Source organism: Paracoccus sp. MC1862, assembly GCF_016617715.1.
GTDB lineage: Bacteria > Pseudomonadota > Alphaproteobacteria > Rhodobacterales > Rhodobacteraceae > Paracoccus.
In genome coordinates this window covers 2,665,756-2,721,888 of the sequence record NZ_CP067225.1, presented here as the reverse complement: position 1 = coordinate 2,721,888, position 56,133 = coordinate 2,665,756, and the positions used below count along the sequence as shown (strand labels likewise).

Below are 56,133 nucleotides of genomic sequence, written 5' to 3'. Positions count from 1 at the left end.
CACAGTCATCCTGCCGGAAAGGACAAGGTGCCGCCCAAGGCCTGCGGACCCGCGAAGCTGGCGACTTGTGGCAACGCCACGATCCGCGCTAAAGCAGGGCCAAGCCGAGGAACGGGGGACGCCCATGAAGACCGCACGCGCCGCGACGCTGGCGACCGCGATCACGCTTTGCGCCGCGCTTGCCGCCTGTGGGGCCGGCGGAAACCGGGCCCGGACCGCCGCCGCACCCGTCGATCCCGACATGCGCAACGAGACCAACACGATCTGGGACGTGTTCGGCAACCGAACCGACACCAACACGGCCGTCGCCGTGAACCGCTATCTGTGGAACGCGAGCCTCGAGGTGCTGAACTTCCTGCCGATCCAGTCGATCGACCCCTTCACCGGGGTGATTGTGACCGGCTACGGCACGCCGCCGGGCGGGGGCCGGGCTTACCGCGCGACGATCAAGGTCTCGGACCCGGCGCTGGATGCGCGCAGCCTCAAGGTCGCGCTGCAGGGGACGGGCGGCGCGGCGGTCGCGCCCGACACGGTGCGGGCGGTCGAGGACGCGATCCTGACCCGTGCCCGGCAGCTGCGCGTCCGCGACGGGCAATTGTAAGCCGCTGGACCTGTCCCCCTTGCAGGGCTAAACCCGTCGGGCATTTCACCGCCCGGAGTCCCGCCATGCCCTATGATCCCGCCCATAGCGAAAAGCGCTGGCAAGAGGCGTGGGAATCGGCCGGAAGCTTCCGCGCCGTCCGGGACGAGCGGCCCAAGTATTACGTGCTGGAGATGTTCCCCTATCCGTCGGGGCGCATCCACATGGGCCATGTCCGCAACTACACGATGGGCGACGTGGTGGCGCGGTATAAACGCGCACAAGGCTTCAGCGTGCTGCACCCGATGGGCTGGGACGCCTTCGGGATGCCGGCCGAGAACGCCGCGATGGAACAGGGCGGCCATCCGCGCGACTGGACCTATGGCAACATCGCCACCATGCGCGACCAGTTGAAACCGCTTGGCCTGTCGATCGACTGGAGCCGCGAGTTCGCCACCTGCGACGACGATTACGTCGCCCAGCAGCAGGCGCTGTTCTTGGATTTTCTGGATGCCGGGCTGATCTATCGCAAGAACGCCGTGGTCAATTGGGACCCGGTGGACATGACGGTGCTGGCCAACGAGCAGGTGATCGACGGCAAGGGCTGGCGGTCCAACGCCCCGGTCGAGCGGCGGGAACTGACGCAGTGGTTCTTCCGCATCTCGGATTACTCCGAGGAACTGCTTTCGGCCCTCGACACGCTCAAGGGCTGGCCGGAAAAGGTCCGGCTGATGCAGGCCAACTGGATCGGGCGGTCTCGCGGGTTGCAGTTCCGTTTCGAGACGGTGAACGCGCCCGAGGGCTTCGACCGGATCGAGGTCTACACCACCCGCCCCGACACGCTGCTGGGGGCAAGCTTCGTGGCGCTGTCACCTGACCATCCTTTGGCGAAGGCGCTTGAGGCCGGGGACGAGCGGCTGGATGCCTTCGCCGCCGAAGCGCGCAAGATCGGGACCTCCGAGGAGGCGCTGGAGAAGGCCGAGAAGCTGGGCATCGACACCGGCCTGCGCGTCCGCCATCCGCTGGACCCGGATCGGGAACTGCCGGTCTGGATCGCGAACTTCGTGCTGATGGACTACGGTACGGGAGCGATCTTCGGCTCGCCCGCGCATGACGGGCGCGACCATGACTTCGCGGTGAAATACGGACTGCCGATCCGGGCCACCTTCGGCAAGCCGGGGATGAGCATCGAGGACGCCGACGCGCTGGTGGGCGATGAGCCTTATGTCCCGCTGAAATCCGAAGCCGTCACCTATGTCCGCGGCTTCGCCGGCCCCGGCGACCAGACCGGAGAGGCCGCCGTGGACGCCGCCATCGCCCATGCCGAGGCATCGGGCTGGGGCGAGGCCGTCACGAAATACCGTCTGCGCGACTGGGGCATCTCGCGCCAGCGCTACTGGGGCTGCCCGATCCCGGTCGTTCATTGCGCGACCTGCGGCACGGTCCCCGAGGCCAAGGAAAATCTGCCGATCCTGCTGCCGCGCGACGTCAGCTTCGACGTGCCCGGCAACCCGCTGGACCGCCATCCGACATGGCGGCAGGCAACCTGTCCGAAATGCGGCGGGCAGGCGCGGCGGGAAACCGACACGATGGACACATTCGTCGATTCGTCCTGGTATTACGCCCGCTTCACCGCGCCCCACGCACTGACGCCCACGGTGCGCGAGGACGCCGATTACTGGATGAACGTGAACCAGTATATCGGCGGCATCGAGCACGCGATCCTGCATCTGCTTTATTCCCGCTTCTTCGCCCGGGCGATGGTGAAGACCGGGTATCTGCCGGAAACGGCGAAGGAGCCGTTCGATGCGCTGTTCACCCAAGGGATGGTGACGCACGAGATCTACGTCGATCGGCCCAAAGGGGCACCAATCTTCGGCACGGGTCTGGCAGCCGATCAGGAAGATGCCGAGGCTAAACCTTACCGACCTACCTACTATCTTCCTGAGGAAGTAGAGCGTCGTGAGAACGGGGTTTTCCTGCGCATCACCGGTGAACAACTCGACGTCATCCCCTCCGCCAAGATGTCCAAGTCCAAGAAGAACGTCGTGGACCCGGTGAACATCGTGAAAAGCTTCGGCGCCGATACCGCGCGCTGGTTCATGCTGTCGGACAGCCCGCCCGAGCGTGACGTGGAATGGACCTCGGCCGGGGCCGAGGCCGCCGCCAAGTTCCTGTCCCGCGTCCACCGGCTGGCCGAGGACAAGGGCAGCGAGGACCGTGAGGACCCGGAGCTGCTGCGCGCCGCCCATCGCGCCATCGACGAGGTGACGCGCTCGATCGAGGGCTTTACCTTCAACAAGGCCGTGGCCAAGGTCTATGAACTCGCGAACGCCGTTTCCAAGTCTTCTGCCTCGGGCGAGCCGAAGCGCGCCGTCCTGCGGATCATGGCCGCGCTGATGGGGCCGATGGTCCCGCATCTGGCCGAGGATGTCTGGGCGCTGGGGGGCGGCGAGGGGCTGCTGGTCGATGCGCCCTGGCCCAAGGCTGATCCGGGCCTGCTGCAAAGCGCGTCCGTCACGCTGCCCATCCAGATCAACGGCAAGCGGCGGGGCGAGATCACCGTGCCCGCCGACATGGGCCAGGCCGAGGTCGAGCAGGCCGTGCTGGCCGACGAGACCGTGCAGCGGTTCCTGAACGGCCAGGCGCCGAGAAAGCTGATCGTCGTGCCGGGGCGGATCGTCAATGTGGTCGCGTAGGCTCGCGCTGCTTGCGGCTCTGGCGCTCACGGGCTGCGGGTTCGAGCCGGTTTACGCTCCGGGCGGCGCGGGCACCCGGCTGCAGGGGCAGGTCCGCGTCGCCGATCCGCAGACCGCCGACGATTATGCCTTTCTGCGCCGGCTGACCGAACGGCTCGGCCCTGAACAGGCCGTCCGCTATGAGCTTTCCTATGCGCTGCGGATCGCGACGGTGTCGCAGGCGATCACGCCGGACGAGGTGACGACGCGCTATTCGCTGAACGGCACCGCCGCCTATGCCCTGACCGACAGCGCGACCGGCGCGGTAGTGGCGCAGGGCGAGGTCAGCAATTTCTCCAGCCACTCGACCGTCGGCACGGTGATCGCGACGAACGCCGCCGAGCAGGACGCGCGGAACCGGCTGGCGGTGATGCTGGCCGACCAGGTGGTGACGCGGCTGCTGGCGACAGTGCCTGCAAGCCGATGATCCTCAAGGGCGCCGAGATCGCGCGCTATCTCGCGCGCCCCGATCCGACCCGGCCCGCGCTGCTGATCTACGGCCAGGACGCCATGCGCGTGGCGCTGAAGCGGGCCGAGGCGGTGGCCGCGCTGACCGGCCCCGATGCCGAGGCCGAGATGCGGCTGACCCGGCTTTCGGGGGCCGATCTGCGCAAGGACGCGGCGGCGCTGATGGACGAGATCAAGGCGGTGGGCTTCTTCCCGGGCCCGCGCGTGGTGTTGGTCGAGGAGGCGAATGATACCGCCGCCCTCGCCATCGCCGCCGCGCTGGACGCCTGGGCGCATGGCGACGCGGTGATCGTGGTGACGGCCGGGGGACTGGGGAAAACCTCGGCGCTGCGCAAGCTCTTTGAGCCGCACAAGGCGGCCGTGACCGCCCCCATCTACGACGATCCGCCCGGCGAGGAGGAGATCGCGCGCTGGCTGGCTGACGCCGGACTGCGCGCCGTGCCGCCGACGTCGATGCGCGACCTCACGGCGCTGGCCCGTGCGCTCGACCCGGGCGACTTCCGCCAGACGGTGGAAAAGATCGGGCTTTACAAGCACGGCGACGACAGCCCGCTGACGCCCGACGAGATTGCGGCGCTGGCCCCCGCCACGGTCGAGGCCGACGTGGACGAGTTGATCGAGGCGGTGGCGGAGGGCCGCTCGGACAGCATGGCGGCGCTGATGCGCCGGGTCGAGACTCAGGGCATCGTGCCGGTCACGATCTGCATCGCGGCCCTGCGGCATTTCCGGGCGCTGCACGCGGCAGCCTCGGACCCCGGAGGGCCTGCAGCGGGGATCGGGCGGCTGCGGCCACCGGTCTTCGGGCCGCGGCGCGACCGCATGGCGCGTCAGGCGCAGGCTTGGGGCATGCGGGCCCTGGAGGATGCGCTGCATCACCTGATCGACACGGACCTGGTGCTGCGGTCCTCCTCTCGCGCGCCGGCGGTGGCGGTGATGGAACGGGCGCTGATCCGGCTGGCGATGATGCCGCGGGGGCGCCGGTGATCGAGGAGGTTCCGGCGCTGGTGATCGGCGCGGGGCCTGCCGGACTGATGGCAGCCGAGGTGCTGTCGGCGGCCGGGCATCCGGTGGTGATCGCCGAGGCGATGCCCTCGCCCGCGCGCAAGTTCCTGATGGCGGGGAAGTCGGGGCTGAACCTGACCAAGGACGAACCGGCGCAGGCGTTCGTAGCGCGGTTGCAGGGGGGCGTTGCCCCCGCGCCCGTGCCGGGCGCTCCCCCAGGATATTTCGGCGAAGAAGAACTGCGGGCGATCGTGGCGGGGTTCGGTCCCGCCGAGGTCATGGACTGGGCGCGCGGGCTGGGGGTGGAGCTGTTCACCGGCTCGACGGGGCGGGTGTTCCCGATCCGCATGAAGGCCTCGCCGCTGCTGCGGGCCTGGCTGGCACGTCTGGGCGGGCAGAAGGTGACCCTGCGGACGCGCTGGCGATGGACGGGGTTCGGGGGCGGACTGGCCTTCGACACGCCGGAAGGGCCGCGCACCATCCGCGCGGGGGTGACAGTGCTGGCCTTGGGGGGCGCAAGCTGGCCGCGATTGGGGTCCGACGCCGCCTGGGTGCCATGGCTGCGCGAGGTCGGCGCCGGGGTGGCGCCGTTCCGGCCCGCGAACATGGGGTTTCGCGTGGACTGGTCGCCGGCGATGACCCCGCTGCAGGGCGCCGCGGTCAAGGGCACGCGGCTGTCGGCGGGCGATCTGGACAGCCGGGGCGAATGGGTCATCACCCGCGGCGGGATCGAGGGCGGCGCGGTTTATGAAATCTCGGCCGTCCTGCGGGATGGGGCAGAGGCCGGGGTTGACCTGATGCCCGATCTTGACGTCGGAGCGCTGGCCGCGCGGCTGGCAAGGCCGCGCGGCAGGCTGTCGGTCGGGAACTGGCTGCGCCGCGCCCTGCGCGACCCGGTCAAGGTGGCGCTGCTGTTGGAATGGGGGCGGCCACTGCCCGTGGATGCGGCAACGCTCGCGGCCCGGATCAAGGCGCTGCCACTGCGGCATGCGGGGCCGATGGGGCTTGAACGCGCCATCTCCTCGGCGGGCGGGATCGAGGCCACTGCACTGACGCGCGGGCTCGAGTTGCGGGCGCTGCCCGGGATCTTCGCTGCCGGAGAGATGCTGGACTGGGAGGCGCCGACCGGCGGCTACCTGCTGACCGCCTGCCTTGCCACCGGCCACCATGCGGGGCTTGCCGCCGCCCGCCACCTTCGGCAGAGGGCCTGAGCGGGTCCATTGACCCCTGCCCCTGCCCGTAGTCATCTGCGCCATCCGCAAGGAGCGTCCCCCATGTCCGCCAGCCAGTCCCGCCTGTTCACCCCGATCCTGATCGGCGGCTGCATGATCCTGATGATCAACTTCGCGCTGAGGGCGAGCTTCGGCGTCTTCCAGATCCCCGTGGCCGAGACCTTCGGCTGGCCGCGGGCGGAGTTCAGCATGGCCATCGCCATCCAGAACCTCGCCTGGGGCTTCGGCCAGCCGCTGTTCGGGGCCTTGGCCGAACGCTGGGGCGACCGACTGGCGATCATCCTCGGCGCTGCGCTCTATTCGCTGGGACTGCTGATGACGGCCGTGGCGGCCACGCCCGAAGCGATGCAGTTCTGGGAAATCGCCGTTGGCTTTGGCATCGCCGGCACCGGCTTCGGCGTCGTGCTGGCCGTGATCGGCCGCGCGGCGAGCGACGAAAACCGCAGCCTCGCCTTGGGAATCGCCACTGCCGCGGGTTCTGCCGGGCAGGTCATCGGCGCGCCGCTGGCCGAGGGGCTGCTGGCCGTCATGCCCTGGCAGCAGGTCTTCATGGTCTTTGCCGTGCTGATCCTGTCGGTGCTGCTGTTCCTGCCGATGCTGGGGAACAGCCGGCCCGCGCCGCGCCACGAACTGGAAGAAGGCATGGGCACGGTGCTGCGCCGCGCCTTCACCGACCCGAGCTACCTGATGATCTTCGTCGGGTTCTTTTCCTGCGGCTACCAGCTCGGCTTCATCACCGCGCATTTCCCGGCCATGATCACCGAGATGTGCGGCCCCATCGCGCCCGACGGCGGGCTGGCCGCGCTGGGGATCACCACTACCTCGGCCTTGGGGGCCATCGCGATTTCGCTGATCGGGCTGGCCAATATCGGCGGCTCGATCATGGCGGGATGGCTTGGGAAAAAATACACCCGCAAGTACCTGCTGGCGGGGATCTACGCGCTGCGGACGGTGATCTCGGCCTGGTTCATCCTGACGCCGATCACGCCGCCGACGGTGGTGTTCTTCTCGCTGTCGATGGGGGCGCTGTGGCTGGCGACGGTGCCGCTGACCTCGGGGCTGGTCGCCCATATCTACGGGCTGCGCTACATGGGGACCCTTTACGGCTTCGTCTTCCTGTCTCACCAGATCGGGTCTTTCCTGGGCGTCTGGCTGGGCGGGCGGCTTTATGACATCCACGGCGACTACACGACGGTCTGGTGGGTCGGCGTCGGCGTCGGAGCCTTCTCCGCGCTGATCCACCTGCCGGTGCGCGAGGCGCCCTCGCGCGGGCTTGCGGCCACCCCCGCCTGAGACGTGCGGCGCTGTCTGCCAGATCCGGCTTTGCAGGCGCCACCACCCGGACCGCCCGTCACGGTGCTGATGGCGCTTTATCAGGGCGAGCGGTTCCTGCGCGAACAGCTTGACAGCATCGCGGCCCAGCGGGTCCGGTGGCGGCTGGTGGTCGGCGACGACGGCTCGACCGACGCGGGGCCGCAGATCCTGCGGGCCTTTGCCGGGGAATGGGGCGGGCGCGTCGCTGTCAGGACAGGTCCGGGAAAAGGCGCGGCGGGCAATTTCCTGGCGCTGCTGGCAGGGCTGCCCACCGAGCCGGGCTTTGTCGCGTTGGCCGATCAGGACGATGTCTGGCATTCCGACAAGCTCGCGCGCGCGCTGCGGGCGCTGGATGGGGCGGATGGCCCCGCGCTTTACTGCAGCCGGGTCGAGATCCGCGACGAGACGCTGCGTCCCCTGGGCCTGTCGCGCCTGCCGGTGCGTCTGCCCTCGTTCCGGCATGCGCTGGTGCAGAACCTCGTGCCCGGCAACACGGCGGTGCTGAATCCCGCGGGCGCCGCACTGGCTCGCCGGGCGGCCATCGGGGCGGCCGGGGTGGTGATGCATGACTGGTGGCTTTACCAACTGGTGACCGGCGTCGGCGGACGGGTGATCCACGATTCCGCGCCCTCGCTGATGTATCGCCAGCACGGCAGGAACGTCGTGGGCGCCAATGACGGCCCGCTGGCGCGGCTGGCCAGCCTCACGCGGATGCTGCGGGGCCTGCACCGCGACTGGAGCCATGCGAACCTGCGCGAGATGCAGCGGCTGCAGGATTGGCTGACGCCCGAGAACCGTTGCGTGCTGGACAGGTTCGCGGCGCTGAACGGCCCCAGCCCCTTGTGCCGCCTGCAGGCGATGCGGCGCGGCGGCTTCTACCGGCAGGGGCGGCTTTCGCAGGCCACGCTGTGGGTGGCGGCGGCGCTGGGGCGGGTCTGATCCCTTGCAACCGCCGCCCGCCTGCCGCAGCTTCGCCGCCGTTCAACCGGAGTCTCCATGCGCCTGATCCTGAACGCCGGCCTGATCGCGCTGACGCTCGGCTATACGCTGAGCCAGTTCTACCGCGCCTTCCTTGCGGTGCTCAGCTCGACCCTGCAGGCGGAACTGGGGGCAAGCCCCGGCGATCTCGCGCTGTCCTCGGGGATGTGGTTCCTGGGGTTCGCGCTGATGCAGATGCCGGTCGGCTGGGCGCTGGACCACCTGGGCCCGCGCCGCACCTCGGCCGCCTTTCTGGCGCTGGGGGGCGGCGGTGGCGCCGCGGCCTTCGCCCTGGCCGGCGAGGTCTGGCACCTGCATCTGGCGATGGGGCTGATCGGGATGGGCTGCGCCCCGACGCTGATGGCGGCCTATTACATCATCGCCCATGAATATCCCCGCGCGGCCTTTGCGGGCCTGACGGGGATGATCGTGGGCCTCGGCTCGGCCGGCAACATCCTCGGCGCGGCACCGCTTGTCACGCTGATCCACGCCATCGGCTGGCGCGAATCGCTGTGGCTGCTGGCTGCGGTGACGCTGGCGGTGGCGCTGCTGCAATGGTTGGTGGTGCGCGACCCGCATCACGCGGACGGTGCGCCGAAGGGCAGCGTCCTGCAGATCCTGGGGCTGCGGGTGCTGTGGCTGATGCTGCCGCTGTTCGCGGTCAGCTACGCCTCGTCGGCGGCGATCCGGGGCTTGTGGGCCGCGCCCTACCTGCGCGACGTCTTCGGCGCCGATGACACGATGATCGGGCGGGCCACGCTGGTCATGGGGATCGCCATGGTGATCGGCAACCTCATGGCGGGACCCTTCGTGCGGCTCTGCCGCTCGTTGCGCGGCGCGGTCATGGCGGGACACGCGCTGTCCATCGCGGCGCTGGCGGGGCTGGTGCTGCTGCCGGGGGAAAGCCTGCTTCTGGCGGTGGCGCTGCTGGGGCTGGTCGGGCTGACAGGGACCAACTACGCGCTGATCATGGCCCATGCGCGGGGGTTCCTGCCGGTGCATCTGCTGGGCCGGGGCGTCACCTTCCTCAACATGGTCTCGATCGGGGGCGTGGGGATCATGCAATTCGCCTCCCGCCCGCTGCACCAGTCGGCCTCGGGGACCTTTGCGGCGCCGGGGGCCTATGCGATGCTGTTCCTGTTCTTCCTGGCCCCGCTGGTCGTCGGGACCCTGCTTTACCGCCTGGCGCCCGAGGCCGCCGATGACTGAGCCGCGCGACATCGAGGTGGTGGCCCCGAACCTCAAGCAGCGCCTGTCGGGAGTCACGGCGACCGTGGTGCGGCTGATCCCGGTGCAGGCGCGCATGATCGGGATCGTGGCGACCGGCCCCGGATTGCCGCCCGGACTGCCGCATGTCTCGCTTGCGCGCGCCGCCACCCTGCCCCGGAACCGCTGGCGGGTCTGGCACGCGCGGCGGAACACGGAAATGGCGCTGGGGCTGGTCCTGCGCCACCTGCTGCGCCGCCGCTACTGCCTGCTGTTCACCAGCGCGGCGCAGCGGCGGCACACCGGATTCACCCGCTGGCTGATCCGGCAACAGGATGCGCTGATCGCCACCTCGCCGCAGGCGGCCTCCTATCTGGAACGCCCGGCAGAGGTGATCCTGCACGGGGTCGATACCGGGGTCTTCCATCCCGCTCCCGACCAAGCTGCCCTGCGGCGCGAGATGGGGCTTGACCCCAAGGCGCTGCTGATCGGCTGCTTCGGCCGGGTCAGGGCGCAGAAGGGCGTCGATCTGCTGATCGAGGCCGCGCTGCGGGTCTTTCCCCGCCACCCGAGGGCGCAGCTTGTCTTCAGCGGCCGCATCACCCCCGACAACCGCACCTTTGTCGATGACCTGATGGCCAGGGCGCAGGCGGCCGGCATCGCCGACCGCATCCGCTTTCTGGGCGAGATCCCGTGGGACGACGTGGTGCGGCTTTACCGGACGCTCGACCTCTTTGCCGCCCCCGCTCGGTGGGAAGGCTTCGGCCTGACCCCGCTGGAGGCGATGGCAAGCGGCGTGCCGGTGATCGCGGCCCGTGTCGGCGCCTATGAGACGCTGATCCGGGACGGCGAGACCGGCACGCTGGTTCCGCGCGAGGACGCCGAGGCATTGGCCGCCGCGCTGGAGCGCTGGCTGTCCGACGATGCGGGCCGTGAGGCCGCGGGCCGCGCCGCCCGTGCCCATGTCGAGGCCAACCATGCCATTGAGGGCGAGGCCCGCGCCATTGTCGCCGTGTATCGCCGCCTGCTGGAAGCGCCCCGATGAACCGGCCGCAGCTCCATCCTGCCCGGAGGCCGGGGGATGCGGCGATTGCCGCATTGCCGCTGCCGCAGGGCCGATCCGGGGGCGCGCGATGATCCCCTTGCGCTTCTATCTTGCCCGGACGCTGCGGGACGAGGCCACCCTCGCCCTGCTGTCGGTGCCGCAGACCGGACTGCTGGCAACGGCCGGGGGCAAGCAGGTCGCGCTGGTCGGCAATGCCCGTGCCCTTTCGGCGCAGGGCCATGGCGCCGCCATCGACGCGGCGGGGCTGGTGGTCAGGATCAACCGGGCACCGATGACCGCGGCCGAAAGCCACGGAACCCGCACCGACTGGCTGGCGCTGGCCGTGCGGTTGCCCGAGTCGGACCGCAGGCGGCTGGACCCTGCGCGCATCCTGTGGATGTCGCCCAAGCGCAAGCGGCTGGACTGGGCGAGCGCCCGCAGCCCCGGCTTTTACCTGCATCCGCTGGCGGATTTCCATGCGCTTGCCCGCCGGCTCGGGGCGCCGCCCAGCACCGGGATCATGGCGATCGACCTGCTGCTGCGGGCGCCGCTGAAAAGCCTCGGCCTTTACGGCTTCGACTTCTTCGCCTCGAAGTCGCTGTCGGGGTCGCGCAGCGCGGCGCAGGTGCCCCATGATTTCGCGGCCGAGGCCGCATGGGTCCGCGCCCGCGCCGCCACCGATCCGCGCCTGCGGCTCAATTGAGGTCGCGCCCCTCGTCCCAGATCTCGGTCAGCGAGCGGTTGCCGATCCGCATCAGCCGCGCCAGCGTGGCGGAAAGCCCGATTCCGTCGCGCCGTTCCGCGCAGGCCGCCACGTCGGCGGCGACCCCGGCCAGCGAGGTCAGCCCGACCTGCCAGGCCAGCCGCGCCAGCATCCCGGACCGTTCGGCAAGCCCGGCCATGTCGCCGGACAGCGCCGCGTGGCGGGTGTCCGACAGCCCTTGCGCCAACTGTTCCAGCGCCACGCAGATGACATTGTGGGCCGCCGTCTCGCCCAGCTCGTCCACGATCTCGGCCAGGCGGCGCGCATCCACCTGCACCGCTTCCTGCATGCTGAGAACCATCAGATCCGCCATCATCCCGCCTTGTCCAGTCCTGCCCCGTGTCCCACACGTCACGGGGAGATTGCGGATGGGCGGCTAAGAAATCCTTGAGGCAGGCCGCAGAAAAGCCTCGAACTTTAGGCATTCGCGGACTATCCACGCGACCAAGACCCGCATGAGGCCAAGCATGACCGACGTCCGCTCGCTCCCCAATTACCTGATCCAGCGCTATCATGGCTGGCGCGCCACCTCTTATTCCGAGAACCGCGCCTGGTACCGCAGGCTGGCGGACGACGGCCAGCGCCCGCGGGCAATGGTGATCTCGTGCTGCGATTCCCGCGTCCATGTGACCTCGATCTTCGGGGCTGACAGCGGCGAGTTCTTCATTCATCGCAACATCGCCAACCTGGTGCCGCCCTACGCGCCGGACGGCGAGCAGCACGGCACCTCGGCGGCCGTGGAATATGCTGTGCGCTCGCTGCGCGTCGCGCATCTGATCGTGATGGGGCACAGCCAGTGCGGGGGCGTGGCGGGCTGCCATGCCATGTGCTCGGGCCAGGCGCCCGAACTGGAGGAGGCGACCAGCTTCGTCGGCCGCTGGATGGACATCCTGCGCCCCGGCTACGAGCGCGTGACCGGCCTTCCGGCCGAGCGGCAGGTCGATGCGCTGGAAAAGATGGCGGTGCAGGTGTCGCTGGACAACCTGATGACCTTCCCCTTTGTCGCCAATGCCGTCCAGTCGGGCGAGCTGTCGATGCACGGGCTGTGGCACGACATCCGCGATGGCGAGCTGATGATGCTGACTGACGACGACCGCTGGATCAGCGTCTGAAGAACGAAAAAAAGCGGCGCCCGTCAGGACGCCGCGTTACTTGATCCCATGGGAAGGTCAGGCGGCGCCCAAGCCCTCGCTCGACGCGAAGAACATCGCCTGGCTGATGGCCGAACGGACCTGCTCTTCCGAATAGGGCTTGGAAATCAGGAATGCCGGCTCGGGCCGGTCGCCGGTCAGCAGCCGTTCCGGGAAGGCGGTGATGAAGATCACCGGCAGGTCGCCGAGGCTGCCCAGAAGCTCGTTCACCGCCTCGATGCCCGACGAGCCGTCCGCAAGCTGGATGTCGGCCAGGATCAGATCGGGGCGGCGGTTGCCGGCCAGTTCCACGGCGGCGGTATGGGTGCGGGCGACGCCCGTGACCTCGTGCCCCATCGCCTGCACAATACCTTTCAGGTCCATGGCGATGATCGTCTCGTCCTCGATGATCATCACCCGGCCGCGGATGGCGCGGCCCATCTCGTTCAGGGCGATCTGGACCAGTTCCTCGGCTTCTTCCTGGTCGATCTGCATGATCTTGGCGATCTGGTCGTAGCGCAGTTCCTCGATCGTGCGCAGCAGCAGCGCCTCGCGCGAGTTGGCGGTCAGGCTGCGCAGGTGCGACTGGGCCGCGGCCTCGCGCGAGCTTTGGTCGTCGCTGGCCACCGGCTGGCCCGAGCTTTGCCAGATCGCATGAAAGGTGCGGAACAGCCCGATGCGGGTTTCCTCGCCAGTCATCAGGCTGCGGTCGCTGAGGATGGCCTCCAGCGTGGCCGCGGCATAGTTGTCACCCGCCGTCTGACTGCCGGTCAGGGCGCGGGCGTAGCGGCGCAGATAGGGCAGCTCGCGGCCGATGGATTGGGCAAGATCAGCAGCGGACATGGCGTAACCTCAAAATTATCCCCGTGGGAACCTTGACGTCCTGTAGCCGTTGGGCAACGTGCACACAAGATTTCCGGGACTGACAAATATATGAATACGAGGCGGGAAGAACGAAAACGCGCCGCCCTTGAGAAGCAGATCGATGAAAATCTGCGGCGCGTCTATGAGCAGGAATCCCAGCAGGAGGTCCCCGACCGCTTTCTGATCCTTCTCGAGCGCCTGCGCGAGCAGGAGTGATGCGGATGTCCAGAGCGGCCGACAGCAAGGCCCAATCCGGTCCCGACCCCCGCAGCGAGCTGGTGGATCACCTGCCCGCGCTGAGGGCATTCGCCCTGTCGCTGACCCGCGAAAGCGCGTCCGCCGACGATCTCGTGCAGGACACCATCGTCAAGGCTTGGACCAATATCGAGAAGTTCCAGGCCGGCACCAACCTGCGCGCCTGGCTGTTCACGATCCTGCGCAACACCTTCTATTCCGCCCGCCGCAAGACCCGGCGCGAGGTCAGCGACACCGACGGCATCCATGCCGCCCGGCAGGCGACCCGCCCCGAACATGACGGGCGGCTGGCGATGAACGACTTCAAGGCGGCCTTCGCGCAGCTTCCCGACGAGCAGCGCGAGGCGCTGATCCTGGTCGGCGGATCGGGCTTTTCCTACGAGGAAGCCGCCAACATGACCGGCGTGGCCGTGGGCACGGTCAAGTCGCGTGCCAACCGCGGCCGCCGCCGGCTGGCCGAATTGCTGCAGATGGCCGAGGGCGAGGAACTTGACATGACGGACCGCGCGACCCTGGCCGTGATGGCGGTGAACCACCCCGTTTCCCGCTGAAGGCGCAGGACCGTGCTGGGAAAGGGCGCGTCCTTCACCCGGACACTGGGGTTCCGGCTGGGGATGCTGCTGAGCATCGCGATCCTTCCCATCGGGATGATCTCGATCCTGCAGACGCTGCATCTGTCGCGCGAAGCCGAGCGGTCGTCCGAGATCGCCATCCAGGGACGCACCGCCGCCGCCGCCGCAGGCGAACGGGCGCTGCTGCAGGGCGCCATCGGAACGGCCGATGCGCTTGGCAGCTCGGTGCTGACGCTGCTGGACGATCCGGCCGCCTGTTCCGAGATGATGCGCGATTTCGTCCAGCGCAGCGCGACCTTTGTTTATGCCGGGTTCACCGACATCACGGGCCGCAACGCCTGTTCCTCGGCGGACAGGGTCGTGGATATGCGCGACTTGCCGCATTTCCTGCAGTTCATGCGTGAGCCGGGAACGCTGATCACCGCCGCGGAGAAAGGCCGGGCCTCGGGGCAATCGGTGGTGATCGTGTCGCAGCCGCTTTACCGCGAACAGGACCTGCTGGGCTATGTCGCGGTGTCCTTGTCGCACGACCTGCTGCGTTCGACCCATGCGACGGCCTACTGGTCGGACGGCGCCCGCATCCTGACCTTCAACAGCGTCGGCCAGTCGCTGGTGGGCGACTTTGAAAGCGACAACGATCCCACCGCGATCCTGCCGGAAGGCATGACGCTGGATTCGCTGATCCCGCTGACGGACACGACCTTCAGCGGCATCTCGAACTCGGGCGAGCAACGGGTGTTTTCGGTTGTCGCGGTGGTGCCCGACCTGGTCTATGCACTGGGCAGCTGGAGCCCGCAGCTGACCGGCATTGCCGGGTTGACGGTGTCGCGGCTTGCCGCCGTGCTGTTTCCCGTCGCCCTCTGGGCCGTATCTCTCGCCGTGGCCTATTTCGCCGTCTATCGTCTGGTGCTGCGGCATGTGCGCGAATTGCGAAGCCAGATGCGCCGCTTTGCCCTGGGCAACCGCGACGCCCCGCCCCCGATCCTGGAAGGCGCGCCGGGCGAGATCCGCGACGTCAGCGAGACATTCCACAACATGGCCCGCATCCTGATCCGCGACGAGGCGGCGATGGAGGAAGTCGTCGCCGAAAAGACGGTGCTGCTGAAAGAGGTCCATCACCGGGTCAAGAACAACCTGCAACTGATCGCCTCGATCATCAACATGCAGGGCCGGATGATCGACGACACCGACGCCAAGCGGGTGCTGCGGTCGGTGCAGGACCGGGTGGCGTCGCTGGCCACGATCTACAAGAACCTCTACCAGGCCGAGCATCTGGACTCGGTCGAGGCAGATCGCCTGATCCGCGACATCATCGGGCAGATGTCCACCGCGACTGTCGTCAACGACCAGTCGATCCAGATCGACACCCGGCTTGACCCGCTGGTGCTGCTGCCGGACCAGGCGGTGCCGCTGACCCTGCTGACCACCGAAGCCTTTACCAACGCGCTCAAATACGCCGGAAAGGCGGAAGGACAGGAAAGGGCCTGGGTTCGGGTGCAGTTGCGGGTGGATGACGAAGGCAAGGCAGAACTGACGATCGAGAATTCGCTGGGCCAGCCCCTGAACAACCTGGAAGGCACCGGTCTTGGCAGCCAGTTGATCGAAGCATTCGCGATGCAGCTCGACACCGAAACCGAGGTGACGGCAACGGATGACGTGTTCACGCTGCACATGCGCTTCAGCCCGGACGCGCCATATTCGCTGCGTGAGCCGGAGGAGCGCAGAGTGGTGCTGACCTCGGCCGCGCGCGAGGGAGCGCGGCACTGACCGCCGTTAGCCGGCGGCCTGCTTGCGCTTTTCAGTCATCTTGCGCGCCAGCGCGCGGGCCTTGCGTGCCTGCACCAGCCGCTTGTGGCGATCCATCTCGACATTGATGAGGGCGCCCATCATCACCGAGAAGCCTGCCAGGTAGAACCACATCAGCAGCGCCACCACTGCACCGATCGACCCGTAGATGCGGTTGTAGCTGTCGAATCGCGCCAGGTAGACGGAAAAGGCCACCGAGGCTGCCGCCCAGGCCAGTGCGGCAAACAACGCCCCCCAGGTGAAGATGCGGGTGCGCGGCGTCTTCACGTTCGGGCCGTAGCGGTAAAGGATGCCGATGCCGATGATCACGATCAGGAACATGGCGACCCAGGGCGTCACGCCGATCAGCCAGCTTCGCAGCGGCCCATGCTCCATGAAGTTGAAGGCGAGCGGCACGATCACGATGGTGGCAAGCCCGAGGATCACCACCCCCACGATGGCCAGCGTCAGCGCATAGGCCAGCACGAAGCCCACGATCGTGGAATGCGAGCGCACCCCGTAAGCCGCGTTCAGCCCGCGCACCAGCGCATCCACCCCCGCCCGCGCCGCGACGGTGGCGATCACGAAAGAGATCGCCGAAGCCCAGCCAAGCTGCGTGCGTCCGCCCGAGGTCAGGGCATCGATCTGGGCGTGCAGGATCTCGGCGGCCTGACCGGGCACGAACTCGTCCACGTAGCGGTCATATTCCTGGATGATCGCGGGATCGAACCAGAGGCCCCAAAGGGCGATCAGGGCGGCAAGGCCGGGAAAGACGGCGAACATGGCGTAAAAGGCCACCCCGGCGGCGATCAGGCCCATGTGGATCTTGTCCATCCGCTCGAACAGGGCGGCGACGAAGGACCAGGATTCCCGCAGGTAGCCGATCATGGGGAATGCCCAGTGCGGCGATCAGCCCGCCGGCGCATGGCGCGACCACAGGGCCTTGGCGCCGATCCGTTCGACAAAGGCGGCATGGGCCTGTCGCTCGGCGGCGGTGATGCGGGGGGGCAGCGGCGCCGGACGGGGCGCGCGCGGGCGGACAGGTCCCGAGGCGGCGCCGTCGGCCGTTCGGGTATCGGCTTGCGGCACCAGCACCAGGTCGGGCTGGCGGCCGCCGATCAGTTCCAGATAAACCTCGGCCAGAAGCTGGCTGTCCAGAAGCGCACCGTGAAGGGTGCGGTTGGAATTGTCGATTCCCCAGCGCCGGCAAAGCGCGTCCAGCGACACCGGCGCGCCCGGAAATTTCCCCCGTGCCATCGCCACGGTGTCGAGTGCCCGGGACATCGGCATCGTGGGCTGGCCGGCGCGGCGCAGCTCCGCGTTCAGGAACTTCATGTCAAAGGCGGCATTGTGGATGACCAGCCGGGCGTCCCCGATGAAGGCGATGAAACCGGCGGCGACTTCGCCAAAGCGCGGCTTGTCGGACAGGAACTCGGTCGAAAGCCCGTGGACCGCGAAGGCATCGGCCGGCATGTCGCGTTCAGGATTGATGTAGACGTGGAAATGCCGGCCCGTAGGCAGGTGGTTCATCAGCTCGACGGCGCCGATCTCGACGATGCGGTCGCCGGTGTCGGGGTCGAAGCCGGTGGTTTCAGTGTCGAGAACGATCTCACGCATGGGTCCTGGTCTTTCGGGCGGCGATTTCGGCAAGGATGGCGTCCACGGCGGCTTCCGCCTCGGCCAATGTCGCGGTGGGGATGATCCAGGTCGCGCGGGCGCGGCGTTCGGCGTCGGCCATCTGGCGCGACAGGATCAGGTCAAGCGTCGCTTCATCCATGCCGGGACGGGACAGGACGCGGGCGCGCTGGATCTCGGCCCGGGCAGAGACAACGGCGACGCCGTCCATCTGCGCCTCTGCCCCCGTTTCGAACAGCAGCGGAATGTCGAGCAGCACGACCGGCGCAGCGGCATTCGCCCCGATGAAGGCCTGCCGGTCGGCAGCGACAAGGGGGTGGACGATGGCTTCGAGCCGGGCCAGTCGCGAGGGATCTTCGGCCAGCAGACGCTTCAGCACGGTGCGGTCGATGCCCTGAGGACCGAGCGCCGAGGGAAAAACGGCCGCAACGGGCTCAACCGCGGCGGCGCCCGCCGCATAGAGCCGGTGGACGGCGGTGTCGGCATCCCAGACAGGGACGCCGCGGCTTGCGAACATCGCGGCGGTGGTGGTCTTGCCCATGCCGATGCCGCCGGTGAGGCCGAGCCGGAAGCTCATCCCAGCACCGTGGCGCGCAGGGCGTCATCGACCTGGGGCCTGACGCCGAACCAGCGCTCGAACCCCGGTGCGGCCTGGTGCAGCAGCATGCCGAGGCCGTCCACCGTGACGCAGCCGCGCGCGCGGGCGGCGCGCAGGAACGCCGTGTCGAGCGGCGTATAGACAAGGTCCGTCACGAGGGCGGCGGGCGACAGCTTGTCCAGGGTAACCTGCAGAGGCGGCTGGCCCTCCATGCCCATGGAGGTGGTGTTCACGACGGTTCTGGCGCCTTCCAGCATCCCGCCCGCATGCGACCAGTCATGGACGGTGACGCGCGCGCCGAAATCCTCGCGGATACGCTCGGCACGCTCGCGGGACCGGTTGGCGATCCGCAGTTCCGGCACGCCCTGTTCCAGAAGCGCCGCAACCACGGCCCGCGCAGCGCCCCCCGCGCCGATGATGGCGGCGGGACCGGACGAGGGCTGCCAGTGGGGCGCCTGCTGGGTCAGGTTGGCGATGAAGCCGCAGCCGTCAGTGTTGTCAGCGTGGATACGGCCATCGGGACGGAAGATCAGCGTGTTGGCCGCCCCGATCAGCGCCGCGCGGTCGGTGACGACATCAGCCAGCGCCAGCACCGCTTCCTTGTGCGGGATGGTGACGTTTGCGCCGACGAAGCCCATGCATGGCAGGCCCTGCAGCACCTGCGCAAGATGTTCGGGCCTGACGGCAAGCGGCACATAATGACCGCGCAGCCCGTGCTGCTGCAGCCAGTGTCCGTGCAGCACAGGCGAACGGGAATGGGCCACCGGCCAGCCGATCACCCCAGCCAGCGGCACCTGCGTTTCCCTGTGGTCCTGCCGATCCGCCATCATCGGCGCCGCGCTGTGGTTCATTCCGCATCCTCGCCGTCCTGCCACATCTGTCTAGCCCGCGCGCCATTCAAGGGGAAGCGCCACGGCTGTGGATAACTGCGGTGCAAAGGCAGGGCCGGAGGAGGGCGGTGGCATGGGACAACTGCTGCGCCCGCGAGGACTGTGGATCAGGCCATGAGACGGAAGGTGAACGAAAGGGAGTCATCCACAGGAAGACAAGTTGTTCCAGAGTCATCCCGACCTTGTGGACTAACAGAGTTATCCACAGGATGCACATAGAGTCTAATATCATGAAAATATTTGATTATCTTTAGAACGACAGATGTGCCTCCACAGGATTTTCCCACAGGCAGTTTTGGTGGATTGAATCCGGTAAAAGACGATCCTTCCGAAGTCCACAGGCCCTACCACCACATCTACCTTTCTTATCTTTCCTTTCTTAAGGATAAGATGGCGAAGGAGATGGCGCATGATCACCGATTGGCTTGGCACTGCTTACCCGTGGATCAAGGCCTTTCACGTCATGGCGGTGATTTCCTGGATGGCGGGGCTGTTCTACCTGCCAAGGCTGTTCGTTTATCATGCCGAGCGCGGAACCATGGCCGGAGAGCCGGGCGACAGCCTGCAGATCATGGAATACAAGCTGCTGCGGTTCATCATGGGACCGGCGTCCATCGCGACATGGCTCGCGGGGCTGGCGCTGGTGTTCACGCCGGGGATCGTGGACTGGTCGATGATCTGGCCATGGACCAAGGCCGTCGCCGTGGTCGGCATGACCGTCTTCCATCACTGGCTGATGATCGAGCGGAAGAAACTGTCACGCGGCGCAGGATCGACCGGCCGGCGTTATCGGCTGATGAACGAGGTGCCGACATTGCTGATGGCGATCATCGTGCTGTCGGTGATCGTGAAGTTCTGAAGGTTTGACTCAGGGGCCGTTTCGGCCTATCTGCCATGTTGCGTCCCGTCCGGGGCGAATCCATCCGACATGAGCATGCCGCAGCGCCCGGCCCGGGCCGATCCGGCGCATGGTGACATGATGACCGAAGAACGCCTCAACCTCGCCGACCTGAAGGCCAAGAGCCCCGCCGACCTGCTGTCCATCGCCGAGGAATGGGAGATCGAGAACGCTTCCACCATGCGGAAGGGCGAGATGATGTTCTCGCTGCTGAAGGAGCATGCTGAGGAAGGCTTCGAGATCGGCGGAGATGGCGTGCTGGAGGTCGTGCAGGACGGCTTTGGCTTCCTGCGCTCGCCCGAGGCGAACTACCTGCCCGGTCCCGACGACATCTATGTCAGCCCCGACATGATCCGCCTGCACAGTCTGCGAACGGGCGACACCGTCGAGGGGGTGATCCGCGCTCCGGGTGAAAACGAGCGATATTTCGCGCTGACCAAGGCCGAAAAGATCAACTTCGAGAATCCCGAGAAGGCGCGGCACAAGGTTGCCTTCGACAACCTGACCCCGCTCTATCCGAACGAACGGCTGCGGATGGAGTTGGAGGACCCGACGGCCAAGGACCGCTCGGCCCGGATCATCGACCTGGTGGCGCCGATCGGGAAAGGACAGCGGTCGCTGATCGTTGCCCCTCCTCGTACCGGCAAGACGGTGCTTCTGCAGAATATTGCCCATTCGATCGAGAAAAATCATCCTGAATGCTATCTCATCGTGCTGCTGATCGATGAGCGGCCCGAGGAGGTGACGGACATGCAGCGCTCTGTGAAGGGTGAGGTGGTTTCATCGACCTTCGACGAGCCGGCAACGCGGCACGTTGCTGTCAGCGAGATGGTGATCGAAAAGGCAAAGCGGCTGGTCGAGCACAAGCGGGATGTGGTGATTCTGCTGGATTCGATCACGCGCTTGGGGCGGGCGTTCAACACGGTCGTGCCCTCCTCGGGCAAGGTGCTGACGGGAGGTGTCGATGCAAATGCGTTGCAGCGGCCCAAGAGGTTCTTCGGCGCCGCGCGGAACATCGAGGAAGGTGGTTCACTAACGATTATCGCAACAGCGCTGATCGATACCGGCAGCCGCATGGACGAAGTGATCTTCGAGGAATTCAAGGGCACCGGCAACAGCGAGATCGTCTTGGACCGGAAGGTTGCCGACAAGCGGGTATTCCCTGCCATGGACATCCTCAAGTCGGGAACCCGCAAGGAAGAGCTGCTTGTCGATCAGAAGGATCTGCAGAAGACCTATCTGCTGCGGCGCATCCTGAACCCGATGGGCACAACGGATGCGATCGAGTTCCTGATCTCGAAGCTGAAGCAGACCAAGACCAACGCCGATTTCTTCGAATCGATGAACGCCTGAGAATGGCATGTCCACGATCTACGCCGAAGCGACGCCTCCTGGCCGAGGCGGAATCTCTGTTGTCCGCCTGAGCGGACCCGAGGCGCGTCTGATTGGCGAGGCCCTTGCCGGACCGCTGCCCGAGGCTCGCAGGGCCGAGTTGAGATCTCTGCGGGATGGCGAGTTGATCGACCGGGGCCTGGTCATTCGTTTCGACCAGGGATCGAGCTTCACTGGCGATGAGGTTGTCGAGTTCCAGATTCATGGCGCCCCCGTCGTGGTGCGTCGGCTTGAAGCGGCATTGCGGCGGCATGGCGCCCGGATGGCGGAACCCGGAGAGTTCACCCGCCGAGGGCTGATGAGCGGCGCGATCGCCTTGAGCGAGGTCGAAGCCCTGTCCGATCTTCTGTCCGCTGAAAGCGAGGCTCAGCGTCAGCAGGCGATGCGGGTCATGTCGGGCGAGCTTGTCCGATGGACCGAGAGCCTGCGCGAACGTCTTGTCCGAGCAGGAGCGTTGATCGAGGTTTCAGTGGATTTCGCCGATGAAGAAGTCCCTGAAGACGTTCCAGCAGAGGTGTTTGATCTGCTGAAAGGTGTCCGTGGCGATATTCTAGCGGCACTTGCCGGCTATCCCGCAGCTGAGCGGATACGGACAGGTTTTGAGGTGGCGATCGTCGGTCCTCCGAATGCGGGCAAGTCATCCTTGCTGAACCGGATTGCAAGACGGGAATTGGCACTGGTCAGCGATGTTGCCGGAACGACCCGCGATGTGATCGAGCTTCATACCGATCTTGGGGGGTTGGCGGTCACGTTCCTGGACACGGCGGGGCTTCGAAAGACGCAGGATCAGGTCGAATTCCTGGGAGTCAAGCGGGCGCTGGATCGGGCGCGTAATGCAGACCTGAGAATACACCTGTCTGAAGATGGACAACCCGTCCAGGATCTTCTGCAGCGTGATGACTTGGTTCTTCGTACCAAGGCCGATCTGGGAGGGAATGGGATCTCGGCTGTTTCCGGTACGGGCATTCCCAAGATGTTGGAACAGGTCAAGGATCGGCTGAGTCAACGCGTGGCCGGGGCTGGCGTCATCACGCGGCGACGGCAGGCGGAGTGTCTGGAGACTGCAGCAGAAGCGCTTGACATGGGGCCTGATCTGCCTCCCGAGCTGCTTGCAGAAATTGTGCGGCATACGTCACAGCGGCTGACCGAGGTTGTTGGTCGCATCGCAGTGGATGATTATCTTGACGAGATCTTCTCACGCTTCTGCATAGGGAAGTAGGTGCTTCACGTGAAACATTTTGATGTTGTTGTGATTGGGGCAGGTCATGCGGGGCTTGAAGCTGCAGCTGCCGCGGCCCGCTTGGGCGTGTCAGTGGGCCTTGTGACGATGCGTCCCGAGGACGTGGGGACCATGTCGTGCAATCCGGCGATCGGTGGTCTCGGGAAAGGGCATCTTGTCCGGGAAATCGATGCACTGGATGGGTTGATGGGTCGTGTCGCAGATGCTGCAGGGATCCAGTTCCGTCTTCTCAACCGGCGCAAGGGGCCTGCGGTTCAGGGGCCACGGGTCCAAGCTGACCGCGTATTGTACCGGACAGCTGCCGCCGCAGAACTTGCCAAAGTTTTAGGGCTTGAGCTTGTAATTGGCGAAGTGTCGTCCCTTACCATTGAGAACATGCGGATTAAGGGTATAATCCTGGCCACAGGCGACGAAATCAAATGCGCTACAGTGGTCGTGGCCGCAGGCACCTTCTTGAATGGGGTGATCCATATCGGGGATGTCACTCGACCGTCTGGCCGGTGGGGGAATGATCGTTCTGCAGGCTTGGCGGCAGCCTTGCTTGAACTGGAACTTCCACTCGGGCGCTTGAAAACCGGAACACCTCCAAGGTTGTTGCGCAGTTCCGTAGATTGGGACAGCCTGCAGCAGCAGCCGGGAGACCGTCATCCAGTCATGATGTCTTTCATGACTGTTGCACCGGAAGCACCTCAAGTTGCATGTGCGATCACCCACACGAACGAAAGAACCCATAAGATCATTCGCGAAAATCTGCATCAATCAGCGATGTATGGTGGCCAGATCGACAGCAAGGGCCCACGCTATTGTCCGTCTGTGGAAGACAAAGTGGTGCGGTTCTCTGAAAAGACCAGCCACCAGATCTTTCTTGAGCCTGAAGGTCATGACAGCGAACTGGTCTATCCCAACGGGCTTTCAACCTCTCTGCCAGAGATAGTTCAACTGGAATATGTAAGATCGATTCGGGGCCTCGAAGCCGCCGAGATTGTTCAACCAGGCTATGCGATAGAATACGACTACATCGATCCCCGGGCCTTGCACCCGACGTTGGAGTTGAAGTCGGTCAGTGGCATTTATCTTGCCGGTCAGATCAATGGAACCACAGGCTATGAAGAAGCGGCAGCCCAAGGGTTGGTAGCTGGTCTCAATGCGGCACTCTCCGCTCAAAGCAGACCACCTGCTGTGTTCAGCAGGACGGAAAGCTATATCGGGGTGATGATCGACGATCTACTAACGCGTGGCGTGACGGAACCTTATCGGATGTTCACGTCGCGGGCAGAGTTCCGTCTTTCCCTTCGAATCGACAACGCGGATCGACGTCTGACTCCGAAAGGGATTGAATGGGGTCTTGTGGGGGAAGAACGTGCAACAAGATTCCAAGAAAAGCTGAAACGCTTCAAGAACGTTCAAAGGTCCTGTCAGGCTATCAGCTTTACACCACAGGAACTCGGAAGGCGTGACATCATTGTTCGGCAAGACGGAAACCGTCGGACGGTCTTCAGTCTCTTGGGCCAGAGTGACGTAGATTTTTCCAAAATCGTACCTTTGTTGCCGACCGACATCGCTGGTGACAGGGAAGCTTTAGATCTTGTCTGCAACGAAGCGATGTATGTGCAGTTCACAGAGCGGCAGCAGCGTGATGCGGCCGACATTCGCCGATATGAAAGCCTCCTCATTCCCGCCGAACTCAACTTCGATGAAGTGGCAGGATTGTCCAAGGAATTGCGCATGAAACTGGCCGGTCATCGACCCGCAAACATCGCTCAAGCCGCTATAGTTGAAGGTATGACTGCGGCAGCGCTGAGCCTTCTGATCGCCCTTCTACGTACGCGATCGGGAACTGCGGCATGAATGCTTCACGTGAAGCGAAGCTGGAGCAGTATGCAGCACTGATCAGAAGATGGAACCCAAACATCAATCTCGTGGCACGGTCTTCCGTCGATGATCTTGAAACGCGCCACATCCAGGACAGTCTTCAACTGAACGATCTCGCACCGTCCACTCAAGGCTCATGGCTGGATATCGGCAGCGGCGGGGGATTGCCGGGCCTGATATTGGCCATTTGCCGCCCTCAGAACCCTTTCCGGCTTGTGGACTCGGATAACCGCAAGGTTGCTTTTCTGCAGACCGTTATCCGCGAGTTATCGCTTTCGAATTGCACGGCCGAGGCAGCGCGCATTGAAAACCTAGCTCCCGCGCAGGCTCTCATCGTTAGCGCGCGTGCGCTTGCACCTCTCAACCGCCTCATGCCATATCTCGACAGGCATCTGGCGCCAGAAGGAACCGCTTGGCTCATGAAGGGTCGCAGTTGGCAAACCGAACTTGATCCCGCGCGAAACTCTTGGCGCTTCGAGTTGCAGGTCCATCCAAGCAATACAGAGGACGGCGCGGCCATCCTGCAGATCTGGAATGTTCAGCATGTTTGACCGCACCATCATCGCCATCACCAACCAGAAGGGCGGAGTCGGAAAGACGACCACAGCCATCAACCTTGGCGCTGCTCTGGCTGAAATCGGCGTGGATGTCACCATCATCGACCTTGATCCCCAAGGAAATGCCTCCACCGGCTTGGGTGTTGATCCCGACAAACGTGAGACCACCAGCTACGATCTGCTGACCGGAGAGGTCGAGTGGATGAACGCACGTCATCCGACCGGCTTGTCGAACCTGACCATCGTTCCGGCCACGCCCGACCTTGCATCGGCCGAACTTGACATTGCCTCGCGGGCGCGCCGGACGCATCTTCTTGCCGATGCGTTGCAGCAGGCGACCGGCACCGTGCTGATCGACTGTCCCCCGGCCCTTGGCCTGCTTACCCTTAACGCGATGGTTGCTGCGGACAGCGTGATCGTGCCTCTTCAAGCTGAGTTCTATGCCTTGGAAGGACTTTCGCAACTTCTACTGACAATTCGGGAAGTCAGAAGCTCTGCCAATCCACACCTGCGGATCGAGGGTGTTCTTCTGACCATGGCGGATTCACGGAACAACCTGTCGCAGCATGTCGAGGCAGATGCCCGCAAGACATTGGGTTCGCTTGTTTTCAGAACAGTGGTGCCCAGGAACGTCCGGGTTTCAGAGTCACCATCTCATGCTCTGCCAGTGATTCACTATGACCCATCTTCCAAGGGCAGCGCTGCTTATCGCGCCTTGGCAAATGAACTGATCGACCGGAATCGGGATCAGGGAAAGGCAGCACATGGCTGATCCAAAACCCCGTAAGGGAGGCCTTGGACGAGGCCTGTCCGCGCTCATGGCCGATGTCGAACTGTCGCCGGGAACCCAGTCGCGCAGCACCCTGAATGTTCCTGTCGAACAGCTCATCCCGAACCCGGACCAGCCACGCCGTCAGTTTGACCCCGAAGCACTGGCTGAACTCGCGGCCTCCCTGCGCAATCGCGGCGTGCTGCAGCCTCTGATCGTCCGTCCTCACCCGAGTGAACCGGATCTCTACCAGATCGTTGCCGGAGAACGCCGGTGGCGTGCGGCCCAGATTGCCCAGTTGCATGAACTTCCGGTTCTTGTCCGTGAGCTGGATGATACGGAAGTCCTGGAAGTGGCCCTTATCGAAAACATTCAGCGTGCCAACCTCAATCCGATCGAAGAGGCGGCTTCCTTCCGCCAACTCATGGATCGGTTTGGCCATACTCAGGAAAGGCTCGCGGAAGCCTTGGACAAGAGCCGCAGCCATATCTCCAACCTGCTGCGGCTGCTGAATCTGCCCGATCAGGTTCAAGGCTTTGTGCGGGATGGAAAAATCAGCGCAGGCCATGCGCGGGCGCTTATCACCGCGCCAGATCCCATCGCCATGGCGCGAAAGGTGATCGACCGCAACCTTTCCGTGCGAGAGACAGAGGCCCTCGCCCGCCAAGTGGCGGAACGTCCCGCACCTGTTCCGAAGCAGGAGAAAGACAACAAGGATTCGGATACCCGTGCCTTGGAAGCAGATCTCTCGGCCCATCTCAAGATGCGCGTCCGGATCGACCATGCCGGTCAAGACGGTGGACGGGTGACGGTGACATACCACGATCTGGAACAGTTGGATCGTCTGTGCCAACTCTTGGGCGCTGGTGCCTGATACTCAGGCGAGTGCCCGCAGGATCGCATTCAATACCGGGCGACCTTTTGTTGTCACCTGCAATCGACCGGGTGCCAGGTCGATCAATTCCAGTTCGACCAGTTCTGCGATGACATTGTCTGAAAGGGGTTTTCCAGCAAGACGCGCATAGCGGACCAGATCCAGACCTTCCGCCAGTCGCATCGACATCAGCAAGTATTCCGTTGCCTGTTCGTTCCGCGGCACTGGCACGCGTGGAACTTCTCCGGCACCTTTGCGGACAGCTTCAAGCCAAGCGCCGGGCGCGCGGGGGGCCTCGGTCGCCCAACGACAGCCATTCAACGTCAGCCGTCCATGCGCCCCGGGTCCGATACCGGCCCAATCGCCCTGCCGCCAGTAAACCAGATTGTGCCGGCTCTCGGCCCCTTCCTGCGCATGGTTCGACACTTCATAGGCCGGAAACCCGTTGGACAGGCAGATTTCCTGTGTATCCAGATACATATCTGCTGCGAGGTCATCATCGGGAAGCCCCTTCAAGCCACCCGCCGCCGCGCGGGCACCAAAGGCAGTACCGTCCTCGATCGTCAGTTGATAAAGCGACAGATGATCCACCGCCATCTCCAGCGCTTCTCGCAACTCGGCCCTCCATGCTGCCCGGGTCTGAGCCTGCCGCGCATAGATCAGGTCGAAACTCACCCGAGGGAAGCAGGCCCGTGCAACCTCGAAGGCGGCGCGTGCTTCGGAAACACTGTGCAATCGCCCAAGCCGCCGCAGGTCGGCGTCATTCAACGCCTGCAGGCCCATGGACAGGCGATTGACGCCAGCCTCTGCATAGCCCTGAAAGCGGCCGCGTTCGACACTGCCCGGATTGGCCTCAAGGGTGATCTCGATGTCATTGGCAAAACCCCAGCCCGCCCGAGCTGCATCGATCACAGCGCCGACCACCTCCGGCTGCATCAGCGACGGCGTGCCTCCGCCAAAGAAGATGCTGCGGAGAACGCGGCCCTTTGTTTCCTCCGCAACCCGGGCGATTTCCAAGCGGTAGGCTTCCAGCCACCTGCGCTGGTCAATCACCGCCGCAACATGACTGTTGAAATCGCAGTAAGGGCATTTGGACGCGCAGAAGGGCCAGTGGACATAAAGCCCGAAGCCGCCATTCAGCCAATCCTGCTCTGCAGACTCGTTCACGCCTCCAGCATCGCCTTGAGCTTGCGGAATGCTACCGCCCGGTGGCTGATCGCATTCTTCTCGTCTGCCGTCATCTCGGCATAGGTCCTATCGTGACCCTCTGGCACGAATATCGGGTCATAGCCATGCCCCAACTGCCCGCGCGGCGGCCAGACCAAGCGCCCCGGCGCAATGCCCTCGAACACCTCCTCATGCCCATCCGGCCACAGCATCAGCAATGTCGCCCGGAACTGGGCGGTCCGGGGCTCCGGCACGCCGCGAGCCTCAAGCTCGTTCCATGTCCGCTGCATGGCCTGCATGAAATCGCGCCCGTTCGGTGTTGCTGCCCAGTCGGCGGTATGCACCCCCGGCGCGCCGTCAAGCCCGTCCACGGTGATCCCGCTGTCATCGGCCAGCACCGGCAGCCCGGTGGCAGACATTGCCGCCCGCGCCTTGATGCGCGCATTCCCGACAAAGTTCGTTTCCGTTTCCTCAGGTTCATCCAGGCCCATACCGGAGGCCCCAACAACCTCGATCCCCTGCGGCGCGAAAAGCGCCCGCATCTCCTCCAGCTTGCCGGGGTTATGGGTCGCGACCAGCAGCTTCCTTTCCAGAAACCGTCTCACGATACGGCCGCCTTCTGCGCCGCGACCAGTTCGGCCACCCCCTTCTCGGACAGATCGAGCAGCGTGATCATCTGATCGCGGGAAAAGGCCGAGCCTTCCGCCGACATCTGCACCTCGATCAGGCGCATTCCTCCGGTCAGCACGAAGTTCCCGTCCGTGCCGGCCTCGCTGTCTTCCGCATAATCCAGGTCCAGTACCGGCTGGCCTGCATAGATGCCGCAGCTCACCCCCGCGACATGGTCCAGGATGGGGTCGCTGGCAATCAGCTTCGCATCCAGCAGCCGGTTCACCGCCAGCCGCAACGCCACCCAGCCGCCGGTGATAGCCGCGCAGCGGGTTCCGCCGTCGGCCTGGATCACGTCGCAGTCGATCACGATCTGCCGCTCTCCCAGGGCAAGCCGGTCCACCCCGGCCCGCAACGCCCGCCCGATCAGGCGCTGGATTTCCTGCGTGCGGCCGGATTGCTTTCCTGCCGCAGCCTCACGGCGATTGCGGCTGTGGGTCGCCCGCGGCAGCATCCCGTATTCCGCCGTCACCCAGCCCTGACCGGTTCCGCGCAGGAATGCCGGCGGCTTTTCCTCGATCGAGGCCGAGCACAGCACATGCGTGCCCCCCATGCGGATCAGGCAGGACCCCTCGGCATGGGTCATCACCCCGGTTTCGATTGAAATCGGGCGCAGTTCCGCTAACTTCCGGCCAGAGGGTCGCATAAGTGATCCTTTCCGGCCCTCGGGCCATCTTTTTGACTGCCGCAAACTAAAGGCTCCGTCCCGGTCCCTGCAACCCGAATGCCCCAGCCTCCCGATCTCTTCGCCGATCTGAACGACCGCTCGCGCGAGGTTTTCCGCAGGGTGGTCGAAGCCTATCTTGAAACCGGAGAGCCGGTAGGATCGCGCACGCTGACCCGCGGGATGCCGGTTTCCGCCGCCACGATCCGCAACGTCATGCAGGATCTGGAATACATGGGCCTGCTGGAAAGCCCCCATGTCTCGGCCGGCCGCTTCCCCACCCAGCGTGGCCTGCGCCTTTTCGTCGACGGCCTCATGGAGGTTGGCCCTATCGGTCCCGAGGACCGTTCCCGCATTGCCGAGATCATGGGCGACGTCCCCTCCGAGACCGGGGCGATGCTCGACCGCGTCTCCACGGCGCTGTCCACCATCACCCGGGGCGCGTCCGTCGTGCTGATGCCGAAGCAGGAGGAAGCGGCCCTCAAGCATATCGAGTTCGTCAGCATCGGACCGGACCGTGCCCTGGTGATCCTCGTCTTCGCAGATGGACGGGTGGAAAACAGGCTGTTCACCCCCCCGCAGGGGCAGACGCCCAGTTCGCTGCGCGAGGCGGGAAACTTCCTTTCGGCCCGGGGCGAGGGGCATACGCTGGCCGAGTTGCGCCGGGACATGGCCCTGCATCTTTCCCGCGCCCGTCAGGAACTCGACACCCTGGCAGCCCAGCTTGTCGAGACCGGGCTGGCCTCTTGGGATGCCGATGCGCCGGACCCGAGGCTGATCGTCCGGGGCCGCGCCAACCTGCTGGATCACGAGGCGGCCGACCTTGACCGCATCCGCAGCCTTTTCGACGACCTGGAACGCAAGCGCGACATCGCCCGTTTCCTTGAACTGGCGGAAGAGGGGCAGGGCGTGCGGATCTTCATCGGCTCTGAAAACGAGCTTTTCTCACTTTCGGGTTCCTCTCTCGTCGTTTCGTCCTATATGAACGCTGACCGCAAGATCGTGGGCGCGGTGGGCGTGATCGGGCCGACGCGCCTGAATTACGGCCGGATCGTCCCGATCGTCGATTACACGGCCCAGCTTGTCGGCAAGGTCCTGTCCGACCGCAAAGGATGAGAAATGAACGATACGCAGAATCCCAATGATCTGTCGGAATTGCCGCTGGAAGACCTGTCGCAGGACGGCGATCTGTCCCTTGATGAACCCGTCATGGACGGCGAAGACCCGCGCATCGCAGCCTTGACGTCCGAGCGAGACGAGCTGCGCGATCGTTTCATGCGCGCCCTTGCCGATGCCGAGAATGCCCGCAAGCGCGCCGAAAAGGACCGCCGAGAGGCCGAGAACTACGGCGGCTCCAGGCTCGCGCGCGACCTTCTTCCGGTTTACGACGCGCTGACCCGCGCCATCGATGCGGCCGACCGCAGCGTCGCGCCCGAACTTGTCGAAGGCGTCGAACTGACCCTGCGCGAATTGCAGAACGTCTTTTCCCGCCACGGCATCCAGATCATCGCCCCGGTCATCGGCGACCGCTTCGACCCGCTTCTGCACGAGGCGATGTTCGAGGCGCCCGTTTCCGGCACAAAGGCGGGGGACATCATCCAGGTCATGGTCAACGGCTTCATGCTGCATGATCGCCTGTTGCGGGCGGCCCAAGTCGGCGTCTCGTCGCAGCCTGCTGTCAACTGAGACCGGCAGCAGTTACAACCTTCGGCGGACTTGATCGCGGGGGCCGAGCCCGTCACCTTCTTCAAAGGTCAAGGAGGACGGCCATGGCAGACACCTCGGGAATCAGGATCCACCCCGCTGTCGATGACGGCATCAAGGCTTCGCATCAGGACTTCGCGGGGGACGAGCTTACCTGCAGATGCAGCTCGAACCCCGTCCGCGTCCGCGTGGGCGGGCAGACGGCGCATAACCATGTCTGCGGCTGCACCAAGTGCTGGAAGCCCGAGGGTGCGCTTTTCAGCATGGTCGCCGTAGTGGGACGCGACGCCATCGAAGTCGTCGAGAACGGCGACAAGCTGCAGATCGTCAACAAGGAAGCTCCGATCCAGCGCTATGCCTGCCGCGACTGCGGCACTCACCTGTATGGCCGCATCGAGAACACCGAGCATCCCTTCTACGGGCTCGACTTCGTGCATACCGAGCTGTCGGACAAGGAGGGCTGGGCCGCGCCGGAATTCGCGGCTTTCGTGTCCTCGATCATCGAAGCCGGTGTGAACCCCGAGCGGATGCCGGCGGTCCGTGCCCGGCTGCGGGAACTCGGCCTTGAACCCTATGACGCGCTGTCGCCGCCGCTGATGGATGCGATCGCGACGCATGTCGCAAAGAAATCTGGCAAGTTCAACACGTTGAACGTGTGAGATCTGCCGCCTGATCCAAGCCCCCGAAGGGCCGGCCTTTGCCGGCCCTTTCGGCATGACACCCGGCCTGACGGCCGGAACCCAAGGAGAGATTGATGAGAACTCGTGCCGCCGTCGCGCTGGAAGCCGGCAAACCGCTGGAAATCATGGAAGTGAACCTTGAAGGCCCGAAAGCCGGCGAGGTTCTGGTCGAGATCAAGGCCACCGGCATCTGCCACACCGACGAATTCACCCGCTCGGGCGACGACCCCGAAGGCATCTTCCCCGCCATCCTCGGCCATGAGGGCGCGGGCGTGGTGGTCGAGGTCGGCGCCGGCGTCACCTCGGTCAAGCCGGGCGACCATGTGATCCCGCTTTATACCCCCGAATGCCGCCAGTGCGCCTCCTGCCTGTCGGGCAAGACCAACCTCTGCACGGCGATCCGGGCGACCCAGGGCCAAGGCCTGATGCCCGACGGCACCTCGCGCTTCTCGATGCTGGATGGCACGCCGATCCACCATTACATGGGCTGCTCGACCTTCTCGAACCACACCGTGCTGCCGGAAATCGCAGTGGCGAAGGTCCGCGAGGACGCGCCCTTCGACAAGATCTGCTACATCGGCTGCGGCGTGACGACCGGGATCGGCGCGGTCATCAACACCGCCAAGGTGGAAATCGGCGCCAAGGCCGTGGTCTTCGGCCTTGGCGGGATCGGCCTGAACGTGATCCAGGGCCTGCGTCTTGCCGGCGCCGACATGATCATCGGCGTGGACCTGAACAACGACAAGAAGCCGATGGCCGAGAAGTTCGGCATGACCCATTTCATCAACCCGAAAGAGGTCGAGAACGTCGTCCAGGAAATCGTCAACATGACGAAGACGCCTTTCGACCAGATCGGCGGCGCCGACTACACCTTCGACTGCACCGGCAACGTCAACGTCATGCGCCAGGCGCTGGAATCGGCCCATCGCGGTTGGGGCCAGTCCATCGTCATCGGGGTGGCGCCTGCGGGGGCCGAGATCTCGACCCGCCCCTTCCAGCTTGTTACCGGGCGCGTCTGGAAAGGCTCGGCCTTTGGCGGCGCGCGCGGGCGCACGGACGTGCCGAGGATCGTGGACTGGTACATGGACGGCAAGATCGAGATCGATCCCATGATCACCCACACCCTGAAGCTTGAAGACATCAACAAGGGCTTCGACCTGATGCACGCCGGTGAATCCATCCGGTCGGTCGTCATTTACTGATCCTTCAGGGATGCTTAGGTAAGACTGCGGCGGGGCCCGGACCGGGCGTCCCGCCGCAATGCCGAAAAAGGATGATCCCATGCTGCGCCCCTTCCCGCCCCACCGCCTTGATGATGACGACGACGAGGAAGAGGATGAGCCCCGCGAGGACCGCCAGAAGGGCGAGGATCTGGGCCTTCCGCAAAGCCCCTCGATCGACAAGCTCTACTTCCAGTCCCGCACGGTGATCGTCGCGGGCACGATCAACGACAAGCTGGCGCAGCGCACCGTCTCGCATCTGCTGGCCCTGGCAGAGGACAGCGACAAGCCGATCAACGTGCTGATCTCGTCGCCCGGCGGCCATGTCGAATCGGGTGACATGATCCATGACGTGATCAAGTTCATCCGCCCGACCGTGCGCACCATCGGCTCGGGCTGGGTCGCGTCGGCCGGCGCGCTGATCTTTGTCGGCGCGGAACGGGAAAACCGCTACTGCCTGCCCAACACGCGCTTCCTGATCCATCAGCCCTCGGGCGGGATCGGCGGCACCTCGACGGACATGATGATCCAAGCCGAACAGGTCCGCCTGATGCGCGACCGCCTGAACCAGATCTTCGCCGACGCCACCGGCCAGCCGGTCGAGCGGATCGAGAAGGACACCCAGCGCGACTTCTGGCTGAACACGCAGGAGGCGCTGGACTACGGCCTGCTGGGCAAGGTTATCCGCAGCATGGACGACCTGAAATGACCCCTGACCGGGCGGATATCCGTATCCGCCCTGCCACTCCCGCCGACCACGACGCGATCTGGGCAATCCTCGAGCCCGTCTACCGTGCGGGCGAGACCTACTGCGTCCCGCATGACATCTCGCGCGAGGATGCGCTGGCCGACTGGTTCGCTGCCCCCTTCACCGTCTTCGTCGCGGAAGACCAAAACCGTATCCTGGGCACCAGCCACGTCGGCCGCAACCGCCCCGGCGGCGCTTCCCATGTCGCCAATGCCAGTTTTGCCACCGCACCCGAGGCCCGCAGCCGCGGCGTGGCGACAGCGCTGGTTTCCCATGCCAAGGACTGGGCGCGGGCGCAGGGCTTCCGCGCGATGCAGTTCAACTTCGTTGTCGCCACCAACGCCGATGCCGTCCATTCGTGGCAGAAGGCCGGGTTTGCCATTGCCGGCCGGTTGCCCCAAGCCTTTCTTCATCCCGCCCAAGGCTATGTCGATGCCTTGGTGATGTATCACGACCTGACCGAAGGAGCCGAGACGTGACCCTAGAAACCCTGTCCGAGAACCGCAGCTTTGGCGGCACCCAGGGCGTCTATCGCCACAAGTCGCAGGCGACCGGCACCGACATGACCTTTGCCGTCTACCTGCCACCTGCCGCCGATTATGGGCCGGTCCCGGTGCTGTGGTATCTCTCGGGCCTGACCTGCACGCATGAGAACGCCATGACCAAGGCCGGCGCCCAGCAGGCGGCGGCCGAGGCAGGGATCGGGCTGGTCTTCCCTGACACCTCGCCCCGCGGCGAGGGCGTCGCCAATGACGAGGCCTATGACCTCGGCCAAGGCGCGGGCTTCTATGTCAATGCCACGCAGGACCCTTGGAAGCCGCATTTCCGCATGTGGGACTATATCGTGGACGAACTGCCGGGCATCGTCTTCGACAACTTCGCGCTGGACCGCGAGGCGCAAGGCATCACCGGCCATTCGATGGGCGGCCATGGCGCGCTGACCATCGCCATGACCCATCCCGACCGCTACCGCAGCCTTTCGGCCTTTGCGCCCATCGTCAACCCGACCGAATCGGACTGGGGCCGCAAGCAGTTCACCGCCTATTTGGGGGAGGATCGCGAAAGCTGGAAGCCGCATGATTCGACCCTGCTGATGGTCGAAAAGGGCTACCCGGGCGAGATCCTGATCGACCAGGGGGCAAACGACCAGTTCCTCGACCTGCTCAAGCCCGAAACGCTGGCCCAGGCGATGGCCGCACGCCGCCAGCCGGGCTGGCACCGGATGCAGCCGGGCTATGATCACAGCTACTGGTTCGTCCAGACCTTCATGGCCGACCATGTCCTGTGGCACGCCGAGCGGATGGGTTGATTTTCCCCGATCTCACCGGCGGGATGCCGAACTTTCCCGCCGGCCTGCCTAAATCACTAAGACTTTCCGGCTAGCCTTGTTCTAAGCCGTTGACGTATCGGATTTGGGCGGGAACTCTCTCTCAAGCCCGCGCCGCTTTCGAACGGCGCTGGCACAAAGGGGAGGGAGACGATGAAACTCACGCTGACCGGCGCCGGCATGGCGCTTCTGCTGTCCAGTTCGGCCATCCTGGCCAATGACAGCGTCCAACAGGCCATTGCCGATCCCGGCCAATACGCGATCCAGACTCTCGACTACGCGAACACCCGCTATTCGCCGCTGGATCAGATCAACCGGGACAACGTCGGCGACCTGCGCGTCGCCTGGACCTTCTCGACCGGGGTGCTGCGCGGGCACGAGGGCGCGCCGCTGGTGATCGACGGCATCATGTATGTGCACACGCCCTTCCCGAACAACGTCTTCGCGCTGGACCTGAACGAAGACGGCAAGATTCTGTGGCGCTATGAACCGCAGCAGGACCCCGAGGTGATCGCGGTCATGTGCTGCGACACGGTGAACCGGGGCCTCGCCTATGCCGACGGGATGATCCTGCTGTCGCAGGCCGATACCACCGTCGTCGCGCTGGACGCCAAGACAGGCGAACAGAAATGGGCTACCAAGATCGGCGACCCGGCCATCGGCGAGACGCTGACCGCGACCGTGATGCCGGTCAAGGATAAGGTCATGGTCGGCATCTCGGGCGGCGAATACGGCGTGCGCGGGCGGCTGACGGCGCTGAACCTGGCCGATGGCACCGAGGCATGGAAGGCCTGGTCCATGGGCCCGGACGAGGAAATGCTGGTTGATCCGCAGAATACCATGCACCTTGGCAAGCCGATCGGAGAGAACAGCTCGCTCAACAGCTGGGAAGGCGACCAGTGGAAGATCGGCGGCGGCCCGATCTGGGGCTGGATGTCGTATGACCCGGAACTGGACCTGATCTACTACGGCACCGGCAACCCCTCGACCTGGAACCCGTCGCAGCGCCCGGGCGACAACCGCTGGTCGATGACGATCATGGCCCGCGATCCCGACGACGGGATGGCCAAGTGGTTCTACCAGATGACGCCCCATGACGAATGGGACTATGACGGCGTCAACGAGATGATCCTGACCGACCAGGACTTCAACGGCACCCAGCGCAAGCTGCTGACCCACTTCGACCGCAACGGCTTCGGCTACACGATGGACCGCGAGACGGGCGAGCTGCTGGTGGCCGAAAAGTTCGACCCCGCCGTCAACTGGGCAACCCATGTCGAGATGGACCCCAACAGCGACCAGTACGGTCGCCCGCAGGTGGTCGCGGAATACTCGACCGCCCAGAACGGCGAGGACGAGAACACCACCGGCGTCTGCCCCGCCGCCCTTGGCACCAAGGACCAGCAGCCGGCCGCCTTCTCGCCCAAGACCAACCTGTTCTATGTCCCGACGAACCACGTCTGCATGGACTACGAACCCTTCCGCGTGGCCTACACGGCGGGCCAGCCCTATGTCGGCGCCACCCTGTCGATGTATCCCGCGCCGAACAGCCATGGCGGGATGGGCAACTTCATCGCCTGGGACAACGTCGCGGGCGAGATCAAATGGTCGCTGCCGGAACGTTTCTCGGTCTGGTCGGGCGCGCTGGCGACCGCCGGTGACGTGGTCTTCTATGGCACGCTGGAAGGTTACCTGAAGGCGGTGGACGCGGAAACCGGGGAAGAGCTTTACCGCTTCAAGACGCCGTCCGGGATCATCGGCAACGTCATGACCTACACCCATGACGACAAGCAGTATATCGGGGTTCTGTCGGGCGTGGGCGGCTGGGCCGGGATCGGCCTTGCGGCTGGCCTGACCAACCCGAACGAGGGTCTGGGCGCAGTCGGCGGCTATGCTGCGCTGTCGGACTTCACCGAGCTTGGCGGCCAGTTGACCGTGTTCGAGCTGCCGGGCGACACCCGCACGGCGCAGGCGACCAACACCGGGACGGCAACGGATGCCGGTTCGGACAGCGCCGCCGACCCGGCGGCCGTGGTGCCCGCGCCCTCTGATCCCTCGGCCCCCGCCGAAGGCGAGGGCGCCGGCAAGTCCACCGCCACCGGCGGTGTGCCGATGGAACCCGCGGCTGACGCGGCTGCGGCTGGAACCGACGCCACCACGCCGGGCGCTGATCCTTCCGCTCCGGCGGAAGGCTTGGGCGCAGGCAAGTCGACCGCCACCGGCGGGGTTCCGATGGAGCCCGCGGCCGATGCCGCCGCCACGGGACAGGCCGGCACCACCGCACCTGCAACGTCGAACTGAGAACAAGCGCGGGACCGTCGCACAAGACAAAAGTGTGACTATGCGAACGCCGCCCCGAGGATAACCTCGGGGCGGTCTCACCCGTCAGGGTGAGCAACCTGGGAGAGAGAACCGAATGATCGCAAAGACCATGCGCGCCGCGGCCGTTGGTCTCGTCTGCGCTTCTGCCGCCATCGCGCAGACCGCCGAGACCCCGCCTGCCGCCAATCCTGCCGCCGACGCAGCCCCCTTGGCAGCGACCGAACCGAACCGCGGCGCCTCGACGCCGATCCCCGAGGGCGCGACCTCGGTCGAGATGAAGGCCAATGCCGCCGGGTCCGCCGTCGCGACCGGAGAAGGAGAAGTTACCGCCGGCCAGACCATCGGCGTTGTCAAGCCGACGGTGCCGGGGCTGGACCTGACCGCCGATCACATGGAAAACGGTCGTTGGTACAATGTCGAAGGCATCCCGGTCCCCAATATCGAGAACGGCGTCGTCGATTATGCGACCTTCTCGGGGTATCGTCGCTATCACGCTGAATGCCACGTCTGCCACGGCCCGGATGGCGAGGGTTCGACCTATGCCCCGGCCCTGAAGGATTCAGTCATCCACCGGATCGACTACTACCAGTATCAGGAGGCCGTGGCCTCGGGCATCTACAACGTGAACAACGCGGCCAACCAGGTGATGCCGGCTTTCGGCACCAACCGGAACGTCTGGTGCTATGTGGATGACATCTACGTCTATCTGATCGCCCGCGGCACCGAGGCGATTCCCCGTGGCCGCCCCGCCAATCGCGCCGACAAGTCCGACGAGTTCGCCGCGCAGGAAGCTTCCTGCATGGACGGCTGATGATGCGCCCGATCCGCATCCTGCGGCTGGCGGCGGCCCTGGCGGTTCTTGCCGGTGCCGCCGGGGCGCAGGTGGCCGACCTGCGTTCGACCACCGCGCTGCGCGTCTGCGCGGACCCGGCGGCGGTGCCGATGTCGGCGCAGGACGGCTCGGGGTTCGAGAACCGGATCGCCGGGCTGATCGCCGAACGGCTGGACCTGCCGGTCCAGTATTTCTGGTTCCCGCAGGGGATGGGCTTCATCCGCAAGACGCTGCTCGACGGCAACTGCGACGTGGTGATCGGCTTTGCCCAGGGCGACGAGCTGGTGCAGAACACGAACCACTACTACACCTCGGTCTATGGCATCGTGACCCGCAAGGATGGCGAACTGGCCGGGGTGGACCGCCTGAGCGACCCGGCGCTGAAGGGGCGTGACCTCGGCGTGGTCGCGGGCACGCCGCCCGCGTCCCACATGGCGCGGGCCGGGCTGGCCAAGGACATGCGGGGCTGGGACCTGTTCGTGGACCGGCGGATCGAGGATCCGGTCGGCGACATGCTCAAGGGCGTCCATGACGGCACGCTGGATGCCGCCGTGCTGTGGGGCCCGCTGGCCGGACCGCTGGTCAAGGCCGACCCGGACCTGCAGTTCACGCCGCTGCTGAAGGAGGAAGAGGCGCCGCGGCTCTTTTATCGCATCACCATGGGCGTCCGTCCCAGCGACCAGGAATGGAAGCGGGAATTGAACAGCCTGATCCGCCGCAACCAGGACGAGATCAACGCCATCCTGCATGAGGCCGGGGTGCCGCTGGTGGACGACTACGGCCAGCAATTGCTGCCATGAACCGGCTGGCGGCGGGGCTGGCGCTTGCGATGCTCGCCGGCCCCGCCATGTCCGCCCCGCCCGAGCCTGCGGGTTTCCATGGCGAGCCATACCGCTCGCCCGTGCCCGAGACGCTGGCGGGGGCAACCGTGCTGGACCTCGCGGGGCTGGAGGACTGGCGGGCGCAGGGGGCGGTGCTGATCGACGTGATGCCGCAGGTCCGCAAGCCCAAGAACCTGCCCGAAGGCACGCTGTGGCGGCAGCCCTCGCATTACACGATCCCTGGCGCGGTCTGGCTGCCGGATACCGGCTATGACCGGCTTGCGCCCCAGGTCGAAGCGACGTTCTTCGCGGCGCTCGACCGGCTGACCCGGGGCGACCGGGCGGCACCGCTGGTCTTCTTCTGCAAGGCCGATTGCTGGATGAGTTGGAATGCTACCAAACGCGCCGTCCTGCGCGGCCATGCCCGCGTCGGCTGGTTTCCCGAGGGCACCGACGCCTGGCTGGCCGAGGGCGAGGATCTCGTCCCCGCCACCTCTCCCTAGCGGTCGGGGCCGACGAACAGCCCGAAGGATCGCGGGCCCGAGGGCACGTCGATGATCCGCTCGATGGCCAGTGTCGCGCCGTCGATGATCGACAGCTCGTCGCTGTCCCAGCTTGCGACCGCAAGGCGGCGGCCATCCGACAGCGCCGCGATCCCTTCCGGGTAATCCCCGATTCCGATGCTGCCGAGCGTCTCCAGCGAGACCGGGTCGAACACTGTCACCGTTCCTGCGTATTGATCGGTGACGAAGCCCCTGCCTGCCGCGAAAGCCATGCCATAGGGGTGATCGCCCGTGGCCACGCTGCCGACCCGCGCGCCTGTCGCCGCATCCAGCACCGTCACGCTGCGGGATTGCACATCGGTCGTCCAGAAGCGCCCCTCATGGAAGGCCACGGCATAGGGATGGCTGCCGGTGCCGGCCTTCCACAGCGCCTGCCCTGTCGCCGCATCGAAGCCCGACACCCGGTCATCGTCGCGATCCGCCACCGCCACGATCCGGCCATCATCCGACAAGGCCACGCCCGCCGGGGCCTTGCCCGTGGGCGCGGACCAGATCTCGCGCTGGCCCGAGGGGTCGAGCCGCCTCAGCCGCGCCCCATACCAGTCCACAACGAACAGATCGCCATCGGGCGCAAAGGCCAGCCCGAAGGCGCCTTCGCCCAAGCCCACCTGCCCCAGAACCGCACCGCCCGTGTCCAGCAGCGTCAACTCGCCCGTTTCGGCTGCGATGACAGCCGCCCGTCCCCGCGCCGCATCATAGGCGACCGGGGCCGGCGCGTCCGGCACGGGAACCACCACTCGGACCGTGCCGGAATCCAGTTCGACGATCGCGACTTCATTCGCGCTCTGCGCCGTGACGAAGGCGATGTCCTCTGCAGCGGCACCCATCGCGGCCAGTATCAGCAGCCCGGCCGCAACGGCGCGGATCACTGCGCCCGGCTGTGCTTTTCTACCAGCGCGTCCAGCCCGGCACGGTAGATGCCGGTAACGGCCGCGACCGCCGCCTCGTCGTTCAGTTCGGGCGGCGGCTCGTTGTTGGGATAGCCGCGGTAGAAGCCGCCCTTCCAGACCACCTCGGCCTTGCCGCCCGCGTCCTTCACGCAAAGGGTCGAGGCATAGTTCGTCACCGGAAGAACCGTCACCTCCACTTGGGTGATCATATAGGCGTAGCAGCGCTTGTCCGGCTGCCACTTGGTCAGTCGCTCGGTGATCGTCGGATCACCCTCGGCGTTCAGGTGCAGCACGCGGGTCGAGCCGTCGGGCGTGGTGGCATCGGCCGAGGTCAGTTCGGTTCGCGCGATGGCCGGATGCCAGGACATGTCGTCGAAGCGGCCGATCTCGGCCCAGACCTCGTCGGGGGTGGCGTCCAGCGTTTCGGACAGTTCCAGCTTGAGGCGCACAGGCCCATGCGCCTGCGCCGCGCCGCAGGCGACCAGGGTCGCGGCGGCAGCCAGCGCGAGAACGGATTTCATGCAAGTCTCTCCTGATGGATCGTGCCGCGGGCATCTTGCAATGTCGAAATGCGCGCGGCCTGTGGCGCGCAGCTTAAGCACGTCGCGCCGCGCGTCCATCAGCCGAAGGTGGCAGGCAAGTTCGGCAAGCGGCGGGGGAAGGTTTGGCGGGTTGCATCGGCGGCTTCCCGCCTCAAGACTGCGGGCCGGAGGAGGAGTCCATGCGTTCACCCGTTTCCTTGGCGGCGCTGGCGCTGCTGGCGTTTTCGGCAATGCCGGCGCTGGCGCAAGCCCCGGCCCAAGCCGAGTCGCAACTGATCCGCGCGGCCGTGCTGCGCGTCGATACGCCCGACCTGCCGCCGATCTCGCGGTTGGAACTGCCGCCCGAGGACATCGGCTTCGCCGGCGCGCGCCTCGCGATCGAGGACAATGACACCACCGGCCGCTTCATGGGGCAGGATTTCGACGCGGTTGAGGTCGCCGCCACCCCCGAGACCGCCGGGGAGGAACTCGACCGGCTGCTGGGCGAGGGCATCCAGTTCGTCGTCCTGCTCGCCGACGACGAAACGACCGTGGCCCTTGCCGATCAGGCCGGCGACCGTGCGCTGGTCTTCAATGCCGCCGCCCGCGGCGACGCCCTGCGGGGCGAGCAGTGCCGCGCCAATCTCATCCACACCGCGCCCAGCCATGCGATGCTGGCCGACGGGCTTGCGCAGTTCCTGATGTGGAAGCGCTGGCCGCGCTGGTTCATTGTCCACGGCAGCCACCCCGAGGATCTGGCGCTGGCCGAGGCATACCGCCGCGCCGCCACCAAGTTCGGCGCGCAGATCGTCGAGGAACGCGAGTTCACCGATACCGGCGGGGCGCGCTCCACTGATTCGGGCCATGTGCAGGTGCAGGCGCAGCTTCCGGTCTTCACCCAGCGCGCGCCTGACCATGACATCATGATCACCGCCGACGAGAACGGCGTCTTCGCGGGCTACATGCCCTATCACACCTGGGACGCGCGACTGGTCGCGGGTTCGGCGGGCCTTGTTCCCCGAAGCTGGCATCCGGCGCTTGAGGCCTGGGGCGCGACCCAGTTCCAGAACCGCTTCGAACGCCTAGTGAACCGTCCCATGCGCGAGGAGGATTACCAGACCTGGATCGCACTGCGGATGGTGGGCGAGGCCGCGACCCGCACCCAGTCCGCCGACCCCGCTGCCCTGCGCGACTATATCCTGTCGCCCGATTTCCAGATCGCGGGCTTCAAGGGCCAGAAGCTGACGGTCCGCGACTGGGACCACCAGTTGCGCCAGCCGATCCTGCTGACGACGGGGCTGCTGACGGCCAGCGTCAGCCCGCAGGACGAATACCTGCACCAGACCAGCCCGCTGGACACCCTGGGCATCGACCGCCCCGAAACCGCCTGCACCTTCTGAGGGACCATGAGACACGCACTCGCCATCCTGTTGCTGACGACGATCGCCACGCCCGCCTTGGCCAACAAGGTCTATGTCTCGAACGAAAAGGGCAACGACGTGACCGTCATCGACGGCGACACGCTGGAAGTTCTGGGCCATTACCCGGTCGGCAACCGCCCGCGCGGCATCACCATCAGCCCGGACGGGACAGAGCTTTACGTCTGCGCGTCCGACGACAACCTCGTGCGCGTCTTCGACCCCCAGACGATGGAGGAACTGCACACGCTGCCCTCGGGACCCGACCCGGAACTGTTCGTGCTGCACCCCTCGGGCAACCCGCTTTACATCGCCAACGAGGACGACAACCTCGTGACCGTGGTCGATACCCAGACCCACAGGGTTCTGGCCGAAATTCCCGTGGGGGTGGAACCCGAGGGCATGGGCGTCTCGCCCGATGGAAAGGTGGTCATCAACACGTCGGAAACGACGAACATGGCCCATTTCATCGACACCGACACCTACGAGATCACCGCCAACGTGCTGGTGGACAGCCGCCCGCGCTTTGCCCAGTTCTCGGACGACGGCTCGCGGCTGTATGTCAGTTCCGAAATCGGCGGCACGGTCAGCGTGATCGACCCGGCCACGCAGGAAATCACCAGGAAGATCAGCTTCGAGATCCCCGGCGTGTTGCCCGAAGCCATCCAGCCGGTCGGCGTGCGCGTCACCTCGGACGGCAAGAAGATCTTCGTGGCCCTCGGCCCGGCGAACCGGGTCGCGGTGGTCGATGGCGACAGCCTTGAGGTGACGGATTATATCCTCGTCGGCCAGCGGGTCTGGCAACTCGGCTTCACGCCGGACCAGAAACATCTCTACACGACCAACGGCAATTCCAACGACGTCACGGTGATCGACGTGGCGACGAATACCGCGATCAAGTCGATCCCCGTGGGCCAGCAGCCCTGGGGCGTTGTCGTCGCGCCGAACTGATCAATCACAGGGAGAAAAAACATGACCAGACTGCTGACCGTCGCCATGCTGGCGGCCCTGCTCGGCACGCCCGCGCTGAGCCAGACCGCCCCCGCCGAACCTGCCGCCGACGCGCCGCAGGTGGCGCAGGCCGCACCCGAGGCCGAGGGCGAGGATGACGACGACGAGGCAGAGGAAGCCGCTGCGCCCCTGACCCAGGTCCAGCACCACGATTACGGCCCCTCGGGGATCATGACGCGGTCGAACCGCGCCGATCTGGCGCCGCTGACGCTCGCCTCGGGGCAGCCGGTCGCGGGTGAGGAATATGCGCTGCAGTCGGGCGGCTTCTACCGCCTGCCCATCGTGGCTGATGGCAGCGCGGAACTGGCGCTCTCGGGCGGCGACTTCTTCCGTGCCATTTGGATCAACGAGGTCGTCATCAACGACATCGAGATCCGCCCCATGGGCGTCCACTCGATCGAGTTCGACGCCGCGGGCGAGGCGCTGATCAGCTTCATCGCCATCCAGCCCGGTCGCTACACGCTGTCGATCCCCGGCTCGTCGGGCGAAAGCCAGCAGGCGGTGTTCAACATCCGCTAGAGCCTTGACGGGAGGGCGGCGGTTGTCACGATGGCCGCCCGAGTTCTTCCGTCCCGGCCCATGACCACGCCTGCGCTTCACGTCCAGAATGTCAGCCACAGCTTCGGCCCCGTCCGGGCGCTGGATGACGTGTCGCTGGTGGTGCCGCGCGGGGGCTTCACCGCGCTTCTGGGCGTGAACGGGGCGGGCAAGTCCACGCTCTTCAACCTCGTGACGCGGCTTTACGCCAATCGCTCGGGCGTGATCGAGGTCGCAGGCCACGACCTGCGCCGCCAGCCGACCGAGGCGCTGCGGCGGCTGGGGGTCGTCTTCCAGTCCCGCGCGCTGGATGCCGACCTGACGGTCCAGCAGAACCTGATGTATCACGCGGCCCTGCACGGCATCAGCCGGGCAAGGGCGCGGCCACGCATCGCCGAGGTGCTGGCCCAAGTCGATCTGGCCGACCGCGAGGGCACCCGCGTCTCGGCCCTGTCCGGCGGACAGGTGCGCCGGGCCGAGATCGCCCGCGCCCTGATCCATGCCCCCGAGCTTCTGCTGCTGGACGAGGCGACCGTGGGCCTTGACGTCAAATCCCGCGCCGAGGTGCTGGCCCTGACCCGCCGCCTGATCGCGGATCAGCAGGTCTCGGCCCTCTGGGCGACCCATATCCTTGACGAGATCGAGCCTTCGGACGGTCTGGTGATCCTCCACCGCGGCCGCGTCCTGTTCACCGGCACCGCGGGCGAAGCCGCTGCCGCAGCGGAAGGCGATCTAACCCGCGCCTTCCTCCATCTGACCGGGGTGCCGGGATGAGTGGCTGGACCACGGCCTTCGGCGGCATCAGTCGGCGCGAGACGCTGCGCTTCGTCAACCAGCGCGGCCGCTTCCTTGCAGCACTCGTGCGGCCGCTGGTGTGGCTCTTCATCTTCGCGGCGGGCTTCCGGGCGGTCCTGGGCCTGTCGATCACGCCGCCCTATCAGACCTATGTGCTGTATGAGGTCTATGTCACCCCCGGCCTATGCGCGATGATCCAGTTGTTCAACGGGATGCAGTCCTCGCTGACGATGGTCTATGACCGCGAGACGGGCGCGATGCGGACACTGCTGGTCAGCCCCTTCCCGCGCTGGTTCCTGCTGGGATCGAAGCTGGTGGCGGGCGTGATCGTCTCGATCATCCAGGTTTACACATTTCTGCTGATCGCATGGCTGTGGGGCATCCACCCGCCGCTCTGGGGGCTTGTCGCCGTTCTGCCCGCGCTGGTCCTGTCGGGGCTGATGCTGGGGGCGATGGGGCTGTTTCTGTCATCCGCCATCAAGCAGCTGGAAAACTTCGCGGGCGTGATGAACTTCGTCATCTTCCCGATGTTCTTCGCCTCCTCGGCGCTTTACCCGCTATGGCGGATGCGGGAATCCTCGGTGCTGCTGTATGACATCTGCCGCTTCAACCCCTTCACCCATGCGGTGGAACTGATCCGCTTTGCCCTTTACCTCCAGGTCAACTGGCTGTCCCTTGGGGTGGTGCTGGGCTGCCTTGCGCTGTTCTTCGGCGGCGCGGTCATGATGTATGATCCGGGCCGCGGGATCGGCGTCCGGCGAAAGGGGGGATGATGCGCTTTCTCATGCTGTTGGCGGCGCTGGCGGCCGCGCCGGCCCATGCTTTCACGCCCACGCCCGACTGGCCCTGCGTGCAGGCGCGCCAGCCGCATCTGTCGCTGGGGCAGGTCTGGACCGGACCGCCACCGCATGAAGCTGCGCGTGAGACGCCCGAGATCGCCGCGCTGGCCGAAAGGCTGGCGCAGCGCCGGATGCCGGTCGAGGAAGCCACCGCCGCCATCGACGCCTTTGCGCAAGGCAAGGATGCCGAGACGCTCGCCATGCTGATGCAGGCGGTCTTCCAGCGCATCGACGCGCAGCGGTCGGCGATCATGGGGGGCATCTCGCGCTATGGCCACCGGCAGGTGGCGCTGGCCGAGCGGGTCGAGGCCCGGCGCACCCGCATGACGGAACTGCAGGCGGCCGAACCCCCAGATTTCGACGCCATCGACGCCGAGGAGGAGGCGCTTGACTGGGACATGCGCGTCTTCACCGACCGCCAGCAGAGCCTGACCTATGTCTGCGAGACCCCTGTGATCCTGGAACAGCGGCTGTTTGCGCTGGGACGGGCCATCGCGGCGCATCTTCCGCAATGAGCCGGTGACGCACGGAACCCGCGGTGATAGTCTGGGTTGAACCGGATCAGCCTGAAAGAGTCACCCGATGACCAAGCGCATCACTGTTCTTTTCCTTGCAGCCGCGCTGACGGCCGGCCCCGCGCTGGCCCAGACGGCTCCCGGCGGAACCTCTGCACCGGCCGGGGCCCCGGCGACCGCGGCACCCGCCGCCACTGCTGCGGCCGCAACGACGCCTGCAGCCGCGCCTGCGGCAGCCGCTGTCGCGACGACAGAGCCTGCGGCCCCGCAGTTCACGCCGGTTCCCGTGAACGATCCCCATGTCCCCGCGCCGATCGCCGCCCGCGCGGTGGCCTCGGACTACACCCCGCCACCCGCGCCGGTGGTCGAGGCCGCGCAGACCGTCAACACCGCCACCACCTCCGCCCAGCCGACCCCCACGGTCGCCGGCGTGCCGGTCGAGCCGGCGCAGACGGCAATGCCGCAGACCACGGTGCAGGCGATGACCACTCCAGCCCCCGGTGACACGACCGCGGCCCAGGCGCTTGCCACCAGCAACACGCCGCCCATCGAGACAGCGCAGGGCGCGGTTCCCGCCGGAACCGAGGCGGCGGCAGCCATCGAACCGCCCTCGGACCAGTCCACTGCCGGCTCGGCCGAGGCGGACGAAGGTGTGGCGACTGCCGCCACCACGCCCGACCGCGCCACCGGCGACGGCACCGCGCCGGGCAACGCAGGCTCGACGGGCTGGACAGGGGGCCTGGGCGGCTCGCAGATCGGGACCAACACGGCGGGTGCTGTGCCCGAATCCAAGACCTGGCAGCCCCCGACGGCGCGCGGCCTCGACCTGCAGGGCTGAAGCGCGCGAATGACAAGGCCCCGCCGATCCGGTGGGGCCTTTCGCATCTGGCGGAGGAGAATGGGAGTCGAACCCACCCGGGACAGGCGCGCTGCCCCAACCGGATTTGAAGTCCGGCCGCCCCACCGGGGACGATTCTCCTCCTCAGCCGAAAAGATCGGCGCGATGGGGATTGATGCGCCGCAGATCGCCGCGACGCAAGGTGACCCCCTGCCTATCATAGAAGTCGAGGATCTCGATAGCCACCTTGCGGCCGTTCTGCAGGCGGTCACGAAAGGCTGCGGCGGTGACCCAGCCGTCCGGGGCCTCGGCCTGAACATCGGCGATGATGCGGACCATCTCGGCGGTGGTCGGGCGCAGGAAGAAGTGGTCGTTGCGGATCTGGTCCACGCGCCCCTGACGCGCCGCCATCCGCAACACGCGGCGCACATCGGCCTCGGGCACGTCCCATTCGGTCGCCATGTCGCGCACGCGCGGCGGGCGGAAGCGCGCCTCGCCCGACAGTTCGGGCAGGATGCGGGCGTAAAGCGCCTCGTCCTCCTCGGACAGCCGCACGACATGGCCGGGCAGGCGCAGGAAGGCCCCTTCGGCCACGATGTCGCCCGCCGCGATCCGCTCGGCCACGAAAGCGGCGAAGGCCTCTTTCGGCAGGCGCGGGGTCAGCGCCAGCCGCAGCCGCTCGCGCCCCAAGCCCTGCATCTCGGGCGAATCCTCGTGAAAGCGGGCAAGGGCGTCCAGCATCCCCGCTACCAGCCCCCTGTGGGTCAGAGGCGACAGCGCGACCCTTGCAGCGCCTGATTCCAGCACCGTGACGCCTTCGGTCACCCGCTTCGCCTCGTCTGGGCCAAGGGCGCGATCGCGCAGGAAGGCCGTCAGATCGACCACATGAGGGGGTGCTGCCAGCATTGCCTGCAGCGCTTCGGCCGGATCGGGGCGTGCGGCTGCCTCAAGCTGCGCCAGCCGTTCGGGCGTGCGGCGGCGGCGAGCGGGCGCGCGCAGGTCGAGGAAGGCCCCGCCCCCGATGGTGCGCCGGGCCGAGACGTCGCGCAGGATATAGCGGTCGCCCACAGCCGCGGCGATGGGCTGGTCCAGGACCAGTTGCACCGGCCCCTCGGTCCCCGGCGCCAGTGGGTCGGCCAGCGGCACGATCCGCGCCCCGACCTCGGCTGCGCCGCTGTGCAGGCGGGCAGGAAACCATGTGCCAATGGGACGCGCTTCTGATCCCAGCACCCGCAGGCTGGCGTCGATCCGCTCGGCCGGCCCGTGCAGCGCGGGGTCCACAATCATGTCGCCGCGTTGAATCGCCTCGCGCCCGATGCCCTCACCCGCAAGGTTCAGGGCGCAGCGCTGCCCGGCCACGCCAACCTGGACCGGCTGGTTCTGGGCATGGATCGCCCGCACCCGCGCGGTCAGCGCTCGTGGCGAGACCATGACCGTGTCGCCAACCGCCACCCGGCCCGTCAGCACCGTGCCGGTGACGACCGTGCCCGCGCCTTTCAGGATGAAGCTGCGGTCCACGCCAAGGCGGAAGCGCGCATCCTCGGCCCGCGCCGTGGTCTCGGCCTCGGCTTCGGCGAGAGCCGCGCGCAGGGCCTCGATCCCCTCGCCGGTGACGGTCGAGACGGGGATGACCGGCGCACCGTCCAGCCCCGTGCCGTCCAGCAGCGCCTTTATCTCGGCGGTGACGGCGGTGCGGCGGGCCTGATCGGCGAGGTCCGCCTTGCTCAAACCCACGATGCCGCGATGGACGCCCAGCAGGTCGAGGATCGCCAGATGCTCGCGTGTCTGCGGCATCACGCCGTCATCGGCGGCCACCACCAGCAGCGCAAGGTCGATGCCGCCGGCCCCCGCCAGCATGGTATGGACGAAGCGTTCGTGCCCCGGCACGTCCACAAAGCCGGTAATGCCGCCGCCGCCCAGATCGGCATAGGCAAAGCCCAGTTCGATGGTGATGCCGCGCGTCTTTTCCTCGGCCAGCCTGTCGGCATCGACGCCGGTCAGCGCCCGGACCAGCGCCGTCTTGCCGTGGTCGATATGCCCCGCCGTCCCGACGATCATCGCGCCGCCAGCGCCCCCAGCAGCGCTCCGTCATCTGGCAGGCAGCGCAGGTCCAGCAGCAGCGCGCCCCCCTGGATGCGGCCGATCACCGGCAGCGGCAAGGCGCGCAGCCGCGCGGCCAGCCGTTCCGGCGCATCACCGCCCTCGCCCGTGAAGGCCAGCGCCGCCGAGGGCAGGGTTTCCACCGGCAGCGCGCCCGAACCGATCTGGCTGGAACAGTCCACCACCTCGACCCGCCAGTCGGGCAGCATCGCCGCAATCGGCGCCAAAAGCCTTTCCGCCTGCGACGCGATCTCGTCGCGCGGGCGGGTCAGCATCCGCAGGGTCGGCAGCCGCTCGGCCAGCCGGTCGGGGTCTCGGTAAAGCCGCAGCGTGGCTTCGATGGCGGCAAGGCGGATCTTGTCCAGCCGCAGTGCGCGTTTCAGCGGGTTGCGGTTGATCCGGGCGATCAGGTCGGCGCGGCCGACGATGAAGCCCGCCTGCGGGCCACCCAGCAACTTGTCGCCGGAAAAGGTCACGATGTCCGCCCCCTCGGCCACCGCCTGCCGCACGGTGGGCTCGGCGGGCAGCCCCCAGCGCGTCATGTCCAACAGCGTGCCGGACCCGAGGTCGTTCAGCATCGGCACGCCTGCCGCCTGCGCCATCCCCGCGACCTCGGACGGGGGGACGACGGCCGTGAAGCCCTCGATGCGGTAGTTCGAGGGGTGGACCTTCATCATCAGCGCCGTATCGGGCGTCACTGCGCCCGCGTAGTCGCGGGGATGGGTGCGGTTGGTGGTGCCGATTTCGACCAGACGGACACCCGCACGGGCCATGATGTCGGGGATGCGGAAGGCACCACCGATCTCGACCAATTCGCCGCGCGAGACGATGGCCTCGCGCCCTTCCGCCAGCGCGTTCAGGACCAGCAGCACGCCGGCGGCATTGTTGTTGACCACCGTGGCAGCCTCGGCCCCGGTCAACTCGCAGATCAGCGGGGCGACCAGCGCGTCACGCTCTCCGCGCCGACCGGTCGCAAGGTCGAATTCCAGCGCAGCAGGGGACCGCATGGCGGCGCTTGCGGCCTCGATGGCGGCCTCGGCCAGCACGGCCCGGCCGAGATTCGTGTGCAGCACCGTGCCGGTCAGGTTCAGCACGGGGCGAAGGGCGCTTTGCGCGGCTGCCTCCAGGGCCTCGCCTGCGCAGGACGCAATCGCGGCGCCGTCAGGTGTCGCGCCGCCGGTGCGGACGGCATCCCGCGCCGTTTCCAGCGCGGCCCGCAGCGCATCGGTTGCAAGCGCACGACCGTGGCGCGCGACCAGCGCCTGTCCCTCGGGCGAGAACAGCAGGCGATCGACCGAGGGCAGGGACCGCAGCCCCTGCATCAGTAGCCGATGAGGAAGGGGTTGAACCCGGCCCGGCGCCACTTGCCGTCCCGCATCAGCGCGTCAAGCCCCAGGCTCGCCACGTCGTCGGCGATGGGTTCCAGCGCGGGGTTCTTGTTCTGGGCCATCTGCTTGACCCAGGATTCGCATTCGTCGCAGGTCTCGGCCTTGACCTGCGCCTCGCCCGTGCCGTCGTCCACCGCCTGGAAGGCGATGCCCTTGGTGGAACCGCAGTTGAGGCACTTGACCCGCACCTCGTTCCACAGGGTCTGGCAGCAGGCGCAGGCGGCATAGCGGGTGCCCTCGGCCCCCATCACGCCGGTGATGATCGAGCTTGCGGGCTTGCCGCCGCAGGCCGGGCAGACGCCGGTGCGGATGGCGACCAGTTGGTCCGCGTCCAGCCGACCAGCCAGCCGCGCCATGTGAACCTGCACGGCGGCGGCCACGAACAGGTGCGGCGCGGCGCTGTCTTCCGGCACCACGTCGTCCATGATGTTGGATACCAGCCAGCGCCGGTCCTCAGCCGTGGCCGCTCCAAGCGCATCCAGCGCCAGCTTCGCCTGCGCCGGCATCTCGATCTCGCGCGCCGCCCTGACCAGCGTGTCCAGCGTCTGCGCCAGCAAGGGGTCGTCGATCAGCGCGTGACGGTCGAGCGGCGGCATCCGCGCGGCGCGGGCCATGGCGATCCGGTCCTCGGGCAGCGCCTGCGGCTGGGGCAGGTCACCGACCAGCTGCGCCTGCACGCGGCACAGCGCCGCGAGGAACAGAAGATAAGGGGAAAGGTTCGAGCCAACGGCCAGCCGTTCGAAACGTTCGGCGCGCTGGATGAACAGCCGCGCGGGCTTTGGCAGAATGGCGAGCGGCGGCGTGGGGACGCCGCCGATCATCTCGGGTTGAGCTTCGATACTGTCGGACATGACGCCTCCTTGGGCCGGACCGGCCACCGAAGGCTTACTCTGCCGGTTTCGCGCCCTGACGTCTAGCCAGTTCCCGCAGCCATTTCCGGTGGTGCCGCCACGACCAGCCGCCGGTCACGGTGCCCCGTGTCATCGCCCGCAGCGTGCCGCGCGTCCACAGCGCCGCGAAGATGTGCAGGATGAACACCAGCACGATCAGCACGGCCGAAACCGAGTGGACAAAGATTGCCAGCCGCCGCGTTTCCACCGACACGATGTCGGGAAAATACTGGTACCACATCATGATGCCGGTGATCAGCAGCACCAGGATCAGCCAGAACATTCCCCAGAACACGCTTTTCTGCCCGAAGTTGTACTTGCCAAGTTCGGGCAGCCGCTCGTCATGTCCTGTGATCACATCCTTGATGTTGCGGGTCCAGACCAGGTCCTCGCGCCGGATGATGTTCAGATGCACGAGCTGGACGAACATCCCCAGGAAGCTGATCGACAGGGCGATGCCGACGAAGGGATGCAGCCAGCGGGTGTTCTGCCCGCCGCCGAACAGGGCCGTCAGCCCGAACAGCGACGGGTGGAAGAAGGCGAAGCCCGACAGCATCAGCACGATGAAGCAGAGCGCGGTGAACCAGTGGTTGATGCGGGTGAAGGTGACGTAGCGCCTCACCTCCACCGGCTCCATCTGGACAATGGCGTCCGTGGGTTCCGAGAACTTCGGTTCGACCATCAGGCGTTCCCCCGATCGTCTGGCCGTGCCACCGGGGCGGCGGCCAGCTCTTCCTGAACCAGTTCGCGCGCCTCGACCTCGTCCTCATGGCTGACCTTGTTGCCCCGGTGGAACAGCGCCATCGCGGCCGCGCCCACCGCCGCAAGACCGACGGCGGCGATGCCGACAGGCTTGGCCGGGCCCTTCCAGTTCTGCACCACGTCCGAGATCTTCGGGTCTTCCGGCAGGTCGTTGTAGATCGTCGGCTTGTCGGCGTGATGCAGCACATACATCACATGCGTTCCGCCCACGCCCGCCGGGTCATAGAGACCGGCGTTGTCGTAGCCGCGCGATTTCAGGTCCTCGATCCGTTCGGCGGCAAGCGACTTCATGTCCTCCTTGGTGCCGAAGGTGATTGCCTGGGTCGGACAGGCCTTGGCGCAGGCCGGGCCTTGGCCGACGGCCACTCGATCCGAGCAGAGCGTGCATTTCTTGACGACATGCTTCGTCGGGCTGAGCCGCGGGATGTCGAAGGGACAGCCCGAGATGCAGTAGCCGCAGCCGATGCAGTTCTCGCTGATGAAATCCACGATGCCGTTGGAATACTGCACGATCGCGCCGGGGGCCGGGCAGGCCGTGAGGCAGCCCGGTTCCGTGCAATGCATGCAGCCGTCCTTGCGGATCAGCCATTCGAAGTCCCCGGTTTCCGGGTTGTCGTATTCGGCGAATCGCATCAGCGTGTACATCTCGGGCGTCAGGTCGAGCGGGTTCTCGTAGATCCCCACGTTCGACCCGATCTCCGGGTTGGTGTCGTTCCATTCCACGCAGGCGGACTGGCACGCCTTGCAACCGATGCACTTGCTGACGTCGATCAGCTTTGCGACCTCTGTCAACTGCCGCGGGCTTTCCGCGACGGGACCCCCGGCCGAGGAACGGATCACATCCCCCTGGCCGAGGTTGGCGGGCATGGGCTGGGTCGGCGGGTTCGCCACCGCCGTGCGTGGGCTGTCCATGTTGGGTGATGTGGTCACGACATGGCCTCCCCGACGGCAGGTTCGATGTTGACGAGGAACGCCTTGAACTCGGGCGTCTCGATGTTGGCGTCACCGACAAAGGGCGTCAGGCTGTTCGGCCCCCAACCCTTCTTCGCGGCACCCACGAAGCCCCAGTGCAGCGGGATGCCGACGACATGGACGGTCTTGCCGTCGCAGATCATCGGCTTGATCCGCTTGGTGACCAGTGCCTTGGCCCAGACCTCGCCCCGCTTGGACCAGACCCGCACCCGGCCGCCGCGCTCGATGCCCTTCTCGGCGGCCAGCTGTTCGCTGATCTCGACGAAGAACTCGGGCTGCAAGGCGGCGTTCACCTTGTTGTGCTTGGTCCAGTAGTGGAAGTGCTCGGTCAGGCGGTAGCTGGTCGCCACGAAGGGGAACTCGTCCGAGGTGCCCATGCTGGCCAGGTCGGATTCAAACACCCGCGCCACGGGGTTGCCGCGCATTCGGTCGTTGAAGACGTTCTGCACGGGGCTTTCGAAGGGCTCCATGTGGGTCGGGAACGGCCCGTCGCGCATCATGCCCCGGCTGAACAGGCGCGAGACGCCTTCCTGGTTCATGATGAAGGGCATGACCTCGCCCGGCTTGGCGGTCGGCGAGATGTCGGGAACATCGTTCCCCTCCCACCGCTCGCCGTTCCAGGCGATGATCGGACGCGAGGGGTCCCATGGCTTCCCTTCGAGGTCGGCCGAGGCCCGGTTGTACAGCGTCCGCCGGTTCAGCGGCCAGGCCCAAGCCCAATTGAGATGGACACCCATGCCGCTGGGGTCGGAATTGTCCCGCCGCGCCATGTTGTTGCCATCCTCGTTGTAGCTGCCGGAATAGATCCAGCAGCCCGAGGCTGTGGTGCCGTCATCGCGCAGTTCCGCGAAGGACTTGACCTGCTGGCCCGCCGCGGTCAGCAGCCGCGTCGGGTCCGCCGGGTCGAACACATCCGCCAGCGCGCTGCCGTTCATCTCGCGCGCGAGTTCGTGCGGGTTGGGCTCGTGCTCGTCGGCATAGGGCCAGGTCATGTTGAGGATCGGGTCCGGGAAGGCCCCGCCCTCGGTGCGGTAAAGTTCGCGCACCCGCAGGAAGATCTGCGACATGATCCAGACGTCGTTCATCGCCACGCCGGGGCTGTCGGCAGCCTTCCAGTGCCACTGCAGCCAGCGGCCCGAGTTGACCAGCGCGCCCTCGTCCTCGGCAAAGCACGAGGTCGGAAGCTGGATCACCTCGGTCTGGATCTGGGACGGGTCCACGTCGTTGTAGGCCCCGTGGTTTTCCCAGAACCGCGCCGTTTCCGTTTCCAGCGGGTCCATGACGACCAGCAGCTTCAGCTTGGACAGCGCCGAGGTGTTCTTGTTGCGGTTGGAGAGCGCCAGCAGGGGGTTGAACCCCTGGCAGAAGTAGAGGTTGACCCTCCCCTGATCCATCAACTCGAACATCCGCAGCATGTCATAGGCCGGCACGTCCAGCTTGGGCAGGTAGTGATAGGCCCAGTCGTTGTCCGCCTGCGCCGCATCCCCCCACATGGTCTTCATCCAGGAAACCATGAACTTGGGATAGTTCTGCCAGTAGCTGGTCTGACCCGGAAGCAGCGGCTTGAAGGCCCGCGACTTCATGTAGGTATCCCAGTCGGGTTCCTTTTCCGTCGGGATGTTCAGGTATCCCGGGATCAGGTTCGACATCAGCCCCAGGTCGGTCAGGCCCTGGATGTTGGAATGCCCGCGCAGCGCGTTCATGCCGCCGCCCGGCACCCCGATGTTGCCCAGGATCAGCTGCAGCATCGCCATGCCGCGGATGTTCTGGGCGCCCTTGGAATGCTGGGTCCAGCCAAGCGCATACATCGAGGTCATGGTCTTCGTGGGCGAAGAACATTCCCCGATCATCTCGGCGATCTTCAGGAAGCGGTCCTTGGGCGTGCCGGTGATCCGCTCGACCATCTCGGGCGTGTAGACGTCCACATGGGCTTTCAGCAGGTTCCAGACGCAGCGCGGATGCTGGAAGGTCGGGTCGGTCAGCACATAGCCGTCCGGGCCGATCTGATAGTCCCAGCTCGACTTGTCGTAGTCGCGCTTTTCCTCGTCATAGCCGGTGAACAGCCCGTCCGACCAGCCGAACTCTTCCTTCACGAGGAACGAGGCGTTGGTGAAGGCCTTGACGTATTCCCACTGAACCTTGTCGTTCTCGATCATCCAGCGGATGAGGCCCATGAGGAACGCGATGTCGCTGCCGGGACGGATCGGGGCATAGTAATCTGACACGGATGCCGTGCGCGTGAACCGGGGGTCCACGACGATCAGCTTGGCGCCGCGATGATGCTTGGCCTCGGTCACCCACTTGAAGCCGCAGGGATGCGCTTCGGCGGCGTTGCCGCCCATGACGATCACGAGGTCGGTATTCTTGATGTCGGTCCAAGAGTTCGTCATCGCTCCACGGCCAAAGGTCGGGCCCAAACTGGACACCGTGGGGCCGTGTCAGACGCGCGCCTGGTTGTCGAAACCTACAATTCCCATGGACCGGACGACCTTGTAGGTCAGCCAGGCCGTTTCGTTGGTGGTGGCCGACGCCGCCAGGAAGCCCGTGGTCGTCCAGCGGTTCACCGGCACGCCAAGCTCGTTGGTGGCCAGGAAGTTCGCGTCGCGGTCGTCCTTCATCGCGCGGGCGATGCGGTCCAGCGCCTCGTCCCACGAGATCGGCTCGAACCGGTCGGAACCGGGACGGCGGACCATCGGCTCGGTCAGGCGGGTTTCCGCGTTGACGAAGCCCTGCAGCGCCGCACCTTTCGGGCACAGCGTTCCGCGGTTGACCGGGTGGTCAGCGTCGCCCTCGATATGGACGACCCGGCGCTTGCCGGACTCGTCGGGGCGGGCGTAGATGATGATGCCGCAGGCAACCGAGCAATAGGGGCAGGTGTTGCGGGTTTCGGTGGTCTGGGCCAGCTTGAAGTCGCGCACATGCGCGAGTTCCGCCGCCTCTGCCCCGCCGAAGCCCATGGCCCCTAGCGATGTTGCCGCGACTCCCGCACCCGCCAGCTTCAGGAAGCCGCGACGTGAGAGGTCGATGTTCATTCGATCCCTCCTATTGCCTGTCGATCAGATAGGTCTATCCATATTGGTATGCTTTTGTGCGCTGAGTCAACCGGCATGGGCGCGTGGCGCCATGTGATCACAGCGATGTTGGATCGCCGTGGCCCGGTCTTGGTCGCACTTGGGGCCGAGGCGTGAACTCGGCCGGGCAATCTGCTAGGAGGATTCCCGACAGGTTGCAAGGAGCCTTGAAATGAACGTTCCCTCGATCCGCCTTTCCCAGTTGTCCCATG

At 66.2% G+C, this 56,133-nt stretch carries 56 protein-coding genes, 1 tRNA gene and 1 pseudogene (1 of these 58 only partly in view); 40 read left to right on the top strand and 18 right to left on the bottom strand.

Going from position 1 to position 56,133, the window contains the following annotated elements:
• Positions 1-124: 124 nt before the first annotated feature.
• The 10 genes from JGR78_RS13410 to JGR78_RS13365 all read left to right on the top strand — a co-directional run bounded on the left by JGR78_RS13410 (position 125) and on the right by JGR78_RS13365 (position 11,266).
• Positions 125-601, top strand: coding sequence for a DUF3576 domain-containing protein (locus tag JGR78_RS13410; protein ID WP_182792635.1), 477 nt, complete (start codon positions 125-127; stop codon positions 599-601).
• A 65-nt stretch (positions 602-666) separates the two neighbouring features.
• A complete protein-coding gene (leuS, locus tag JGR78_RS13405) occupies positions 667-3,279 on the top strand; it encodes a leucine--tRNA ligase (RefSeq protein ID WP_182792634.1) in 2,613 nt (870 codons plus the stop codon).
• Positions 3,266-3,745, top strand: coding sequence for an LPS assembly lipoprotein LptE (lptE, locus tag JGR78_RS13400; protein ID WP_182792633.1), 480 nt, complete (start codon positions 3,266-3,268; stop codon positions 3,743-3,745). The genes leuS and lptE overlap by 14 nt, the downstream gene beginning before the upstream one ends.
• A complete protein-coding gene (gene holA / locus JGR78_RS13395; protein WP_182804134.1) occupies positions 3,742-4,770 on the top strand; it encodes a DNA polymerase III subunit delta in 1,029 nt (342 codons plus the stop codon). Before lptE ends, holA begins: the two co-directional genes overlap by 4 nt.
• Complete coding sequence (locus tag JGR78_RS13390) at positions 4,767-5,999, top strand: NAD(P)/FAD-dependent oxidoreductase (protein ID WP_370576531.1); 1,233 nt, start codon at positions 4,767-4,769, stop codon at positions 5,997-5,999. Before holA ends, JGR78_RS13390 begins: the two co-directional genes overlap by 4 nt.
• 63 nt (positions 6,000-6,062) lie before the next feature.
• Positions 6,063-7,313, top strand: a complete 1,251-nt coding sequence (locus JGR78_RS13385; protein WP_182792631.1) for an MFS transporter — start codon at positions 6,063-6,065, stop codon at positions 7,311-7,313.
• A gap of 3 nt (positions 7,314-7,316) precedes the next feature.
• A complete protein-coding gene (locus JGR78_RS13380) occupies positions 7,317-8,273 on the top strand; it encodes a glycosyltransferase family 2 protein (RefSeq protein ID WP_370576530.1) in 957 nt (318 codons plus the stop codon).
• Between the two features lie 57 nt (positions 8,274-8,330).
• The gene (locus JGR78_RS13375; RefSeq protein ID WP_182804130.1) at positions 8,331-9,521 is read left to right on the top strand and encodes an MFS transporter; all 1,191 of its coding nucleotides are present in this window, start codon (positions 8,331-8,333) and stop codon (positions 9,519-9,521) included.
• Positions 9,514-10,563: a glycosyltransferase family 4 protein gene (locus JGR78_RS13370; RefSeq protein WP_182804128.1), complete on the top strand. Its 1,050-nt coding sequence runs from the start codon at positions 9,514-9,516 to the stop codon at positions 10,561-10,563. The genes JGR78_RS13375 and JGR78_RS13370 overlap by 8 nt, the downstream gene beginning before the upstream one ends.
• A gap of 88 nt (positions 10,564-10,651) precedes the next feature.
• Positions 10,652-11,266: a glycosyltransferase family 29 protein gene (locus JGR78_RS13365; RefSeq protein ID WP_182792627.1), complete on the top strand. Its 615-nt coding sequence runs from the start codon at positions 10,652-10,654 to the stop codon at positions 11,264-11,266.
• Here JGR78_RS13365 and JGR78_RS13360 read toward each other — a convergent pair.
• Entirely contained in the window at positions 11,259-11,642 is a 384-nt protein-coding gene (locus tag JGR78_RS13360; RefSeq protein WP_234450753.1) for a hypothetical protein, read from the bottom strand. The genes JGR78_RS13365 and JGR78_RS13360 overlap by 8 nt on opposite strands.
• 151 nt (positions 11,643-11,793) lie before the next feature.
• Here JGR78_RS13360 and JGR78_RS13355 point away from each other — a divergent pair, with 151 nt between their 5' ends.
• Positions 11,794-12,438, top strand: a complete 645-nt coding sequence (locus JGR78_RS13355) for a carbonic anhydrase (RefSeq protein ID WP_182792626.1) — start codon at positions 11,794-11,796, stop codon at positions 12,436-12,438.
• Between the two features lie 57 nt (positions 12,439-12,495).
• Here the strand turns inward: JGR78_RS13355 and JGR78_RS13350 are convergent, their stop codons facing one another.
• A complete protein-coding gene (locus JGR78_RS13350; RefSeq protein WP_182792625.1) occupies positions 12,496-13,299 on the bottom strand; it encodes a response regulator in 804 nt (267 codons plus the stop codon).
• A 90-nt stretch (positions 13,300-13,389) separates the two neighbouring features.
• Here JGR78_RS13350 and JGR78_RS13345 point away from each other — a divergent pair, with 90 nt between their 5' ends.
• Genes JGR78_RS13345 through JGR78_RS13335 form a run of 3 tightly spaced genes read left to right on the top strand, consistent with a single transcriptional unit; the run spans position 13,390 to position 15,914 of the window.
• Positions 13,390-13,536 (top strand): NepR family anti-sigma factor, encoded by a 147-nt coding sequence (locus tag JGR78_RS13345; protein ID WP_182792624.1) that lies wholly within the window; start codon positions 13,390-13,392, stop codon positions 13,534-13,536.
• Positions 13,537-13,541: 5 nt separating this feature from the next.
• Positions 13,542-14,126: an RNA polymerase sigma factor gene (locus JGR78_RS13340; RefSeq protein WP_234450752.1), complete on the top strand. Its 585-nt coding sequence runs from the start codon at positions 13,542-13,544 to the stop codon at positions 14,124-14,126.
• A gap of 12 nt (positions 14,127-14,138) precedes the next feature.
• The gene (locus JGR78_RS13335; protein WP_234450751.1) at positions 14,139-15,914 is read left to right on the top strand and encodes a histidine kinase dimerization/phosphoacceptor domain -containing protein; all 1,776 of its coding nucleotides are present in this window, start codon (positions 14,139-14,141) and stop codon (positions 15,912-15,914) included.
• Positions 15,915-15,920: 6 nt separating this feature from the next.
• Here the strand turns inward: JGR78_RS13335 and JGR78_RS13330 are convergent, their stop codons facing one another.
• From JGR78_RS13330 to JGR78_RS13315, 4 genes are read right to left on the bottom strand one after another with little or no spacing between them, the layout of a single operon-like run.
• Positions 15,921-16,820 carry a YihY/virulence factor BrkB family protein gene (locus JGR78_RS13330; RefSeq protein ID WP_182792622.1) on the bottom strand — a complete coding sequence of 300 codons (900 nt, stop codon included), beginning with the start codon at positions 16,818-16,820 and terminating at the stop codon, positions 15,921-15,923.
• 21 nt (positions 16,821-16,841) lie between these two features.
• Positions 16,842-17,549 (bottom strand): DNA polymerase III subunit epsilon, encoded by a 708-nt coding sequence (dnaQ, locus tag JGR78_RS13325; protein ID WP_182804123.1) that lies wholly within the window; start codon positions 17,547-17,549, stop codon positions 16,842-16,844.
• Complete coding sequence (coaE, locus tag JGR78_RS13320; RefSeq protein ID WP_182792620.1) at positions 17,542-18,144, bottom strand: dephospho-CoA kinase; 603 nt, start codon at positions 18,142-18,144, stop codon at positions 17,542-17,544. Before coaE ends, dnaQ begins: the two co-directional genes overlap by 8 nt.
• Positions 18,141-18,992, bottom strand: coding sequence for a shikimate dehydrogenase (locus JGR78_RS13315; protein WP_182792684.1), 852 nt, complete (start codon positions 18,990-18,992; stop codon positions 18,141-18,143). The genes coaE and JGR78_RS13315 overlap by 4 nt, the downstream gene beginning before the upstream one ends.
• 475 nt (positions 18,993-19,467) lie before the next feature.
• Between JGR78_RS13315 and JGR78_RS13310 the strand changes: the two genes are divergently transcribed.
• The 7 genes from JGR78_RS13310 (at position 19,468) to JGR78_RS13280 (ending at position 26,657) form a co-directional block, all read left to right on the top strand.
• Complete coding sequence (locus JGR78_RS13310; protein ID WP_182792683.1) at positions 19,468-19,914, top strand: CopD family protein; 447 nt, start codon at positions 19,468-19,470, stop codon at positions 19,912-19,914.
• Between the two features lie 120 nt (positions 19,915-20,034).
• Positions 20,035-21,306 carry a transcription termination factor Rho gene (gene rho / locus JGR78_RS13305; RefSeq protein ID WP_182792682.1) on the top strand — a complete coding sequence of 424 codons (1,272 nt, stop codon included), beginning with the start codon at positions 20,035-20,037 and terminating at the stop codon, positions 21,304-21,306.
• Between the two features lie 7 nt (positions 21,307-21,313).
• Positions 21,314-22,564 carry a tRNA uridine-5-carboxymethylaminomethyl(34) synthesis GTPase MnmE gene (gene mnmE / locus JGR78_RS13300; protein ID WP_182804121.1) on the top strand — a complete coding sequence of 417 codons (1,251 nt, stop codon included), beginning with the start codon at positions 21,314-21,316 and terminating at the stop codon, positions 22,562-22,564.
• Between the two features lie 9 nt (positions 22,565-22,573).
• On the top strand, positions 22,574-24,433 hold the full coding sequence (gene mnmG, locus JGR78_RS13295) for a tRNA uridine-5-carboxymethylaminomethyl(34) synthesis enzyme MnmG (RefSeq protein WP_182804119.1): 1,860 nt from the start codon (positions 22,574-22,576) through the stop codon (positions 24,431-24,433).
• Positions 24,430-25,008: a 16S rRNA (guanine(527)-N(7))-methyltransferase RsmG gene (rsmG, locus tag JGR78_RS13290; RefSeq protein ID WP_182792617.1), complete on the top strand. Its 579-nt coding sequence runs from the start codon at positions 24,430-24,432 to the stop codon at positions 25,006-25,008. The genes mnmG and rsmG overlap by 4 nt, the downstream gene beginning before the upstream one ends.
• Complete coding sequence (locus JGR78_RS13285) at positions 25,001-25,786, top strand: ParA family protein (protein ID WP_182792616.1); 786 nt, start codon at positions 25,001-25,003, stop codon at positions 25,784-25,786. Before rsmG ends, JGR78_RS13285 begins: the two co-directional genes overlap by 8 nt.
• Entirely contained in the window at positions 25,779-26,657 is an 879-nt protein-coding gene (locus JGR78_RS13280) for a ParB/RepB/Spo0J family partition protein (protein ID WP_182792615.1), read from the top strand. The genes JGR78_RS13285 and JGR78_RS13280 overlap by 8 nt, the downstream gene beginning before the upstream one ends.
• Positions 26,658-26,660: 3 nt before the next feature.
• Here the strand turns inward: JGR78_RS13280 and hemW are convergent, their stop codons facing one another.
• Genes hemW through rph form a run of 3 tightly spaced genes read right to left on the bottom strand, consistent with a single transcriptional unit; the run spans position 26,661 to position 29,139 of the window.
• On the bottom strand, positions 26,661-27,824 hold the full coding sequence (hemW, locus tag JGR78_RS13275; protein WP_182792614.1) for a radical SAM family heme chaperone HemW: 1,164 nt from the start codon (positions 27,822-27,824) through the stop codon (positions 26,661-26,663).
• Positions 27,821-28,429 carry an RdgB/HAM1 family non-canonical purine NTP pyrophosphatase gene (gene rdgB / locus JGR78_RS13270; RefSeq protein ID WP_182792613.1) on the bottom strand — a complete coding sequence of 203 codons (609 nt, stop codon included), beginning with the start codon at positions 28,427-28,429 and terminating at the stop codon, positions 27,821-27,823. The genes hemW and rdgB overlap by 4 nt, the downstream gene beginning before the upstream one ends.
• The gene (gene rph, locus JGR78_RS13265; protein ID WP_182792612.1) at positions 28,426-29,139 is read right to left on the bottom strand and encodes a ribonuclease PH; all 714 of its coding nucleotides are present in this window, start codon (positions 29,137-29,139) and stop codon (positions 28,426-28,428) included. Before rph ends, rdgB begins: the two co-directional genes overlap by 4 nt.
• Before the next feature lie 78 nt (positions 29,140-29,217).
• On the opposite strand from rph, the gene hrcA reads away from it, so the two are divergent.
• The 11 genes and pseudogenes from hrcA to JGR78_RS13210 all read left to right on the top strand — a co-directional run bounded on the left by hrcA (position 29,218) and on the right by JGR78_RS13210 (position 39,314).
• On the top strand, positions 29,218-30,273 hold the full coding sequence (gene hrcA / locus JGR78_RS13260) for a heat-inducible transcriptional repressor HrcA (protein ID WP_182792611.1): 1,056 nt from the start codon (positions 29,218-29,220) through the stop codon (positions 30,271-30,273).
• 93 nt (positions 30,274-30,366) lie between these two features.
• The gene (locus JGR78_RS13255; protein ID WP_234450963.1) at positions 30,367-30,843 is read left to right on the top strand and encodes a nucleotide exchange factor GrpE; all 477 of its coding nucleotides are present in this window, start codon (positions 30,367-30,369) and stop codon (positions 30,841-30,843) included.
• An 83-nt stretch (positions 30,844-30,926) separates the two neighbouring features.
• Positions 30,927-31,520 (top strand): S-(hydroxymethyl)glutathione synthase, encoded by a 594-nt coding sequence (gene gfa / locus JGR78_RS13250; RefSeq protein ID WP_182792609.1) that lies wholly within the window; start codon positions 30,927-30,929, stop codon positions 31,518-31,520.
• Positions 31,521-31,615: 95 nt separating this feature from the next.
• Positions 31,616-32,743, top strand: coding sequence for an S-(hydroxymethyl)glutathione dehydrogenase/class III alcohol dehydrogenase (locus JGR78_RS13245; RefSeq protein ID WP_182792608.1), 1,128 nt, complete (start codon positions 31,616-31,618; stop codon positions 32,741-32,743).
• Between the two features lie 79 nt (positions 32,744-32,822).
• On the top strand, positions 32,823-33,470 hold the full coding sequence (locus JGR78_RS13240; protein WP_182792607.1) for an ATP-dependent Clp protease proteolytic subunit: 648 nt from the start codon (positions 32,823-32,825) through the stop codon (positions 33,468-33,470).
• Positions 33,467-33,988, top strand: coding sequence for a GNAT family N-acetyltransferase (locus tag JGR78_RS13235; protein ID WP_182792606.1), 522 nt, complete (start codon positions 33,467-33,469; stop codon positions 33,986-33,988). Before JGR78_RS13240 ends, JGR78_RS13235 begins: the two co-directional genes overlap by 4 nt.
• The gene (gene fghA, locus JGR78_RS13230) at positions 33,985-34,818 is read left to right on the top strand and encodes an S-formylglutathione hydrolase (RefSeq protein WP_182792605.1); all 834 of its coding nucleotides are present in this window, start codon (positions 33,985-33,987) and stop codon (positions 34,816-34,818) included. Before JGR78_RS13235 ends, fghA begins: the two co-directional genes overlap by 4 nt.
• A gap of 171 nt (positions 34,819-34,989) precedes the next feature.
• Positions 34,990-36,786: pseudogene (locus JGR78_RS13225) on the top strand (methanol/ethanol family PQQ-dependent dehydrogenase); the annotation flags it as partial.
• A gap of 466 nt (positions 36,787-37,252) precedes the next feature.
• Positions 37,253-37,969 (top strand): c-type cytochrome, methanol metabolism-related, encoded by a 717-nt coding sequence (locus JGR78_RS13220; protein ID WP_182804117.1) that lies wholly within the window; start codon positions 37,253-37,255, stop codon positions 37,967-37,969.
• Positions 37,969-38,790 carry a substrate-binding domain-containing protein gene (locus tag JGR78_RS13215; protein WP_182804115.1) on the top strand — a complete coding sequence of 274 codons (822 nt, stop codon included), beginning with the start codon at positions 37,969-37,971 and terminating at the stop codon, positions 38,788-38,790. The genes JGR78_RS13220 and JGR78_RS13215 overlap by 1 nt, the downstream gene beginning before the upstream one ends.
• Positions 38,787-39,314 carry a rhodanese-like domain-containing protein gene (locus JGR78_RS13210; protein WP_182804113.1) on the top strand — a complete coding sequence of 176 codons (528 nt, stop codon included), beginning with the start codon at positions 38,787-38,789 and terminating at the stop codon, positions 39,312-39,314. Before JGR78_RS13215 ends, JGR78_RS13210 begins: the two co-directional genes overlap by 4 nt.
• Here the strand turns inward: JGR78_RS13210 and JGR78_RS13205 are convergent.
• Entirely contained in the window at positions 39,311-40,243 is a 933-nt protein-coding gene (locus tag JGR78_RS13205; RefSeq protein ID WP_182804110.1) for a YncE family protein, read from the bottom strand. The two genes, JGR78_RS13210 and JGR78_RS13205, sit on opposite strands and share 4 nt — an antisense overlap.
• A complete protein-coding gene (locus JGR78_RS13200) occupies positions 40,240-40,785 on the bottom strand; it encodes an SRPBCC family protein (RefSeq protein WP_182804108.1) in 546 nt (181 codons plus the stop codon). Before JGR78_RS13200 ends, JGR78_RS13205 begins: the two co-directional genes overlap by 4 nt.
• 251 nt (positions 40,786-41,036) lie before the next feature.
• On the opposite strand from JGR78_RS13200, the gene JGR78_RS13195 reads away from it, so the two are divergent.
• The 7 genes from JGR78_RS13195 to JGR78_RS13165 all read left to right on the top strand — a co-directional run bounded on the left by JGR78_RS13195 (position 41,037) and on the right by JGR78_RS13165 (position 46,738).
• Positions 41,037-42,185 (top strand): ABC transporter substrate-binding protein, encoded by a 1,149-nt coding sequence (locus JGR78_RS13195; protein WP_182804177.1) that lies wholly within the window; start codon positions 41,037-41,039, stop codon positions 42,183-42,185.
• A gap of 6 nt (positions 42,186-42,191) precedes the next feature.
• Positions 42,192-43,154, top strand: a complete 963-nt coding sequence (locus JGR78_RS13190) for a YVTN family beta-propeller repeat protein (protein ID WP_182792599.1) — start codon at positions 42,192-42,194, stop codon at positions 43,152-43,154.
• A 21-nt stretch (positions 43,155-43,175) separates the two neighbouring features.
• A complete protein-coding gene (locus JGR78_RS13185; RefSeq protein ID WP_182804106.1) occupies positions 43,176-43,733 on the top strand; it encodes a hypothetical protein in 558 nt (185 codons plus the stop codon).
• A 30-nt stretch (positions 43,734-43,763) separates the two neighbouring features.
• Complete coding sequence (locus JGR78_RS13180) at positions 43,764-44,525, top strand: ABC transporter ATP-binding protein (protein ID WP_370576443.1); 762 nt, start codon at positions 43,764-43,766, stop codon at positions 44,523-44,525.
• Entirely contained in the window at positions 44,522-45,319 is a 798-nt protein-coding gene (locus JGR78_RS13175) for an ABC transporter permease (protein WP_182804104.1), read from the top strand. Before JGR78_RS13180 ends, JGR78_RS13175 begins: the two co-directional genes overlap by 4 nt.
• Entirely contained in the window at positions 45,316-45,900 is a 585-nt protein-coding gene (locus tag JGR78_RS13170; RefSeq protein ID WP_370576442.1) for a hypothetical protein, read from the top strand. Before JGR78_RS13175 ends, JGR78_RS13170 begins: the two co-directional genes overlap by 4 nt.
• Before the next feature lie 67 nt (positions 45,901-45,967).
• Positions 45,968-46,738 carry a hypothetical protein gene (locus JGR78_RS13165; RefSeq protein ID WP_182792691.1) on the top strand — a complete coding sequence of 257 codons (771 nt, stop codon included), beginning with the start codon at positions 45,968-45,970 and terminating at the stop codon, positions 46,736-46,738.
• Between the two features lie 48 nt (positions 46,739-46,786).
• Here JGR78_RS13165 and JGR78_RS13160 read toward each other — a convergent pair.
• From JGR78_RS13160 to fdnG, 7 genes are all read right to left on the bottom strand, one after another.
• Positions 46,787-46,882, bottom strand: a tRNA-Sec gene (locus JGR78_RS13160).
• Positions 46,883-48,796 (bottom strand): selenocysteine-specific translation elongation factor, encoded by a 1,914-nt coding sequence (gene selB / locus JGR78_RS13155; protein ID WP_182804102.1) that lies wholly within the window; start codon positions 48,794-48,796, stop codon positions 46,883-46,885.
• Complete coding sequence (gene selA, locus JGR78_RS13150; RefSeq protein ID WP_182804100.1) at positions 48,793-50,160, bottom strand: L-seryl-tRNA(Sec) selenium transferase; 1,368 nt, start codon at positions 50,158-50,160, stop codon at positions 48,793-48,795. The genes selB and selA overlap by 4 nt, the downstream gene beginning before the upstream one ends.
• Complete coding sequence (fdhE, locus tag JGR78_RS13145; RefSeq protein WP_182804098.1) at positions 50,160-51,077, bottom strand: formate dehydrogenase accessory protein FdhE; 918 nt, start codon at positions 51,075-51,077, stop codon at positions 50,160-50,162. The genes selA and fdhE overlap by 1 nt, the downstream gene beginning before the upstream one ends.
• 34 nt (positions 51,078-51,111) lie before the next feature.
• Entirely contained in the window at positions 51,112-51,798 is a 687-nt protein-coding gene (locus JGR78_RS13140) for a formate dehydrogenase subunit gamma (protein WP_182792593.1), read from the bottom strand.
• The gene (fdxH, locus tag JGR78_RS13135) at positions 51,798-52,808 is read right to left on the bottom strand and encodes a formate dehydrogenase subunit beta (RefSeq protein ID WP_234450750.1); all 1,011 of its coding nucleotides are present in this window, start codon (positions 52,806-52,808) and stop codon (positions 51,798-51,800) included. Before fdxH ends, JGR78_RS13140 begins: the two co-directional genes overlap by 1 nt.
• The gene (fdnG, locus tag JGR78_RS13130) at positions 52,805-55,882 is read right to left on the bottom strand and encodes a formate dehydrogenase-N subunit alpha (protein ID WP_182804096.1); all 3,078 of its coding nucleotides are present in this window, start codon (positions 55,880-55,882) and stop codon (positions 52,805-52,807) included. Before fdnG ends, fdxH begins: the two co-directional genes overlap by 4 nt.
• Positions 55,883-56,093: 211 nt before the next feature.
• Here fdnG and selD point away from each other — a divergent pair, with 211 nt between their 5' ends.
• Positions 56,094-56,133, top strand: the 5' portion of a protein-coding gene (gene selD / locus JGR78_RS13120; protein ID WP_182792591.1) for a selenide, water dikinase SelD. It continues 1,004 nt past the right edge of the window; the window shows 40 of its 1,044 coding nt (coding positions 1-40); the start codon lies at positions 56,094-56,096; its stop codon lies beyond the right edge, outside the window.

Excerpts from the sequence above, each read along its gene's own strand:
- JGR78_RS13410 (WP_182792635.1), top strand. The coding sequence starts at position 125 with ATGAAGACCGCACGCGCCGCGACGCTGGCGACCGCGATCACGCTTTGC.
- leuS (WP_182792634.1), top strand. The coding sequence starts at position 667 with ATGCCCTATGATCCCGCCCATAGCGAAAAGCGCTGGCAAGAGGCGTGG.
- lptE (WP_182792633.1), top strand. The coding sequence starts at position 3,266 with ATGTGGTCGCGTAGGCTCGCGCTGCTTGCGGCTCTGGCGCTCACGGGC.
- holA (WP_182804134.1), top strand. The coding sequence starts at position 3,742 with ATGATCCTCAAGGGCGCCGAGATCGCGCGCTATCTCGCGCGCCCCGAT.
- JGR78_RS13385 (WP_182792631.1), top strand. The coding sequence starts at position 6,063 with ATGTCCGCCAGCCAGTCCCGCCTGTTCACCCCGATCCTGATCGGCGGC.
- JGR78_RS13375 (WP_182804130.1), top strand. The coding sequence starts at position 8,331 with ATGCGCCTGATCCTGAACGCCGGCCTGATCGCGCTGACGCTCGGCTAT.
- JGR78_RS13370 (WP_182804128.1), top strand. The coding sequence starts at position 9,514 with ATGACTGAGCCGCGCGACATCGAGGTGGTGGCCCCGAACCTCAAGCAG.
- JGR78_RS13365 (WP_182792627.1), top strand. The coding sequence starts at position 10,652 with ATGATCCCCTTGCGCTTCTATCTTGCCCGGACGCTGCGGGACGAGGCC.
- JGR78_RS13360 (WP_234450753.1), bottom strand. The coding sequence starts at position 11,642 with ATGATGGCGGATCTGATGGTTCTCAGCATGCAGGAAGCGGTGCAGGTG.
- JGR78_RS13355 (WP_182792626.1), top strand. The coding sequence starts at position 11,794 with ATGACCGACGTCCGCTCGCTCCCCAATTACCTGATCCAGCGCTATCAT.
- JGR78_RS13350 (WP_182792625.1), bottom strand. The coding sequence starts at position 13,299 with ATGTCCGCTGCTGATCTTGCCCAATCCATCGGCCGCGAGCTGCCCTAT.
- JGR78_RS13345 (WP_182792624.1), top strand. The coding sequence starts at position 13,390 with ATGAATACGAGGCGGGAAGAACGAAAACGCGCCGCCCTTGAGAAGCAG.
- JGR78_RS13340 (WP_234450752.1), top strand. The coding sequence starts at position 13,542 with ATGTCCAGAGCGGCCGACAGCAAGGCCCAATCCGGTCCCGACCCCCGC.
- JGR78_RS13330 (WP_182792622.1), bottom strand. The coding sequence starts at position 16,820 with ATGATCGGCTACCTGCGGGAATCCTGGTCCTTCGTCGCCGCCCTGTTC.
- dnaQ (WP_182804123.1), bottom strand. The coding sequence starts at position 17,549 with ATGCGTGAGATCGTTCTCGACACTGAAACCACCGGCTTCGACCCCGAC.
- coaE (WP_182792620.1), bottom strand. The coding sequence starts at position 18,144 with ATGAGCTTCCGGCTCGGCCTCACCGGCGGCATCGGCATGGGCAAGACC.
- JGR78_RS13315 (WP_182792684.1), bottom strand. The coding sequence starts at position 18,992 with ATGGCGGATCGGCAGGACCACAGGGAAACGCAGGTGCCGCTGGCTGGG.
- rho (WP_182792682.1), top strand. The coding sequence starts at position 20,035 with ATGACCGAAGAACGCCTCAACCTCGCCGACCTGAAGGCCAAGAGCCCC.
- mnmE (WP_182804121.1), top strand. The coding sequence starts at position 21,314 with ATGTCCACGATCTACGCCGAAGCGACGCCTCCTGGCCGAGGCGGAATC.
- rsmG (WP_182792617.1), top strand. The coding sequence starts at position 24,430 with ATGAATGCTTCACGTGAAGCGAAGCTGGAGCAGTATGCAGCACTGATC.
- JGR78_RS13285 (WP_182792616.1), top strand. The coding sequence starts at position 25,001 with ATGTTTGACCGCACCATCATCGCCATCACCAACCAGAAGGGCGGAGTC.
- JGR78_RS13280 (WP_182792615.1), top strand. The coding sequence starts at position 25,779 with ATGGCTGATCCAAAACCCCGTAAGGGAGGCCTTGGACGAGGCCTGTCC.
- rph (WP_182792612.1), bottom strand. The coding sequence starts at position 29,139 with ATGCGACCCTCTGGCCGGAAGTTAGCGGAACTGCGCCCGATTTCAATC.
- hrcA (WP_182792611.1), top strand. The coding sequence starts at position 29,218 with ATGCCCCAGCCTCCCGATCTCTTCGCCGATCTGAACGACCGCTCGCGC.
- JGR78_RS13255 (WP_234450963.1), top strand. The coding sequence starts at position 30,367 with ATGGACGGCGAAGACCCGCGCATCGCAGCCTTGACGTCCGAGCGAGAC.
- gfa (WP_182792609.1), top strand. The coding sequence starts at position 30,927 with ATGGCAGACACCTCGGGAATCAGGATCCACCCCGCTGTCGATGACGGC.
- JGR78_RS13245 (WP_182792608.1), top strand. The coding sequence starts at position 31,616 with ATGAGAACTCGTGCCGCCGTCGCGCTGGAAGCCGGCAAACCGCTGGAA.
- JGR78_RS13240 (WP_182792607.1), top strand. The coding sequence starts at position 32,823 with ATGCTGCGCCCCTTCCCGCCCCACCGCCTTGATGATGACGACGACGAG.
- JGR78_RS13235 (WP_182792606.1), top strand. The coding sequence starts at position 33,467 with ATGACCCCTGACCGGGCGGATATCCGTATCCGCCCTGCCACTCCCGCC.
- JGR78_RS13220 (WP_182804117.1), top strand. The coding sequence starts at position 37,253 with ATGATCGCAAAGACCATGCGCGCCGCGGCCGTTGGTCTCGTCTGCGCT.
- JGR78_RS13215 (WP_182804115.1), top strand. The coding sequence starts at position 37,969 with ATGATGCGCCCGATCCGCATCCTGCGGCTGGCGGCGGCCCTGGCGGTT.
- JGR78_RS13210 (WP_182804113.1), top strand. The coding sequence starts at position 38,787 with ATGAACCGGCTGGCGGCGGGGCTGGCGCTTGCGATGCTCGCCGGCCCC.
- JGR78_RS13200 (WP_182804108.1), bottom strand. The coding sequence starts at position 40,785 with ATGAAATCCGTTCTCGCGCTGGCTGCCGCCGCGACCCTGGTCGCCTGC.
- JGR78_RS13195 (WP_182804177.1), top strand. The coding sequence starts at position 41,037 with ATGCCGGCGCTGGCGCAAGCCCCGGCCCAAGCCGAGTCGCAACTGATC.
- JGR78_RS13190 (WP_182792599.1), top strand. The coding sequence starts at position 42,192 with ATGAGACACGCACTCGCCATCCTGTTGCTGACGACGATCGCCACGCCC.
- JGR78_RS13185 (WP_182804106.1), top strand. The coding sequence starts at position 43,176 with ATGACCAGACTGCTGACCGTCGCCATGCTGGCGGCCCTGCTCGGCACG.
- JGR78_RS13180 (WP_370576443.1), top strand. The coding sequence starts at position 43,764 with ATGGCCGCCCGAGTTCTTCCGTCCCGGCCCATGACCACGCCTGCGCTT.
- JGR78_RS13175 (WP_182804104.1), top strand. The coding sequence starts at position 44,522 with ATGAGTGGCTGGACCACGGCCTTCGGCGGCATCAGTCGGCGCGAGACG.
- JGR78_RS13170 (WP_370576442.1), top strand. The coding sequence starts at position 45,316 with ATGATGCGCTTTCTCATGCTGTTGGCGGCGCTGGCGGCCGCGCCGGCC.
- JGR78_RS13165 (WP_182792691.1), top strand. The coding sequence starts at position 45,968 with ATGACCAAGCGCATCACTGTTCTTTTCCTTGCAGCCGCGCTGACGGCC.
- selB (WP_182804102.1), bottom strand. The coding sequence starts at position 48,796 with ATGATCGTCGGGACGGCGGGGCATATCGACCACGGCAAGACGGCGCTG.
- selA (WP_182804100.1), bottom strand. The coding sequence starts at position 50,160 with ATGCAGGGGCTGCGGTCCCTGCCCTCGGTCGATCGCCTGCTGTTCTCG.
- fdhE (WP_182804098.1), bottom strand. The coding sequence starts at position 51,077 with ATGTCCGACAGTATCGAAGCTCAACCCGAGATGATCGGCGGCGTCCCC.
- JGR78_RS13140 (WP_182792593.1), bottom strand. The coding sequence starts at position 51,798 with ATGGTCGAACCGAAGTTCTCGGAACCCACGGACGCCATTGTCCAGATG.